This window comes from Loktanella sp. IMCC34160, from assembly GCF_004145845.1.
Taxonomy (GTDB): Bacteria; Pseudomonadota; Alphaproteobacteria; order Rhodobacterales; family Rhodobacteraceae; genus SELP01.
In genome coordinates, this window is sequence record NZ_SELP01000002.1 from 448,835 (window position 1) to 504,817 (window position 55,983).

The 55,983-nt window shown below is 63.9% G+C and carries 56 protein-coding genes (1 of these 56 running past the window's edge); 37 read left to right on the forward strand and 19 right to left on the reverse strand.

The annotated features are described in order from the left end of the window. Positions 1-19 precede the first annotated feature (19 nt). Both EU803_RS06555 and EU803_RS06560 read right to left on the reverse strand, forming a co-directional pair. Entirely contained in the window at positions 20-916 is an 897-nt protein-coding gene (locus EU803_RS06555; protein WP_129680996.1) for a cytochrome c, read from the reverse strand. 72 nt (positions 917-988) lie between these two features. Beyond that, positions 989-1,474: a cytochrome c gene (locus tag EU803_RS06560; RefSeq protein WP_129680998.1), complete on the reverse strand. Its 486-nt coding sequence runs from the start codon at positions 1,472-1,474 to the stop codon at positions 989-991. 97 nt (positions 1,475-1,571) lie between these two features. Between EU803_RS06560 and EU803_RS06565 the strand changes: the two genes are divergently transcribed. Continuing rightward, positions 1,572-2,453, forward strand: a complete 882-nt coding sequence (locus tag EU803_RS06565; RefSeq protein ID WP_129681000.1) for a LysR family transcriptional regulator — start codon at positions 1,572-1,574, stop codon at positions 2,451-2,453. Here the strand turns inward: EU803_RS06565 and hpt are convergent. After that, entirely contained in the window at positions 2,437-2,982 is a 546-nt protein-coding gene (hpt, locus tag EU803_RS06570) for a hypoxanthine phosphoribosyltransferase (RefSeq protein WP_129681002.1), read from the reverse strand. The two genes, EU803_RS06565 and hpt, sit on opposite strands and share 17 nt — an antisense overlap. Positions 2,983-3,067: 85 nt before the next feature. On the opposite strand from hpt, the gene EU803_RS06575 reads away from it, so the two are divergent. Beyond that, complete coding sequence (locus EU803_RS06575) at positions 3,068-3,511, forward strand: type II toxin-antitoxin system RatA family toxin (protein WP_129681004.1); 444 nt, start codon at positions 3,068-3,070, stop codon at positions 3,509-3,511. Between the two features lie 43 nt (positions 3,512-3,554). On the opposite strand, the gene EU803_RS06580 is transcribed toward EU803_RS06575, so the two are convergent. Continuing rightward, entirely contained in the window at positions 3,555-4,079 is a 525-nt protein-coding gene (locus tag EU803_RS06580; RefSeq protein WP_129681006.1) for a hypothetical protein, read from the reverse strand. A 243-nt stretch (positions 4,080-4,322) separates the two neighbouring features. Here EU803_RS06580 and EU803_RS06585 point away from each other — a divergent pair, with 243 nt between their 5' ends. After that, positions 4,323-5,606 carry an MmgE/PrpD family protein gene (locus tag EU803_RS06585; RefSeq protein ID WP_129681008.1) on the forward strand — a complete coding sequence of 428 codons (1,284 nt, stop codon included), beginning with the start codon at positions 4,323-4,325 and terminating at the stop codon, positions 5,604-5,606. 106 nt (positions 5,607-5,712) lie between these two features. Here EU803_RS06585 and EU803_RS06590 read toward each other — a convergent pair whose 3' ends face one another. From EU803_RS06590 to EU803_RS06605, 4 genes are all read right to left on the reverse strand, one after another. Then, positions 5,713-6,891, reverse strand: coding sequence for an ammonium transporter (locus tag EU803_RS06590; protein WP_129681010.1), 1,179 nt, complete (start codon positions 6,889-6,891; stop codon positions 5,713-5,715). A 171-nt stretch (positions 6,892-7,062) separates the two neighbouring features. After that, entirely contained in the window at positions 7,063-7,530 is a 468-nt protein-coding gene (locus EU803_RS06595) for a CinA family protein (protein WP_129681012.1), read from the reverse strand. Continuing rightward, on the reverse strand, positions 7,527-8,018 hold the full coding sequence (locus EU803_RS06600; protein WP_129681014.1) for a phosphatidylglycerophosphatase A: 492 nt from the start codon (positions 8,016-8,018) through the stop codon (positions 7,527-7,529). Before EU803_RS06600 ends, EU803_RS06595 begins: the two co-directional genes overlap by 4 nt. Continuing rightward, a complete protein-coding gene (locus tag EU803_RS06605) occupies positions 8,015-9,145 on the reverse strand; it encodes a bifunctional 2-C-methyl-D-erythritol 4-phosphate cytidylyltransferase/2-C-methyl-D-erythritol 2,4-cyclodiphosphate synthase (RefSeq protein ID WP_129681016.1) in 1,131 nt (376 codons plus the stop codon). Before EU803_RS06605 ends, EU803_RS06600 begins: the two co-directional genes overlap by 4 nt. Before the next feature lie 190 nt (positions 9,146-9,335). Between EU803_RS06605 and dusB the strand changes: the two genes are divergently transcribed. From dusB to hflX, 9 genes are all read left to right on the forward strand, one after another. Then, entirely contained in the window at positions 9,336-10,328 is a 993-nt protein-coding gene (gene dusB / locus EU803_RS06610) for a tRNA dihydrouridine synthase DusB (RefSeq protein ID WP_242494295.1), read from the forward strand. Beyond that, positions 10,325-11,410 carry an ATP-binding protein gene (locus EU803_RS06615; RefSeq protein WP_129681018.1) on the forward strand — a complete coding sequence of 362 codons (1,086 nt, stop codon included), beginning with the start codon at positions 10,325-10,327 and terminating at the stop codon, positions 11,408-11,410. Before dusB ends, EU803_RS06615 begins: the two co-directional genes overlap by 4 nt. Beyond that, the gene (locus tag EU803_RS06620; RefSeq protein ID WP_165352791.1) at positions 11,410-12,774 is read left to right on the forward strand and encodes a response regulator; all 1,365 of its coding nucleotides are present in this window, start codon (positions 11,410-11,412) and stop codon (positions 12,772-12,774) included. The genes EU803_RS06615 and EU803_RS06620 overlap by 1 nt, the downstream gene beginning before the upstream one ends. 103 nt (positions 12,775-12,877) lie before the next feature. Beyond that, entirely contained in the window at positions 12,878-15,121 is a 2,244-nt protein-coding gene (locus tag EU803_RS06625) for a PAS domain-containing sensor histidine kinase (RefSeq protein WP_242494296.1), read from the forward strand. 21 nt (positions 15,122-15,142) lie between these two features. Beyond that, entirely contained in the window at positions 15,143-16,540 is a 1,398-nt protein-coding gene (locus EU803_RS06630; protein ID WP_129681022.1) for a sigma-54 dependent transcriptional regulator, read from the forward strand. A 60-nt stretch (positions 16,541-16,600) separates the two neighbouring features. Beyond that, positions 16,601-17,977: a Trk system potassium transporter TrkA gene (gene trkA / locus EU803_RS06635; protein ID WP_129681024.1), complete on the forward strand. Its 1,377-nt coding sequence runs from the start codon at positions 16,601-16,603 to the stop codon at positions 17,975-17,977. Positions 17,978-17,984: 7 nt separating this feature from the next. Beyond that, the gene (locus EU803_RS06640; protein ID WP_129681026.1) at positions 17,985-19,499 is read left to right on the forward strand and encodes a potassium transporter TrkG; all 1,515 of its coding nucleotides are present in this window, start codon (positions 17,985-17,987) and stop codon (positions 19,497-19,499) included. 130 nt (positions 19,500-19,629) lie between these two features. After that, a complete protein-coding gene (gene hfq, locus EU803_RS06645; RefSeq protein WP_129681028.1) occupies positions 19,630-19,863 on the forward strand; it encodes an RNA chaperone Hfq in 234 nt (77 codons plus the stop codon). A gap of 5 nt (positions 19,864-19,868) precedes the next feature. Beyond that, positions 19,869-21,173: a GTPase HflX gene (gene hflX / locus EU803_RS06650; protein WP_129681030.1), complete on the forward strand. Its 1,305-nt coding sequence runs from the start codon at positions 19,869-19,871 to the stop codon at positions 21,171-21,173. A 69-nt stretch (positions 21,174-21,242) separates the two neighbouring features. Here hflX and EU803_RS06655 read toward each other — a convergent pair whose 3' ends face one another. Then, a complete protein-coding gene (locus tag EU803_RS06655; RefSeq protein WP_129681032.1) occupies positions 21,243-23,711 on the reverse strand; it encodes a penicillin acylase family protein in 2,469 nt (822 codons plus the stop codon). A gap of 97 nt (positions 23,712-23,808) precedes the next feature. Between EU803_RS06655 and EU803_RS06660 the strand changes: the two genes are divergently transcribed. The 3 genes from EU803_RS06660 to tsf all read left to right on the forward strand — a co-directional run bounded on the left by EU803_RS06660 (position 23,809) and on the right by tsf (position 26,560). Then, a complete protein-coding gene (locus EU803_RS06660) occupies positions 23,809-24,684 on the forward strand; it encodes an NAD(P)-dependent oxidoreductase (RefSeq protein ID WP_129681034.1) in 876 nt (291 codons plus the stop codon). A gap of 152 nt (positions 24,685-24,836) precedes the next feature. Then, on the forward strand, positions 24,837-25,607 hold the full coding sequence (rpsB, locus tag EU803_RS06665; protein ID WP_129681036.1) for a 30S ribosomal protein S2: 771 nt from the start codon (positions 24,837-24,839) through the stop codon (positions 25,605-25,607). Between the two features lie 77 nt (positions 25,608-25,684). After that, positions 25,685-26,560: a translation elongation factor Ts gene (gene tsf / locus EU803_RS06670; protein ID WP_129681038.1), complete on the forward strand. Its 876-nt coding sequence runs from the start codon at positions 25,685-25,687 to the stop codon at positions 26,558-26,560. A 386-nt stretch (positions 26,561-26,946) separates the two neighbouring features. Here the strand turns inward: tsf and EU803_RS06675 are convergent, their stop codons facing one another. The 3 genes from EU803_RS06675 to EU803_RS06685 all read right to left on the reverse strand — a co-directional run bounded on the left by EU803_RS06675 (position 26,947) and on the right by EU803_RS06685 (position 30,189). After that, on the reverse strand, positions 26,947-27,708 hold the full coding sequence (locus tag EU803_RS06675) for a LuxR family transcriptional regulator (protein WP_129681040.1): 762 nt from the start codon (positions 27,706-27,708) through the stop codon (positions 26,947-26,949). A 189-nt stretch (positions 27,709-27,897) separates the two neighbouring features. Then, a complete protein-coding gene (doeA, locus tag EU803_RS06680; protein ID WP_129681042.1) occupies positions 27,898-29,079 on the reverse strand; it encodes an ectoine hydrolase DoeA in 1,182 nt (393 codons plus the stop codon). 78 nt (positions 29,080-29,157) lie between these two features. Then, positions 29,158-30,189 (reverse strand): ATP-binding protein, encoded by a 1,032-nt coding sequence (locus tag EU803_RS06685; protein ID WP_129681044.1) that lies wholly within the window; start codon positions 30,187-30,189, stop codon positions 29,158-29,160. Positions 30,190-30,380: 191 nt separating this feature from the next. Here EU803_RS06685 and EU803_RS06690 point away from each other — a divergent pair, with 191 nt between their 5' ends. Beyond that, positions 30,381-30,722: a hypothetical protein gene (locus EU803_RS06690; protein WP_129681045.1), complete on the forward strand. Its 342-nt coding sequence runs from the start codon at positions 30,381-30,383 to the stop codon at positions 30,720-30,722. Here the strand turns inward: EU803_RS06690 and EU803_RS06695 are convergent. Genes EU803_RS06695 through EU803_RS06705 form a run of 3 tightly spaced genes read right to left on the reverse strand, consistent with a single transcriptional unit; the run spans position 30,719 to position 32,778 of the window. Beyond that, positions 30,719-31,249: a gamma carbonic anhydrase family protein gene (locus EU803_RS06695; protein ID WP_129681047.1), complete on the reverse strand. Its 531-nt coding sequence runs from the start codon at positions 31,247-31,249 to the stop codon at positions 30,719-30,721. The genes EU803_RS06690 and EU803_RS06695 overlap by 4 nt on opposite strands. Beyond that, positions 31,246-31,890: a guanylate kinase gene (gmk, locus tag EU803_RS06700; RefSeq protein ID WP_129681049.1), complete on the reverse strand. Its 645-nt coding sequence runs from the start codon at positions 31,888-31,890 to the stop codon at positions 31,246-31,248. Before gmk ends, EU803_RS06695 begins: the two co-directional genes overlap by 4 nt. A 9-nt stretch (positions 31,891-31,899) precedes the next feature. Further along, positions 31,900-32,778, reverse strand: a complete 879-nt coding sequence (locus EU803_RS06705; RefSeq protein WP_242494297.1) for a YicC/YloC family endoribonuclease — start codon at positions 32,776-32,778, stop codon at positions 31,900-31,902. 182 nt (positions 32,779-32,960) lie between these two features. On the opposite strand from EU803_RS06705, the gene EU803_RS06710 reads away from it, so the two are divergent. Then, positions 32,961-33,632, forward strand: coding sequence for a PAS domain-containing protein (locus tag EU803_RS06710; protein ID WP_129681053.1), 672 nt, complete (start codon positions 32,961-32,963; stop codon positions 33,630-33,632). A 6-nt stretch (positions 33,633-33,638) separates the two neighbouring features. On the opposite strand, the gene EU803_RS06715 is transcribed toward EU803_RS06710, so the two are convergent. Continuing rightward, positions 33,639-35,009, reverse strand: a complete 1,371-nt coding sequence (locus EU803_RS06715; protein WP_129681055.1) for a 3-deoxy-7-phosphoheptulonate synthase class II — start codon at positions 35,007-35,009, stop codon at positions 33,639-33,641. Positions 35,010-35,236: 227 nt separating this feature from the next. Between EU803_RS06715 and EU803_RS06720 the strand changes: the two genes are divergently transcribed. From EU803_RS06720 to EU803_RS06750, 7 genes are all read left to right on the forward strand, one after another. Next, complete coding sequence (locus tag EU803_RS06720; RefSeq protein ID WP_129681057.1) at positions 35,237-36,238, forward strand: GlxA family transcriptional regulator; 1,002 nt, start codon at positions 35,237-35,239, stop codon at positions 36,236-36,238. A gap of 152 nt (positions 36,239-36,390) precedes the next feature. Further along, entirely contained in the window at positions 36,391-37,575 is a 1,185-nt protein-coding gene (locus tag EU803_RS06725) for an ABC transporter substrate-binding protein (protein ID WP_129681059.1), read from the forward strand. A gap of 95 nt (positions 37,576-37,670) precedes the next feature. After that, complete coding sequence (locus tag EU803_RS06730) at positions 37,671-38,462, forward strand: ABC transporter ATP-binding protein (RefSeq protein ID WP_129681061.1); 792 nt, start codon at positions 37,671-37,673, stop codon at positions 38,460-38,462. Continuing rightward, the gene (locus tag EU803_RS06735; RefSeq protein ID WP_129681063.1) at positions 38,459-39,292 is read left to right on the forward strand and encodes an ABC transporter ATP-binding protein; all 834 of its coding nucleotides are present in this window, start codon (positions 38,459-38,461) and stop codon (positions 39,290-39,292) included. The genes EU803_RS06730 and EU803_RS06735 overlap by 4 nt, the downstream gene beginning before the upstream one ends. 28 nt (positions 39,293-39,320) lie before the next feature. Continuing rightward, positions 39,321-39,779 carry a hypothetical protein gene (locus EU803_RS06740; RefSeq protein ID WP_129681065.1) on the forward strand — a complete coding sequence of 153 codons (459 nt, stop codon included), beginning with the start codon at positions 39,321-39,323 and terminating at the stop codon, positions 39,777-39,779. Next, positions 39,779-40,789 carry a branched-chain amino acid ABC transporter permease gene (locus EU803_RS06745; RefSeq protein WP_129681067.1) on the forward strand — a complete coding sequence of 337 codons (1,011 nt, stop codon included), beginning with the start codon at positions 39,779-39,781 and terminating at the stop codon, positions 40,787-40,789. Before EU803_RS06740 ends, EU803_RS06745 begins: the two co-directional genes overlap by 1 nt. Then, positions 40,786-42,141 (forward strand): branched-chain amino acid ABC transporter permease, encoded by a 1,356-nt coding sequence (locus EU803_RS06750; protein ID WP_129681069.1) that lies wholly within the window; start codon positions 40,786-40,788, stop codon positions 42,139-42,141. The genes EU803_RS06745 and EU803_RS06750 overlap by 4 nt, the downstream gene beginning before the upstream one ends. A 147-nt stretch (positions 42,142-42,288) precedes the next feature. Here the strand turns inward: EU803_RS06750 and EU803_RS06755 are convergent, their stop codons facing one another. Then, entirely contained in the window at positions 42,289-43,959 is a 1,671-nt protein-coding gene (locus EU803_RS06755; RefSeq protein ID WP_129681070.1) for an SDR family oxidoreductase, read from the reverse strand. Then, on the reverse strand, positions 43,956-45,248 hold the full coding sequence (locus EU803_RS06760; RefSeq protein ID WP_242494298.1) for a HupE/UreJ family protein: 1,293 nt from the start codon (positions 45,246-45,248) through the stop codon (positions 43,956-43,958). The genes EU803_RS06755 and EU803_RS06760 overlap by 4 nt, the downstream gene beginning before the upstream one ends. 46 nt (positions 45,249-45,294) lie before the next feature. Between EU803_RS06760 and EU803_RS06765 the strand changes: the two genes are divergently transcribed. The 9 genes from EU803_RS06765 (at position 45,295) to EU803_RS06805 (ending at position 52,452) form a co-directional block, all read left to right on the forward strand. Further along, positions 45,295-46,098: a DUF4198 domain-containing protein gene (locus EU803_RS06765; RefSeq protein ID WP_129681074.1), complete on the forward strand. Its 804-nt coding sequence runs from the start codon at positions 45,295-45,297 to the stop codon at positions 46,096-46,098. 31 nt (positions 46,099-46,129) lie between these two features. After that, positions 46,130-47,023, forward strand: a complete 894-nt coding sequence (locus tag EU803_RS06770) for a PfkB family carbohydrate kinase (protein ID WP_129681076.1) — start codon at positions 46,130-46,132, stop codon at positions 47,021-47,023. After that, positions 47,020-47,934, forward strand: a complete 915-nt coding sequence (locus tag EU803_RS06775; protein WP_129681078.1) for a pseudouridine-5'-phosphate glycosidase — start codon at positions 47,020-47,022, stop codon at positions 47,932-47,934. Before EU803_RS06770 ends, EU803_RS06775 begins: the two co-directional genes overlap by 4 nt. A 64-nt stretch (positions 47,935-47,998) precedes the next feature. Next, positions 47,999-48,745, forward strand: a complete 747-nt coding sequence (locus EU803_RS06780) for a DUF502 domain-containing protein (protein ID WP_129681080.1) — start codon at positions 47,999-48,001, stop codon at positions 48,743-48,745. 68 nt (positions 48,746-48,813) lie between these two features. Further along, positions 48,814-49,029, forward strand: a complete 216-nt coding sequence (locus EU803_RS06785) for a hypothetical protein (RefSeq protein ID WP_129681082.1) — start codon at positions 48,814-48,816, stop codon at positions 49,027-49,029. Between the two features lie 376 nt (positions 49,030-49,405). Then, a complete protein-coding gene (locus tag EU803_RS06790) occupies positions 49,406-51,148 on the forward strand; it encodes an extracellular solute-binding protein (protein WP_242494315.1) in 1,743 nt (580 codons plus the stop codon). Continuing rightward, positions 51,135-51,257, forward strand: a complete 123-nt coding sequence (locus EU803_RS06795; protein WP_129681084.1) for an entericidin EcnA/B family protein — start codon at positions 51,135-51,137, stop codon at positions 51,255-51,257. The genes EU803_RS06790 and EU803_RS06795 overlap by 14 nt, the downstream gene beginning before the upstream one ends. Positions 51,258-51,327: 70 nt before the next feature. After that, positions 51,328-51,801 carry an arsenate reductase ArsC gene (locus EU803_RS06800; RefSeq protein WP_129681085.1) on the forward strand — a complete coding sequence of 158 codons (474 nt, stop codon included), beginning with the start codon at positions 51,328-51,330 and terminating at the stop codon, positions 51,799-51,801. Between the two features lie 3 nt (positions 51,802-51,804). Next, on the forward strand, positions 51,805-52,452 hold the full coding sequence (locus tag EU803_RS06805; RefSeq protein WP_129681087.1) for an MIP/aquaporin family protein: 648 nt from the start codon (positions 51,805-51,807) through the stop codon (positions 52,450-52,452). 208 nt (positions 52,453-52,660) lie between these two features. Here EU803_RS06805 and EU803_RS06810 read toward each other — a convergent pair whose 3' ends face one another. Then, entirely contained in the window at positions 52,661-53,284 is a 624-nt protein-coding gene (locus EU803_RS06810; protein WP_129681089.1) for an XRE family transcriptional regulator, read from the reverse strand. Between the two features lie 64 nt (positions 53,285-53,348). Between EU803_RS06810 and EU803_RS06815 the strand changes: the two genes are divergently transcribed. The 4 genes in view from EU803_RS06815 to EU803_RS06830 are tightly spaced (each overlapping or abutting the next) and all read left to right on the forward strand, a layout consistent with a single transcriptional unit that may run on beyond the window. After that, positions 53,349-54,854 carry a class I adenylate-forming enzyme family protein gene (locus tag EU803_RS06815; protein WP_129681091.1) on the forward strand — a complete coding sequence of 502 codons (1,506 nt, stop codon included), beginning with the start codon at positions 53,349-53,351 and terminating at the stop codon, positions 54,852-54,854. Beyond that, entirely contained in the window at positions 54,841-55,491 is a 651-nt protein-coding gene (locus EU803_RS06820; protein WP_129681093.1) for a DsbA family oxidoreductase, read from the forward strand. Before EU803_RS06815 ends, EU803_RS06820 begins: the two co-directional genes overlap by 14 nt. Then, positions 55,488-55,805: a potassium channel family protein gene (locus EU803_RS06825; RefSeq protein ID WP_129681095.1), complete on the forward strand. Its 318-nt coding sequence runs from the start codon at positions 55,488-55,490 to the stop codon at positions 55,803-55,805. The genes EU803_RS06820 and EU803_RS06825 overlap by 4 nt, the downstream gene beginning before the upstream one ends. Continuing rightward, positions 55,802-55,983, forward strand: partial view of a metal-dependent hydrolase gene (locus EU803_RS06830; RefSeq protein ID WP_129681097.1) — the start only. Its footprint extends 280 nt past the window's final position; 182 of the gene's 462 nt are visible here — the first part of the coding sequence; its start codon is at positions 55,802-55,804; the stop codon falls past the right edge of the window. The genes EU803_RS06825 and EU803_RS06830 overlap by 4 nt, the downstream gene beginning before the upstream one ends.

Below are 55,983 nucleotides of genomic sequence, written 5' to 3' on the forward strand. Positions count from 1 at the left end.
TTTCCGGTCGGGGGACGGATCAGTTGCCGATGGGGGGCACGATCTTGAGGTAGGCCGCGATTGCCTCTCGGTCAGAGCGGGGCAGTTGCGCAGTGTTCTGAACAACCTCGAACATCTCGCCCCCGGCGCTGTCGAAATCGGGGGTAAAGCCGCTGGTCAGATATTCGACGATTTCCGCTTCGGACCATGACAGCGCGGCAGGGGTGATATTTGGCACCCGGCCGTCCTTGCCCGGGATCGGCGCGCCTGCCAGCCAGCGGTCGGTCTGAAGCCCACCCAGCGCATTGCGCGGTGTGTGGCATTCGGCGCAATGGCCCATCGCCTCGACAAGGTAGCGGCCCCGCTGTTGTGTCTCGGTCAGATCGCCGTCCAGCACCCAGTCGTCCGAGGCAAACAGCATCTTCCAACCACCCAGCGCCGCCCGGATATTGAACGGGAATCCCACGTCATGCGGGCGGTTTTCCGCGTCCGAGGCGGGCAGGGTCATCAGATAGGCGTGAAGATCGGCGATGTCCTGCGCCTGCATCCGGGAATAGGACCCATAGGGGAACGCGGGGAAATAGTGCCGGTTGTCCGGAGAGGTGCCGTGGCGCAGCGCGTCGGCGAGGTTCAGAACGGTCCAGTCCCCGGTTCCGACCGGGCCGGGGCTGATGTTGGGGGCGTAGAAGGTGCCGAACGGGCTGGCAAAACCCCGCCCCCCGGACAGGACCCGCCGCGCTTCGCCCTCGGCCTCGGGCGCGGCGTGGCACGAGGCGCAGCCCGTCGCCGCGAAGACCAGCGCCCCACGCTCTACATCCCCGGTCAGCCGGTCAAACTCTGCCGGGTCCACATGGCGGGGCCGGGTGAGATAAAGGCCGACCGCCGCGACAACCACGGCAGCACCGGCCAGATAGGCAACGGTCTTTCGAAAGCGCATCAGGGCCCCCGGAACGGTTTGGGCCGAAGGCACGGGTCCGCGCCTTCGGCTGTCAGGTCGATAGGAACCGGATCAGTTGTCCGACTGGCGATAGTTCTGGTGGCAGGCGCCGCAGGCCCCGCCCAGCGCCTGCATCGCGCCTTGCAGGGATTCAAGCCCACCACCCGCCGCGGCTTCCATCGCGGCCGAGGCTTCGACCAGCGCGGCCCCGCGTGCCATGACGCCCGGCAGGTCGTCCCAGATCGCCGGCAGCGCCTTGGTGCCGTCCACGCTGGCGTTGTCGGACCCGGCGGGCCAATAGGTCATCTGGTTCAGCTGGGACAGCGCCGCAAGGTTCGACGCGGCAGCCGAGGCCAGATCGGCGTCATAGTCAATCCGGCCCTGCGCCATGCCGCCAAGCACACCGATGTTATGGGCATACAGCTGCATATGCGCCTGACGCGCCTTGATGGCCCCGGCAATTGCCGGATCAACATGGCTTTCGGCAGTCGCGGTGCTTGTCAGGGCAAGGGTCGCGGCAGTCAGTGCGATGCCAGCGGAAAGTGCAAGGGTTCTCATGGCTACTCCACAGGGTTGAGAAATCGATTGATTTTTGGATGGTATCTGTGCCCTGAATAAAAGCCATTCGGAAATTTTGCGTAGAGGTGGACGAAAAATGCACAGGAGCAACTGGGACGACCTACGGTTCGTTCTGGCGGTTGCCGAAACCGGGTCCGTCAGCGCGGCGGCCCGGGCATTGGGAGTGAATCACGCCACGGTTCTTCGCCGCATAGCGGGGTTCGAGGAGCGTGTCGGCGCCCCGGTTTTCGACCGGACGGCGCAGGGCTACCGCGTGCCCGCCGACAAGCTTCGGGTGATCGAGGCCGCCCGCGAAGTGCAGAATGCGATCATGAACGTCGACCGGTTGCTGCGCGGGGCGGATGCGCAATTGTCGGGGGTGGTGCGCATCACCTCGACCGATACATTTTGCACAACGGTCTTGCCGCCCATCGTTCACGACCTGATGGCCGAAGCGCCGGGACTGGCGATCGAGTTGCATTGCACCAATGCCCATCTGGACCTGTCCAGGCTTCACGCGGATATCAGCGTCAGGCCCGCGCTGAAGCTTGCGGATGATCTGGTTGGCGATCCGGCGGGGCAGATGGGGTTGGCCCCCTATACGGCCGCGGGCGCCGACACGCAGAAATGGCTGGGGCTGACCGGGGCGCTGTCGCGGTCGCGCGCGGCGGACTGGATGGCAGCCAATGTCGGTCCCGAGGACATCACCAGTGGCGCCGACAGTTTCATGGTCCTGTGCGAAATGGTCGCCGCCGGGCTGGGGCGCGGGTTTCTGCCCTGCGTGTTGGGCGAGGGTGATCGGCGCCTGCGCCGCTTGCCCGAAGAGATCGCCCCGGTTCAGGTCGTGCCGCTGTGGGTCGCCAGCCATATTGATCTGGCGCAGGCCCCGCGGCTACGCGGCGTGCGGGCGCGGCTAGCCGAGGCGCTGGCCGCCGAAAGCGACTGGATGCTGGGGCAGGGGCCTAGGCGTCCTCGGTGAACCGGACCTTGCCGATGAAGGGCAGGTTGCGGTTGCGCTGCGCATAGTCGATGCCATAGCCGACGACAAATTCGTCGGGGATTTCAAAGCCGGTCCAATCCGCCTTGACTTCCACCTCGCGCCGGCTGGGTTTGTCCAAGAGCGCGATCGACCGCAGCTTGTGCGGTTTGCGGGCATTCAGCAGGCCCAGCACGTGTTTCATGGTGAACCCGGTATCGACGATATCTTCGACCACCAGAACGTCACGGCCTTCGATGCCGCCGCGCAGATCCTTTAGGATGCGGACCTCGCGGCTGGTTTCCATGGCGTCGCCGTAGGACGACGCCTCAAGGAAATCGACCTCGACGTTCAGGTCCAGTTCACGCACCAGATCGGCGATGAACACGAATGACCCGCGCAGCAGGCCCACCACGACCAGCTTCTCGGTTCCCTTGAAATCCCGCTTGATGTCCTTGGCGAGGTCTTCGATCCGGGCGGCGATCGACTTGGCAGAGATCATTTCGTCGATCACGTAGGGGCGTTGCGACATTTCAGGGCAATCCTTGGTCTTTGGGTTGATTTCCGTCCGCCAGTCTACGACATCAGGGGGCAAAGTCACCAGAGCAGTTGGACGCATGCCCGCGCATTCCGAAACGAAATTCCTGCCCTACGGGCCCGCCCAGATGTATGATCTGGTGGGGGATGTGGCCTCCTATCCGAAGTTTCTGCCGTGGACGGCGGCGGCGCGTATCCGGTCGGTGACGGACCACGGCGATCACGCGGTAATGCTGGCCGACCTCGTGGTGTCCTTCAAGGTGTTCCGCGAAAGCTTTGGCAGCCGGGTGACCCTCTGGCCCGGCCAGCGGCGGATTGACACCGAATATATCGACGGCCCCTTCAAGTTCCTGAATTCGACATGGACCTTCACCGAGGCTCCGGGCGGCTGCGAGGTCCATTTCGCGGTGGATTTCGAGTTTCGCAATCGGCTGTTGCAGGGGGCAGCAGGGCTGTTCTTCAACGAAGCGATGCACCGGATCGTCGCCGCCTTCGAAGGGCGGGCGAAAGAGCTGTATGGGTGATGCTTGGTCCCAGATCGTGAGGACCTGATCCGGCAAAGTCAGGCTAGGATGTCTGATCTCCGGAATAGCAGGCGATATGGACGAACCAGTCGCGCGAAATTTCATCGCGCACAAACTGACCGTCAATCTCAGCCCGCCGGGCAAGGAAACGCCGGGTAATCTGGCCCCGCCATTCGTAGACGAACAGATTTTCGGTCAGCAGGACAATGTGATAAGTGTTCGAAAACCAGTCTTCGGTTGTCGAGAGCAAATCGAACGTCTGCCGATCGAAGGTGGCGACCACCTCGCCATGATGCGTGATGGTCGTCCTGTCTGTTTCCCAGTTTCCGATATAGACGAGGTGGTCCTTTCCTTCCTGCATGAAGATGGTTCCGGACCTGCCATTCGAACAGTTCACGGTGTGGAAGGTATAGGGATCGACAATATTGTCCCCCTCGCCGATCCAATGGCCGACAATAAGTTCCTTGGTCTCGGGCAGGGAATGTTGTTCGGATCTCGCGCTATCGAAAGGCAGGCAAGCGAAGATCACGGAAGAGGCGATGGCGCCGAGAAATTTGTTGGGAAACATTGGCTTACGATAATCGATTGATACTTGAAACGGGTGGTGCGCTGACTGCGAGCCATACTGGTCCGTTTCCGCGTCTGTGAATCATAGGTTTCGGGGTTCGGTCTGGCAAGGACCAGAGCGCACTGCCAAGGTGCAGGAAACCGGCGATACCACATTGCCCCGATCCCTTGTGTTCCCTTTGCGATCTCTGTCTCTTGCGGCTGCAATCGTCGCGCCTATTCTCGGCGCCGGGAGGACTCGCCAATGTCCATGGAATCCAAGCTATCCGAATTCACCCTTGCCCCCCTGACGGGGGCGGATGACGCCCGCGCGATGATGCGCCTGTCCCTGTTCGACTGGGCCGCCTGCGGCTTGGCAGGCGTGGCAGAGCCGCTGGCCGCGATCCTGCGCGACAAGGCATTGGCCGAGGGCGGTGCGCCGCAGGCAACGCTGTTCGGCGGCGGCCGCGTTCCGGCGCGTGCGGCGGCGCAGGTCAATGGCGCGGTGAGCCATGCGCTCGACTACGACGACACCCATTTCGCCCATATCGGCCATACCTCGGTCGGGGTGGTGCCTGCGGCGCTGGCCGTCGCGGAACGGGAGGGGGCGGATATGGCGGGGCTTGTCGATGCCGCGCTGATCGGGTCCGAAGGCGCGGTCAGGGTGGGGGTCTGGCTGGGCCGCAACCACTATGAAACCGGGTTCCATCAGACAGCCACCGCCGGGGCCTTTGGCGCGACCATGGCGGCGGCGCGGCTGATCGGGCGGGACAGGGCCGATATGGCGCTGGGTCTCGCCTCGACCCGCGCGGCGGGGCTGAAATCGCAGTTCGGCACCATGGGCAAACCGTGGAACGCGGGGCTTGCGGCGGAAACGGGGGTAGAGGCCGCGACGCTTGCCGCGCTTGGGTTCACGTCGAACCCATCGGGTCTGTCGGGTGTGCAGGGGTTCGGCCCGACCCATCACGGCGCGGCAGAGGAAGAGGCGCTGGAAGGTCTTGGGCAGGTCTGGCTGTTCCCGCAGGTCAGCCACAAGTTCCACGCCTGTTGCCACGGGCTGCACGCCACGATCGAGGCGCTGGGATCGCTTGACCTGACCGCGGCGCAAGTGGACCGGGTGGAGGTGCGCACCCATCCCCGCTGGCTGAGGGTCTGCAACAAACCCGCCCCGCAGACCGGGCTGGAGGCCAAGTTTTCTTATGCCCATGTGGTGGCGATGGTGCTGGCCGGGGTCGAGACTTCGGCGATCCGGAATTTCAGCGATGCACTGGCGCAGCGGGCCGATCTGGTGGCGATCCGGGGTAGGGTGACCGTCGTGCCCGACAGCACGCTGTCGGAAATGCAGGCGGTCGTGACGGCGACCCTGACAGATGGCACGGCGCGGACCGCCCGGCATGACCTTGACGCGCCGATCAGCCTGGAGGCACGCGGGGACAAGCTGCGCCGCAAGGCTGCGGGCCTTTTGGGGGCTGACCGGGCCGATGCGCTGTGGGCGGCGAGCATGGGCGATGATCTTGCGGGTTTTGCCGGGCTGCTGGCGGGGGGCTGATTTTGTCCCGGGTGTGCCACCCGGGCCCAGACAGTGGGAAACCTGCCGCAGACATGAAAACGGGGGCCGCGCTGGCCCCCGTTTCCTATTCCGTCCTGTCCAGCGTTCACGAGGTAAAGTCGTAGCCCCGTTCGCCGTGCACCGACAGGTCAAGCCCGTTGGTTTCGGTCTCAAGGTCGACGCGCAGCGGGGTGATCGCCTTAACCACCAGAACCAGCACGACCGACACCACCACGGTGAAGACACCGACAATCGCAAGGCTGCCCAGTTGCGCGGCCCAGCTGCCCGCGCCGAAGACGGCGATCATGATCGTGCCGAAGATGCCGCCGACGCCGTGCACCGCGAAGACATCCAGCGTGTCGTCGATCTTCAGCCGGTCGCGGATCAGGTTCACCGCTTCCTGGCAGAGGACGCCCGCGACCGAGCCAATGATCAGCGCCGCGACCGGGCCGACAAAGCCCGAAGCCGGGGTGATCGAGGCAAGCCCGGCGATGGTCCCGGTGACAAGACCGACAAGCGAGGCGCGGCCGAACTTGATCTTTTCCCACAGTGCCCAGGTCAGCGAGGCGGCAGCGGCCGAGATATGGGTGACAGTCATCGCCATGGCGGCCCCGCCATCGGCGGCAAGCTGCGATCCGCCATTGAAGCCGAACCAGCCGACCCACAGCATCGCGGCCCCGATCATCACCATGCCGGGGTTATGCGGCGGGGTGGTCCGGTTCTTGCGCGGCCCAAGGAAGAAGGCAATCACCAGCGCCGCAAGACCGGCGGTCTCGTGGACGACGATGCCGCCCGCAAAGTCCCGCACGCCGGTGTCCCCGAAGATGCCGCCGTCGGCCAGAAAGCCACCGCCCCAGATCCAATGGGCAACGGGCGCATAGCACAGCAGCATCCAAAGCGCCGAGAAGGTCAGGACAAAGCCAAAGCCGACCCGTTCTACATAGGCGCCGACGATCAGCGCCGGCGTGATGATGGCGAATGTCATCTGGAAGGCGAAGAACAGCACCTCTGGCAGGGTGCCCGATACGGTGTCGGCATCGACCCCGTTCAGGAACATCTTGCCCAAGCCGCCCCAGATGGCGTTGCCGTCGCCAAATGCGATGGAATAGCCCGCGACCAGCCACAGGATGCTCATCAAACAGGCGATGGCAAAGACGTGCATGAAGACGCTCAGCACGTTGCGCGCCCGCACCAGCCCGCCGTAGAACAGCGCCAGCCCCGGCAATGTCATGAAGAGGACCAGCGCCGTTGCGACGATGATCCAGGCGGTATCCGCTCCGTTCATTTCCCTTCCTTTCCCGTATTTGGGTGTTTTGCGGGCAAGAAACGGGATGCGGCCGCCAAATAAAGCGGCAACGAGCGGCGGGGTTGCAGAAAAACCGGGCAAAACCGAAACTGCCCGATTTTTGGGCAGATTGCGGGGGCGTCGCCCATGAGGCAGGCAGCGCGTGATTTGTCAGGACAGTGCCGTCAAAAGCAGGGCCAGCGCATGATCGACGGTCGCCGCGCGGACCTGATCCCGGCCGATGGCCCCGAATTCGACGGTTTCGGTGACGGTGCCGGACGGGCTGGCAAGGCCGAAACAGACCCGCCCTTCGGGCTTGTGTTCCGATCCGCCCGGACCCGCGATCCCGGTGACTGACACGGCCAGCGCGGCGTTGGATCGCGCCAAGGCCCCGTCCGCCATTTCGCGAGCGATTTCCTCGGACACGGCGCCGAACTGGTCGAGCGTTTCCGGGCGGATGCCCAGCATCTCGATCTTGGCGGCGTTGGAATAGGTGATGAACCCGCGGTCCACCACGTCGGACGATCCTGGAACGGCGGTCAGCGCCCCGGCGATCAGCCCGCCGGTGCAGCTTTCGGCGGTGGCGATCATCAGGCCGCGGGCGCGCGCGGCGTCCAGAACCTTGGCCGCCTCGGTCATCGCATCAACAGCCCGTGGGACAGCGCCGCCAGCCCAATGGTCACAAGCGCGGCGAAGATCCCGGCGATCACATCATCCAGCATCACGCCCAGCGCATCGCCGCGCCGGTCGGCCCAGCCCACGGGGCCGGGTTTCCAGATGTCGAACAGCCGGAACAGGACAAATGCCGCGATCCAGCCAGGGTAGAGCGCCAGAAGGCTGACATTCATCATGTCCGCGCCGTAGATGACCGGCAGCAGGGCGATCCACTGGCCCGCGACCTCGTCAATCACGATCTCGGACGGGTCGTGGTCCTCCTTGCCGGCGGTTTCGGCCTGCGTGGCCCAAAGGCCCGCGACAAAGACAAGGACGGTGGCGACGACAAAGCCCCAGACCCCGAACAGGGTTGCCACGGCCCAGCCGACGGGCAGGGCGGCCAGCGACCCCCAGGTGCCCGGTGCGGGCCGCAGGTATCCGGCATAGAAGAACGTCGCGATGATCCGGGTCATGTTTTCACCAATGTTGCGGTTGCGATGGCGGCGATCCCCTCGCCACGTCCGGTAAATCCCAGCTTTTCCGAGGTGGTGGCCTTGACGCTGATCCGGTCCGGGTCCAGCCCCATGATCCGGGCCATTTCCTGTTTCATGGCAAGGGCATGGGGGCCGATCTTCGGGGTTTCACAGATCAGGGTGCAATCAGCATGGGTGATCGCAAAGCCCCGGTCCCGCGCAAGGGCGCAGGCATGTTCAAGAAAGATATGGCTGGCCGCGCCTTTCCATTGCGGATCGGAGGGCGGGAAATGCTGGCCGATGTCCCCGTCACCCAGCGCGCCGTAGATCGCATCGGTCACCGCATGCATCCCGACATCCGCATCGGAATGCCCCTTCAGCCCGTGGTCATGTGGAATATCGACGCCGCAGAGCGTGACATGGTCGCCGGGCCCGAAGGCGTGCACGTCGAACCCGTTGCCGGTGCGTATATCCATGGTTTGCCCCAATATGGCCTCGGCCCGCGCGAAATCGGCGGGGGTGGTGATTTTCAGGTTGCGTTCATCGCCCTCGACGATGCGGACGGGGATACCGGCGGCGCGGGCCACGGCCACATCATCGGTGGCGCTGCCGTCCTGTGCGGCAAGGGCGGCGCGGAACGGCGCAAGGTGGAACCCCTGGGGGGTCTGGGCCCGGTAAAGGCCGCTGCGGTCCTGAATGCCCGCGACCGAGGCACCAGCCCCGGACCAGAGCGTGTCAGTCACCGGTAGCGCGGGGGCGGCGCCCGGCCCGTCGTCCAGCGCGCCCAGCACCCTGTCGATCACCTCGGGCGGAAGGCAACAGCGCGCGGCATCGTGGATCAGCACGCGGTCGGCCTCGGTCTGGGCCAGCCCGGCCTTGACCGAAAGGGACCGGGTCGCCCCGCCGATCGCGATTTTCGCCCGCGCTGTCAGGTTCAGCCGTTCGGCCCAACCCATGTCATCGGCTGAGACCACAAGCACGATCTCGTCCACGCGCGGATGCGCCTCGAAGATCCCCAGCGTATGTTCGACGACCGTGCGGCCAGCCACGGCGCGCCACTGCTTTGGCGGGCCGTCCCCCGCGCGGGTTCCACGCCCGGCGGCGACGATGATGGCGGCTGTGGTCATTGTGGTCCGTCGATTGCCTTTGCCCCGTTCCTAGGGCCAAGGGGCAGGCGGCGCAAATGGCGATTTGTCGGGCTGATTTGCACAAAAAATAAGCGAACCGTGAATATTGCACAAAAATTCACGCCCATTTCGTTGTCTTGCCCGCTGCGCCCGCGTATTTCAGGGGCGAAATAGCTGAAAAGACCCTGCCTTGACCGACGCCCTGATTCCCCTTGGCCCCCTGACGCTGACGCCGCCCGTCGCGCTGGCCCCGCTTGCGGGGGTCACGGACCTGCCGTTCCGGCAATTGGTCAGCCGCTTCGGGGCGGGCTGGGTGGTGTCGGAAATGGTCGCAAGCCAGGAAATGGTGCAGGCGAAACCCGGGGTGCGGGAACGGGCCGAACTGGGGTTTGACCAGCAGAACACCGCCGTGCAGTTGGCGGGACGCGAAGCCACCTGGATGGCCGAGGCCGCCCGCATCGTCGAGGCCAATGGCGCAAGTTTCATCGACATCAACATGGGCTGTCCGGCCAAGAAGGTGACCAACGGATATTCCGGATCGGCCCTGATGAAAGACCTCGACCATGCGCTGACCCTGATCGAGGCGGTGGTCGGCGCGGTCAGCATCCCGGTCACGCTGAAAACCCGGCTGGGCTGGGACGATGCCCTGATGAACGCCGCCGATCTGGCCCGCCGGGCCGAGGCCGCGGGGATTTCGATGATCACCATCCACGGCCGGACCCGTTGTCAGTTCTACAAGGGCAGCGCCGATTGGGCCGCGATCCGGGCCGTACGCGAGTCGGTGACCATCCCGGTGATCGCCAATGGCGACATCGTGGACAGCGGGTCCGCGGGCGAGGCGCTGCGGGCCTCGGGCGCGGACGGGGTGATGATCGGGCGCGGGGCGCAGGGGCGGCCATGGCTGCTGGCACAGGTGGCGCATGACCTGTTCGACGGCCCGGCACCCCGGATCCCGGCGCCGGCCGAGTTTACCGACATGGTCTGCGGCCATTACGAGGCCTCGGTCGCCTTCTACGGTGTGGAACTGGGGACCAAGGTCATTCGCAAACATCTGGGATGGTACATGGACGACGCGGGCACACCGGCACCGCTGCGCAAGGCGGTATTGACCGAAACCGATCCGGCGCGGGTCCTGCGCCTGTTGCCGGGGGCGCTTGAGGCTTGGGAAAGGGCGGCGGCATGATCGTTGACAACGCGCTGTGGAATTCGCTTCCGGTGCCGGCGCTGCTGCTGGGGCCGGATGACGTGATCATCGATTCCAATCCGGCGGCGGAAAGTTTTCTGAACCTTTCGGCGAAGTCGCTGGTCGGGTCGAACATCTGGGAAAAGGTGATGATCGACGCGCCGCTGGAGGAACCCTATGCCCGGGCGCGCGATTTCAGTTCCTCCCTTTTCGTCAACGATGTCGATGTCGGCTCGGGCGAGCGGGCGCCGATGCAATGCAACATCCAGTTCGCGCCCCTGCAGGGGCAGGACGGGGTGATGCTGATGATGATTTCGCCGCGCGAAATCGCCAGCCGGATGACCCAGAACAGCCATTCGGGCAAGGCCGCGAAATCGGCCATCGGCATGGCCGAGATGCTGGCCCATGAAATCAAGAACCCTCTGGCGGGGATCACCGGCGCGGCCCAGCTTCTGTCGATGGGCCTGCCCACTGAAGATCAGGAAATGACCGACCTGATCGTCGATGAATGCCGCCGGATCGTTAAGCTGCTGGAACAGGTCGAACAGTTCGGCAACCTGCGCCCGCCGCTGTTGAAGCCGGTGAACATACACGACGTGCTGGACCGGGCGCGACAGTCGGCTTCGGTCGGAGTGGCGGCGCATATGATGTTCATCGAGGATTATGACCCCTCGTTGCCGCATACGCTGGCGGACTCGGACCAGCTGCTTCAGGTGGTGCTGAACCTGATCAAGAACGCGGCAGAGGCGGGTGGACCGGGCGGGTCGATCCGGCTGCGCACCTTCTATGACGCCTCGCTGCGGGTGCGCCGGATGGATGGCACCCACGCGCGATTGCCGCTGCAGATCGAAGTGGTGGACGACGGGCCGGGCCTGCCCCCCGATATCGCCGCCGATGTGTTCGAACCCTTCGTGTCGGGCCGCGAAAACGGAACCGGGCTGGGGCTGGCGCTGGTGTCGAAACTGGTGGGCGACGTGGGTGGCTGGATCTCGGTGGATTCGGTCCCCGGCAAGACCGTGTTCCGCATTTCCCTGCCGCTGGCCCCGAAAGAAACCAATGATGACGGGAAGGAAGACAGCTGATGGATGGCACCGTTCTTGTTGCGGATGATGACCGCACGATCCGCACCGTTCTGACACAGGCCCTGACCCGGGCGGGCTGCAAGGTCCATGCCACCGCGTCCATGGTGACGCTGATGCGCTGGGTGGAAGAGGGCAAGGGCGATTTGGTGATCTCGGACGTGGTCATGCCCGATGGCAACGGGCTGGAACAGCTGCCCCATATCGCCGAGGCGCGGCCGGGCCTGCCGGTGATCGTGATTTCGGCCCAGAACAACATCATGACGGCGATTCAGGCGGCCGAGGCCGAGGCCTATGATTATCTGCCCAAACCGTTCGACCTGCCCGACCTGATGAAACGGGCCGCCCGCGCGCTGGAGGTCAAGCGACGCGCGCCCAGCCGCAGGGCGGACGGGCAGGCGCAGGACACCGATCTGCCGCTGGTGGGCAGGACCCCGGCGATGCAGGGGCTGTACCGTCTTGTCGCGCGGGTGATGAACACGCAGCTGTCGGTCCTTGTCACCGGCGAAAGCGGCACGGGCAAGTCCCTGATCGCCAAGGCGATCCACGATTTTTCGGACCGGCGCAACCTGCCCTTTGTCGTGGTCAGTCCCGCCGATCTGGACGGGATGGATGGCCCGTCGGCGGTCATGGCGCGGGCAAGGGGCGGGTCGCTTCTGTTTGACGAGGTCGGCGATCTGGACGAGGTGGCGCAGGCCCGGGTCGTGCGGATGCTGGATGCCCAGCCCGAAAATGGCCCGCGGATCATGGCGACCAGCCGCGGCGACCTGACCCGGCTGATGGAGGCGGGCCAGTTCCGGGAAGACCTTTTCTATCGCCTTGGCGGGGTCACGATCGACGTGCCGTCGTTGCGCGAACGGGTGGATGACATCCCGCTTCTGGCGGAACACTTTCTGATCAAGGCGGAAAAGGACGGGATGCCGTTGCGCCGCCTGTCGGACGAGGCGCAGGACGTGGCCCGCGCCTACAGCTGGCCCGGGAACGTGCGCCAATTGGAAAACGCCATGCGGCGGTTGGTGGCGACCGCCTCGGAAGAGATTATCACCCGGTCGGAGATGGAAGCGGTCCTGATGAACCAGCCCGCGGCGGAACCGCTGCGCGGCGGATCGGACGGGGACAAGCTTTCGGCCTCGGTCGCGCGGCACCTGCGCCGCTATTTCGACCTGCATGGCGGGATGTTGCCGCCGCCGGGCCTGTATCAACGGATCCTGCGCGAGGTTGAGACCCCGCTGATCGAGATCGCGCTGGACGCGACAGGCGGAAATCAGGCAAAATGCGCGGACCTTCTGGGCATCAACCGCAATACCCTGCGCAAGAAGATCACCGAGTTGGATATTGAGGTGACACGCCGCCGCAAATTGATGTAAAACCGCAACAGAACCGTGGCCCCAGAGTCGCAATCGTGCTTTGGCAAGGACCACATCATAACGGCGGTGCGGGGATTTCCCGCGAAAAGACAGGGCGTATCGCGTGCAGCGGTCCCTTTTGGGCATCAATCTGGCCCGGCTTAGCCGGATCCGCAAAACCCGCCGCGTGCAGAACACGGCGACGCTCGGGCTTGTTCTTCTGGGTCCGATCCTTGCGGGGCTGACGATCTTTGTCCTTGGCGGGCCGTTGAACCAGGGCGGCGATGCCGGTGTTCTGCGCAACGTGCTTCTGGCCGACCTTGTCTATGTGCTGGTGGTGGCGACATTGGTCCTGCAGCGGGTCGCCCGGATGGTCGCGGCGCGTCGGGCGAAATCTGCCGGGTCGCAGCTGCACCTGCGGCTGACCGGGGCATTCGCGCTCTTGGCGCTGATCCCGACGGTGACGGTGGCGGTCTTCGCGGTTCTGTCGATCAATTCGGGGCTGGAGGGGTGGTTTTCCGACCGTGTGCGCACGGTTCTTGGCACCTCCTTGTCCGCCGCGCAGGCCTATGAGGAAGAACACCGGCAGGAACTGACCCGCGATGGCCGGTCGCTCGCGAACTTTCTGAACTCCGAGCGGGAGCGGGATTTCTTCATGTCGGATGGGGACATCCGGCAGGCGCTTGGCCGGATTCAGGGCCAGATCGAACGCGGGCTGACCGAAGCCTTCGTGATCGACGGGGCGGGGGATCTGCGGGCGCGCGGGGCGCGGTCCTATGAATTCGGGTACGAACGGGTCACCGAAGACCAGATCGCCACCGCGCAGGCCGAGGGCATCCTGATCATCGAGGACTGGGAAAACAACGAATTCCGCGCCCTGATCCCGCTGGCCCGGTTCACCGACCGCTACCTTTATGTCAGCCGGGCGGTGGATGGGGATATCCTGTCGCTGTTGGACGAAACCCGCGAAACGGTCGGCCTGTACGAACAGTTGGAAAGCGACCGGGGCCGGTTGTTGTTCGAATTCGGGCTTCTGTATCTTGGCTTTGCGGTGATCCTGATCCTTGCCGCAATCTGGCTCGGACTGTGGTTCGCCGAACGTCTGTCCCGGCCCGTCGGGCGGCTTGTCACCGCGTCGCAGCAGGTGGGCGCGGGCGATCTGGACGTGCGGGTGATGGAGGATGAAGGCGAAGACGAAATTTCCCAGCTGGGCCGCCATTTCAACCAGATGACCGGCCAGTTGAAGGAACAGCGCGAACGGCTCTTGGACAACACCCGGCAGATCGAACGGCGGCGGCGCCTGTTCGATTCCGTGTTGTCGTCGATCACCTCGGGCGTTGTCGGGCTGGACGATGAGGGGCGGGTTACCTTTGCCAACCGATCTGCCGGGCGGCTGCTGGACATGGGCGAAGACCATCAGACCAGCGCCCTGTCGGTCGCGGTGCCGGAATTTGGCCCGCTTTTCGACAGCCTGCGGGCCGAGGCGCGGGAAGTGATCCAGGGGCAGGTGAACCTTGTCCGCGGCGGCAAGCAGGAGGCGCTTCTGGTGCGCATGGCGACCCGGCGCAACGACGATGGCCGGCTGGAGGGTTATGTGGTCGCCTTTGATGACGTGACCGATCTTGTCAGTGCGCAACGGATGGCGGCCTGGGGCGACGTCGCCCGCCGGATCGCGCATGAGATCAAGAACCCCCTGACCCCGATCCAGCTGTCCGCCGAACGGATCAAACGCAAGTTTGCGCCGAAGGTCGGCGAGGACTCTGATGTTCTGGAAGGTATGACGGATGTAATTGTTCGCCAAACCAATGACTTGCGGCGCATTGTTGATGAATTTTCGCGCTTTGCCCGGATGCCGGAACCGGACCGGATCACCAATGATCTGACCGTGATCCTGCGCGATGCAATCACCTTGCAAGAGGCGGGCCAGCCGGATGTCCGGTTCCTGTCGGACCTGCCCGATGCGCCGATCATGGCGGAACTGGATGCGACGATGATCAGTCAGGCCCTGACGAACTTGATCAAGAACGCGGGCGAAGCAATTGAATGCCTTCAGGAAAATGGTGTGCCGGACGGGTTTGTCCCGGAAATCCGCGTGACCCTTGCGGGCGATGGCGCCTCGGCGCGGATCACGATTTCGGACAATGGGATCGGGTTGCCAGAGGATAGGGCCCGACTGTTTGAACCCTATGTGACCACCCGCGACAAGGGCACGGGCCTTGGCCTGCCCATCGTCAAGAAGATCATCGAGGAACATGGCGGCTCGCTGACCCTGCAAGACGCCGCCGCATTTGCCGAGGGGGCCAATGTTGGCGCCATGGCTGTCATTGAACTGCCGATCCTGCCCGCGATGGCAGCGGCGGGCGAGTAAAGGTAAGAGGACGCGAAACCCATGAGCGACATCCTGATCACCGACGACGAAAAGGACATCCGGGAACTGATTTCGGACATCCTGATCGACGAAGGCTACTCAACCCGGCTTGCAGGCACATCCGACGCCTGTATGGCCGAGATTGCCAGCGAAAAGCCCGCGTTGATGATCCTTGATATCTGGCTCAAGGACAGCGCGATGGACGGGATCGACATCCTCAAGACCGTCAAACGCGACCATCCGGAGATCCCCATCGTGATCATTTCCGGCCATGGCAATATCGAAATCGCCGTCGCCGCGATCAAGCAGGGCGCCTATGATTTCATCGAAAAACCGTTTAATATCGACCAGTTGCTGGTCGTTATTAAGCGGGCGATGGAAACCAGCAGGTTGCGGCGTGAAAACCTTGCGTTGAAGCGGGGCGATGGGCCGGGGGCCGATATGCTGGGCGAAAGCGCCGCGTTTCGCGCGCTCAAGGCACAACTGGATAAAGTCACGAAATCCAATGGCCGGGTGATGCTGACCGGGGCCGCCGGCGCCGGCAAGGAGATCGCCGCCCGCTACATCCATGCCAACTCCAACCGGGCCGACGCGCCGTTTGTCTCGGTCGCCTCTGCCGCCATAGAGCCCGACCGGATGGAGGAAGTTCTGTTCGGCCGCGAAAGCCTGGATAAAGGGGTCGAACCGGGGCTGCTGGAACAAGCAAATGGCGGGGTGATCTATTTCGACGAGGTGGCTGACATGCCGCCGGGCACCCAGTCCAAGATCCTGCGGGTGCTGGTGGATCAATCCTTTACCCGCGTCGGCGGCACCCAGAAGGTGCAGGTGGACCTGCGTGTTATTTCCAGCACGAACAAGGACTTGCAGGCCCTTATTGGCGCGGGAGAGTTTCGGCAGGAACTGTTTCACCGCCTGAATGTGGTCCCGATCGAAGTGCCCAGCCTAGAGGAACGGCGCGAGGATATCCCGCTGCTGGCGGCGCATTTCATCGAGGCCTTCAACCGGGCACAGGGTCTGCCGCTGCGTGAACTGGCCGAGGACGCCCGCGCCCTGTTGCAGACCATGCACTGGCCCGGCAACGTGCGTCAGTTGAAGAACGTGATTGAACGTGTTCTAATTCTTGGAGAATCCTCTGATCCGATCAGCGCCAAAGAGCTTCCCGTCCATGATGGACCACCCGCCGAGGAAGGCCGTGTCGTCCTGTCCGGCGCATTGGCGACCCTGCCGTTGCGCGAGGCGCGCGAGCTGTTCGAGCGGGAATACCTGCTGACCCAGATCAACCGCTTTGGCGGCAACATCAGCCGCACCGCCAGTTTCGTCGGGATGGAACGCTCGGCCCTGCATCGCAAGCTGAAAAGCCTTGGGGTGGTGACCGCCAACAAGGCGGGCGCCCGCGTTGCCTATGTCGAGGACGAGTGAGCCGTTGACCGGGGCGGGCGGCTCTGGCACGACGGTTGGAACGAACCCCGGAGGGTGTGAATGAAGGTCATCATCTGTGGCGCAGGGCAGGTCGGCTGGCAAATCGCCCGCCACCTTTCAGGCGAACGCAACGACGTGACGGTCGTGGACATGAACGCCGAACTTGTGCGGCGGGCGACCGAAACGCTGGATGTGGGTGGGGTGACCGGCCATGCCTCCTATCCGGACGTGTTGGAACGGGCAGGGGCCCGGGACGCGGATATGATCATCGCCGCGACCCATCTGGACGAGGTGAACATGGTCACCTGTCAGGTTGCCCATTCGGTCTTTGCGATCAGCCGCAAGATCGCCCGCCTCCGGTCCCAGTCCTATCTGGATGCCATCTATTCCGATTTGTATCGCCGCGATCACATGCCCATCGACGTGGTGATCAGCCCCGAGCGCGAGGTGGCCGAGGCCGCTCTGCAGCGGCTGGCCGCGCCCGCGACCTTTGACACGGAAAGCTTTCTGGACGGCAAGGCGCAGCTTCTGGGGATCACCATCGACGAGGCCTGCCCGGTGATCAACACACCGCTGCGGCAGCTGACCGATCTGTTTTCGACGCTTCAGGCGATTGTCGTCGGGATCCGCCGGTCGGGAACGCTTTTTGCGCCGGCGGCGGGAGACCAGATTTTTGCTGGCGACGAATGCTATGTCTTCTCGGCCACGACGGATGTGAACCGGACGCTTGAGATCTTCGGCAAGACCAATCGCAAGCAGGAACGGATCGTCATCCTTGGCGGCGGCAATGTGGGCCTTGCGGTGGCAAAGGCGCTAGAGGCGCGCGCGGATCGCGTTCGCGTCAAGATGATCGAGAAGAACCGCACGCAGGCAGAGGCGGCGGCGGACGCGCTGGAACGGACCATCGTCCTGCATGGAGACGGTCTGGACGAGGCGATTCAGGCCGAGGCGAACGTGGCCAATGCCGATGCGATCCTTGCCGTCACCGATGACGACAAGACCAATATGCTGGCGGCCGTCCGGGCCAAGGCGATGGGCTGCCCTATGGCAATTTGTCTGGCCAACGACCCGACGCTGGTGCCGCTGATGGGGCCGCTGAACATCGACGCCTATATCAACCCGCGCGCCACCACGGTCAGTTCGATCCTGCGGCACATCCGGCATGGCCGGGTCCGCAACGTCTATTCCATCGGCGATGCCGAGGCCGAGGTGATCGAGGCGCAGGTTCTGTCGACCTCGCCCATTGCCGGTGAACGCATCCGCGATATTCCCTTCCCCGAAGGGGTGCTGCTGGGCGCTGTGATGAAGGATGGCAAACTGGTAAAGCCGACCGGATCGACCCGGATCGACGAAGGCGATGTGATCGCCATCTTCGCCATGGCCGACGATGTCCCCGAGGTCGAGAGGCTGTTGCAGGTCTCGATCGACTTCTTCTGAGCGGCCGATGCTGTCCCGGATCACCGCGCTGCCGTTCTTTGTCCTGCTGATGGGGGCAGGGGCCGTGGCGATGCTGATGCCCGCGGTCCACGGGGCGGCCACGGGGCAATTCGTGTCGGGGCGGGTCTTTTTCTACGGCTTTGTCCTGTTCGGGATCCTGACCGTGTTGATCGCGCTGGCAACCGTGAACTATGCGCCGCGCAGCGCCGCGCGCAGTCACCTGACGACGTTGCTGGCGGCCTTCACGGTTCTGCCGATCATGCTGGCGGTGCCGTTCTGGGTATCGGTCGGGCGGATCAGTTTTCTGGATGCCTGGTTTGAAATGGTGTCCAGCTTTACCACCACCGGGGCAACGGTCTTTGACGCGCCCTGGCGGCTGGGAACGGCGCTGCACCTGTGGCGGGCGCAGGTCGGATGGATGGGCGGTTTCCTTGTCTGGGTCGCGGCGCTGGCGATCCTTGCGCCGCTGAACCTTGGCGGGTTCGAGGTCCGGTCGCAGCCCTTGCAGGGCGGCGGGTCGATGGTCCAGATCACGCGCATCGCGGACCCGTCCGAACGGTTGGCCCGTTTCAGCGCCCGTCTGGCCCCGATTTACATTGGCCTTACGCTGGTGCTGTGGCTGGGGCTGATGGTGACCGGCGAACGCGCGGTGGTGGCGCTGATCCATGCGATGGCGGTCCTGTCCACCTCGGGAATCTCGGCCACGGGCGGGCTGTTCTGGGCCGGATCGGGGTTCTGGGGCGAATTCCTGATCCTGATCTTCTTCGTCTTCGCCCTGTCGCGGCTGACCTTCAGCCGGGGGCTGGTGGGCGAGGACCGCAGCAACCTTTTGCGCGATCCGGAGTTTCGGATGGGGATGGGATTGCTGGTGGTGGTCACCGGGTTCCTGTTCCTGCGGCACTTCTTTGGTGCGATTGACGAACAGTCGGTCACCGGTATCCGCGCCGCCTTCGAGGCGCTGTGGGGCGGGCTGTTCACGGTGGCGTCCTTCCTGACCACGACCGGGTTTGAATCGCGTTATTGGATGGGGGCGGCCGATTGGTCGGGCCTGTCGACGCCGGGGCTTGTCCTGATCGGGCTTGCGCTAACCGGTGGCGGGATCGCGACCACGGCGGGCGGGGTGAAACTGTTGCGGGTCTATGCCCTGTTCCGGCATTCCCAGCGCGAGCTGGAGCGGCTTGTGCATCCCCATTCCGTCGGCGGGGCCGGGCAAGAGGCGCGGCGCATCCGGCGGCAGGGGGCCTATGTGGCCTGGATCTTCTTCATGCTGTTCGCCCTGTCCATCGTCGGGGTCATGGTGGCCCTGTCCCTGACCGGGGTGCAGTTCGAAAACTCCATGGTTTTGGCGGTGGCGGCCCTGTCCACGACCGGCCCCCTGGCGGAAATCGCGGCGGAAGACCCGATCTCGATCGCGGGCATCCCCGACCTTGCCAAGGCGATCCTGGCCTTTGCCATGGTTCTGGGGCGGCTCGAGGCGCTGGCGATCATCGCGCTTCTGAACCCGGATTTCTGGCGCAACTAGGCGGCAAAGCTGGCAGTTGCGGTAGTTCTTTGTTTTTTGGGCTGGAAACTCGCTTCACGCTTCTTCATACTTACTTGGCAAGGGACACCAAGGCCGGTCCGCGGCCGCAAGAACAAAAAGGGTTGGGCCAATGGCGGCTGACAAGCAGAACCTGCAGGATGCTTTCCTCAATCATGTGCGCAAGACCAAGGTTCCGGTCACGATCTTCCTCGTTAACGGGGTGAAACTTCAGGGTGTGATCACCTGGTTCGACAGCTTCTGTGTGCTGCTGCGCCGGGATGGCCAGTCGCAGCTTGTTTACAAAAGCGCGATTTCCACCATCATGCCTGCGCAGCCGATCAACCTTTACGACGGTGAAGAATAGCCATCATGGGCGATGACGGGTCCGATCGCCGGACCGGCAGTGACACCAAGCCGCCCGTGACGCGGGCCTTTGTGCTGCATCCAGACATCAAGTCGAACCGCGACCGCCGGGCGGCTGGCCCGGCGTTGGCCGAAGGCGTGGCGCTGGCCGCCGCGCTGCCCGATCTGGTCGTGGCCGGGGCCGAGGTTGTGCCGCTGCCAAAGGTGCAGCCGGGTTGGCTGTTCGGGTCGGGCAAGATTGCCGAACTGAAGGAACGGATCGCCGAGGCAGAGGCCGAGCTGGTGCTGGTCGACGGTCCGGTGACCCCGGTGCAGCAGCGCAACCTTGAAAAGGAATGGGGGGTCAAACTCCTCGACCGGACGGGGCTGATCCTTGAAATTTTCTCGGACCGGGCCCGCACCCGTGAAGGGGTGTTGCAGGTGGAAATGGCCGCGCTGGCCTATCAGCGGACGCGCCTTGTCCGGGCCTGGACCCACCTTGAACGGCAGCGGGGCGGCCTTGGCTTTGTCGGCGGCCCCGGCGAAACCCAGATCGAGGCGGACCGCCGCGCCATTGATGAACAGCTGGTGCGCCTGCGCCGCCAGTTGGACAAGGTGGTGAAAACCCGCGACCTGCACCGCAAGGCCCGCGCCAAGGTGCCGTTCCCGATTGTCGCGCTGGTGGGTTATACCAACGCGGGCAAATCCACCCTGTTCAACCGGCTGACCGGGGCAGAGGTGTTTGCCAAGGACATGCTGTTCGCCACGCTGGACCCGACCATGCGCCGGGTGGTGCTGCCCGCCGGGGACGAGGTGATCCTGTCCGATACGGTGGGTTTCATCAGCGACCTGCCGACCGAATTGGTCGCCGCCTTCCGCGCCACGCTGGAAGAGGTGCTGGACGCCGATCTGGTGGTCCATGTGCGCGACATCAGCCATCCGCAATCCGCCGAACAGGCCGAGGACGTGGAAACCATCCTTGAACAGATCGGCCTGCCGGAGGACACGCCCCGGATCGAGGTCTGGAACAAGATCGACCTGCTCGAGGCTGGCGACCGCGAGGCGTCGGTGACACAGGCGGAGCGGTCGGAGGATCTGTTCGCCGTGTCCGCCGTCACCGGCGAGGGGCTTGAGACGCTGCTGGCCGGGATATCGGCCCGGCTGCGCCCGGCCATGGTGACCGAGGTTCTGACCCTGCCGTATTCCGACGGCAAACGGCGGGCGTGGCTGTTCAAGGAAGGCGTCGTCGATGCCGAGGATCAGGGAGAGGCCGGAAGCCGCCTGACCGTCACCTGGACCGAGGTGCAGAAGGCCCGGTTCGACAGGTTGTGACGGGAAGGGTGGGTCAAGACCCACCTTACGACATCCCCAATGGGCCGTAAGGTGGGTTTCAACCCACCTTTACTGTGAGGACTCGGGCGTCAGGATCGTCACCCCGACTGCTGCTGCTCGCGCAAGCGCGGGGTCAAGTGACATCGGGATGTATTCACCGCGCCGCCACAGTTCACCCAGATCGTCGTAATGGCTGGACAGCGGGTGCCCGGACTGGCCGGTCGAAATGATGAAGACCGAGCTGTCGGGATCGGCGAAATCGTAGACGCCCCGGTAGCCACCGGCGTGAACATTGTAGAACGGGTTGTCCCCGCTTCCCGCCGTCAGCCCGCGCATCAGTGTGTTGTCGCCGCCCGATGTGGATTGCCGGATGTTCACGAACCAGTTCAGGAACGGCGCCTCTCCCAGAACCGGGTGATCGTGGGTCGCCTGATGGGCATCGCCCCAGCGCAGGGATTCAAGTGATCCGGGATGGTTTTCCCCGATCCAGACCAGCGCGTCGTCCAATGCCAGCCGGGCAATATCGGTGCAGGTTTCAATCGGGGCGGACTGGATCACATCGCACCAGACTGACGCGCCGGCAACGTCGCGGTAGACCCGTTCGATGAACAGCGGCTGGACGTGCACATATTCATCCGCCAGCGGGCCAAGTTCGTCCCGGATCAACCGGTCCTGCAGGGCTCGCACCCAGGCCGCGTAGATCAACGGCTCTGGCATGTGTTCGTTCATCTCGCCGTTCCATTCTGACAAGAGGGTCAGCGCCTCTTCCCGGCGCCGTTCCGGGGTGCCTTCGGGCGCGGCCCCGCCGGTGAACCACAGGTCGGCGCCGATCAGCGGCAGAAGCGACCGGGCAGTAAAGCTGACGGTGTCCAACTGTGCCTCGATAAAGCTTTCGCGGGTGTGCACCTCGCGCGATTGCATCAGGCGGCGCCAGCGGTTGATGCGCTGGGTGTCGCCATAGGTAAAGGACACATGTTCCGGGAAAGGCCGGTCGACCGTCTTGTTGTTGGTGTTGCCGACGATGCCGCCGTCGGGATCGACGAATTCCGGGTTGGCGGAATAGGGCAGGGTGCCGCGCCAGCGGTTGGCCGGTTCATAGCCGTAAGATGGCAGCCGCCCCCGCGTGGCATGGGCCGGATCGCGGGCAGGCATTTGGCCGATCATCTTCATGGCGATCCGGTTCCGGTCGGCCAGCGTCAGGTTCTGGGCCGGGGCGACATAGGCCTCTGCCGCGTCGATGGCCTGTTCGATGTTGCGCGCCCGCATGATCCCCATGGCCGCAGTGACCGAGGTGTCGGCGTCCGACAGGGCGGTCCAGCCAAGCGCGGTGACATGTCCGGGTGGGCGGATCGTGCCAAGGTCGAACTGGTCGGGGGGCAGCACCGGCCCGTTGTCCGTCCACTGCAGGCGGATGGTGCGCGCCGGGGCATCCTTGATCTGGATGATACTGTCGCGGGCGCGGAACGGCACCCAGCCGTCAAGGCCGCGGTATTCGTCGGGGTTCTGGGGGTTCACCTCTTCGATAAAGATGTCCTGATCGTCCAGATAAGCAGTGGTCAGACCCCAGCCCAGATCGGCGGATCGGCCGGTCATCACCACCGGGACGCCGGGGATGGTGCCGCCGATCACCCCGCCCGAGGACAGTTCCAGCCGGGCAAGATACCAGATCGACGGGGCGGTCAGCCCAAGGTGCGGATCATTGGCCATCAGGGTCGAGCCATTGGCCGACCGGCTGATCCCCGCGGCCCATGCGTTGGATGCGCCGGCGAACCCCAGCGGCTTGACCGGCATCAGCGGATCATAAGGCTGGCGGCTGTTGGCGGCATAGGTCGGCAGGTTGTCGATCACCGAGGCATATTCGGGCAGGGCGGCAATGCCGATGCCCGGTGCGTCGGGCAGGATGTCGGCCACCCGCGCGGAGGGGATCAGGAGCGAGGTCCGGGCGCGCAGCACCTCGTCCTCCATATGGCCGGACAGTTGCACTGCCATGAGTTTCACGATGGCAATGGAATCGGCAGGCTGCCACGGGGCGACGGGATGGTTGAACAGCCACATCTCGGGCGCGCCACGTCCCCGTGCGCCCTCGTTCACCTCGGCCAGCCAGGCGTTGACGCCCGCCGAATAGGCGGTCAGCGCGTCAAGGGTTTCCGGGGACTGATCTTCGACCGAGGCGACCGAGAGATTATAGATATCCAGCCGTCGCATCAGCGTGTCGATCCGGAAGGTGCGCTCCCCGAACAGTTCCGACAGGCGGCCCTGCGCGGTGCGGCGCAGCATGGTCATCTGCCACATCCGGTCCTGCGCATGAACATAGCCAAGGGCAAAGAACACGTCCGCGTCCCGCTGTCCGAAGATATGCGGCACGTTGGAATGGTCGCGCACGATCTCGACCGGGGCGGTGATACCGGCCACGTCTTCCGTGCCGCTGTAATCGGGCAGGGACCGCGCCGCGAAATACCAAGACAGCAGGAAGCCAAGCACGACCAGCCCGATCATGCCGGACGCCAGACGCATTAGCCAACGAAAGATCTGCACCATGAAAATCACCTGACGGGATACGAACGGTTGACGGCGCGGGTGCGCCCGTTAGGTATCGGATAACCGTTTTGAACAGGCAGCGCGAGGGGGCAAGCGGATGGCGAAGGTCGCATTCTTGGGTTTGGGGGTCATGGGCTACCCGATGGCGGGGCATCTGGCGACGGCGGGTCACGAGGTGACCGTCTATAACCGCACGGACGCCAAGGCAGAGGCTTGGGTGGCCCAGCATGGCGGCGCGATGGCCGACACGCCCGCGGCAGCAGTGCAGGGGGCAGAGTTCGTGATGTCCTGTGTCGGCAACGACGATGACCTGCGCGGCGTCTGTATCGGGCCGGATGGGGCCTTTGCGGGCATGGCCGATGGCGCGGTCTTTGTCGATCACACCACGGTGTCGGCCACGGTCACGCGCGAATTGCACGCCGCCGCCGCCGAGGCCGGGATCGCCTTTGTCGATGCGCCGATTTCCGGCGGGCAGGCAGGGGCCGAGAATGGCCAGCTTGTGGTGATGTGCGGCGGCGAACAATCCGCCTATGACCGGGCCGCGCCGATGATCGACGCCTATTCCAAACTGTGCAAACGGCTGGGCGACAGCGGCGCGGGGCAATTGTGCAAGATGGTCAACCAGATCTGCATCGCCGGTCTTGTACAGGGCCTGTCCGAGGGGCTCCATTTCGCAGAGAAGGCAGGCCTTGACGGGCGCGAGGTGATCAGCGTGATCGGCGGCGGGGCCGCGGGCAGCTGGCAGATGGTGAACCGGTTCGAGACGATGCTGGACGACCATTTCGAACACGGGTTCGCCGTGGACTGGATGCGCAAGGATCTGGGCATCTGTCTGGACACCGCCAATGAAACCGGCGCGAGCCTGCCGGTCACCGCGCTGGTCGATCAGTTCTACAAGGAAGTCCAGAAAATGGGTGGCGGGCGCTGGGATACCTCCAGCCTGTTCAAACGTCTGCGCAAACTGGACGGGTAGGGGGCTTGCGTATCCCCCAAACCCGATCTATACGGCGCGCACTTAATCCCGCAGGCGGGGGCGGGTGCTATGGGGAGACATCCCATATCATCCACCGGTTGGGCCAGATGGCCTGATCCTCCGCCGAGGCAAAACCGGAAAGGAAATAGGACATGGGCCTCCCTGAGTTCACCATGCGTCAGCTGCTTGAAGCCGGCGTTCACTTTGGCCACCAGACCCAGCGCTGGAACCCCAAGATGGGTCAGTACATCTACGGGTCGCGCAACGGCATCCACATCATGGACCTGACGCAGACCGTCCCGATGCTGGACGCTGCTCTGAACGTCATCCGTGACACCGTCGCCCGTGGCGGCCGCATCCTGTTCGTCGGAACCAAGCGTCAGGCAGCCAAGCCGATCGCCGATGCCGCCGAGCGCTGTGCACAATTCTACATGAACCACCGCTGGCTGGGCGGCACGCTGACCAACTGGCAGACCGTGTCCCAGTCGATCAACCGGCTGAAGGCCATCGACGAAGCCGCCGAGCGTGGCTTTGAAGGCCTGACCAAGAAAGAGCGTCTGGGCATGGAACGCGAGCAGGCCAAACTTCAGGCCAGCCTTGGCGGCATCCGCGAAATGGGCGGCCGTCCGGACCTTCTGTTCGTCATCGACGTGAACAAGGAAGACCTCGCCATCCTCGAAGCCAAGAAGCTGGGCATCCCGGTTGTGGCCGTTGTCGATACCAACTGCTCGCCCGCCGGCGTCGACTATGTCATCCCCGGCAACGACGACGCGGCCCGTGCGATCGCGCTGTACTGCGATCTGGTTTCGCGCGCAGCGCTTGACGGCATGTCGGCCCAGCTGGGCGCTGCCGGCGTCGACATGGGCGCCATGGAAGAGCTGGCCGAGGAAGCCCTCGCCGAGGAAGCCGCCGCCGCCCAATAAGGCGCGCTGTTTCGCACATTTTTTGCCGGGCGGCGGTTCACGCTGCCCGGACCCCCGTTTTTCCAAGGAGAATGAACATGGCTATCACTGCTGCGATGGTGAAAGAGCTGCGCGAGTCGACTGGCGCGGGCATGATGGACGCCAAGAAGGCGCTGACCGAGACCGATGGCGACATGGAAGCCGCCGTTGACTGGCTGCGCACCAAGGGCCTTGCCAAGGCCGCCAAGAAATCGGGCCGTACCGCCGCCGAGGGCCTTGTCGCCGTCGCCGTTGCCGGTGGCAAAGGTGTTGCCGTCGAGGTGAACTCGGAAACCGACTTCGTCGCCAAGAACGCCGAATTCCAGGGCATGGTTGCTGGCATCGCCCAGACCGCCCTTGGCGTCGCCGACGTGGACGCGCTGAACGAGGCCGACATGGGTGGCAAGCCGGTCAAGACCGTACTGACCGACGCGATCGCCAAGATCGGCGAGAACATGACCCTGCGCCGGATGGCCGCGCTGGAAGGTGAAACCGTTGTGTCCTATGTGCACAACGCTGCCGCCGACGGCATGGGCAAGATCGGTGTTCTGGTTGCAATGAATGGCGGCGACGAAGCCTTTGGCCGTCAGGTTGCCATGCATATCGCCGCGACCAGCCCGGCCGCGCTGAACGAAGCCTCGCTTGACCCGGCCGTGGTCGAGAAAGAGCGTCAGGTTCAGATCGACATCGCCCGCGAATCCGGCAAGCCGGACGCCGTGATCGAGAAGATGATCGAAGGCCGCATGAAGAAGTTCATGGCTGACGTGACCCTTGTTGGTCAGGCCTTTGTCATCAACCCCGACCTGACCGTCGCCGCCGCCGCCAAGGAAGCGGGTGCCGAGATCACCGGTTTCATCCGTCTGGCCGTGGGCGAGGGGATCGAGAAAGAAGCTGACAACTTCGCTGAAGAAGTGAAGGCAATGGCCAAGGGCTGATCGCCCCCGGTCAATCGTCATCGAAACAAGAAAGGCCCGCGGCGAACACCCGCGGGCCTTTTGGTCTCGTGGACCATGTCCCAACCGCCGGACGGGAGGTCACGCGGGATGGGGACAGCATGGCGCGCCATGGATGGGATGATCGACGCGCCATGCCGGGTGCTGCGACCCCTCCGGGCAAACCCGGTTGGACCGCAGCCTCCGGTTTCCCGGAAAGGCAGATTGCAGAGTGTCCCGAAATCGCGGGGATACAATCCGCATGTTCCAATGGCCTTAGGCCACCACTCACGGAACAGGGACAGATTGGCAAATGACGTAGCGTCGCAAAAGTCAGGAAAACCCAACCTTGAGGTGTCGCAGGGATTTTTCCCCTTGATTTCGGGCCATCAGGCCGGCGGATCCAGCACGAACATCTGGTTGTAGAACGCAGCCTTGAGCACCGCTTGCGCCGTGGTTTCGACGTCCAGCGCCTCGCGGGCAAGGCGCAGATGCTTTTCGATCGTGGCCGAGGTCAGCCCCAGAAGCAGCGCGATATCCTGCGTGGTCTTGCCGTCACCGACCCATTCCAGCACCTCGCGCTGGCGTTTCGTCAGGTGGCGGGCGCCGCTGTAGGGCAGGGTGAGGATCTTGAGGTGCACGAGGTTGTTCATCACCACGATCTCGTCGCCGTGCCGCGCCCAGACCTGTTCCACCGCGTCCTGGCTCATGCCTTCGCGGCCGGTCAGCGCGACAGCACCCTTGGACCGGTGCGAGACCGAGCGGAAACTGATCGTGTAGCCTGCGGTCACGCCGACCTTGCGGTTGAAGTCCAGAACCTTGCGCTCGGACGGGGTCAGGTTGTCTGTCCGCTCCATCTCGGCCATCCAGCGCCAGGAACAGGCGCCTTCGTTCTCCAGCGCCCAACGGATCATCGGAGCGTGGTAGACCAGCCCTTCGTCGATGAAGTGTTCCATGTAGGACGGTTTGTGGTTCGTCAGAACGACCCAGTCCTGCGGATCGCCCAGCGACTGCGTGGTGCGGTAGCGGGTAAAGCCGTAGATGATCCTGTCAAATCCGTAGGCATCCATGCGCTGGGTATGCAGCGCCCAAAGCTCCTCGATCGATTGTGCGTTCGAAAGCTGCTCCAGATGCGCGATGACACTCGTCACGGGTCTGCCTTTCCACGTTTTTCCCCAATGGTAGAGTGGCTACCACAACTCTTGACCGGTTGAACAAGAAAAACGTGAAAATGCCGGTTTCATTCGTGTTTGGCAGATCGGTTAGTTACATAATACTGATTATGCGATAATCGGACCGGACTCCGAAAGGGGCCCGGTCCGTCGAATTTCGGCCCCCTGTCAGTCCTTGATGACCAGTTTCGCAGGCGTATCGGCCAGCCGCTCGAACCCGGTTTCGGTGATCAGGATCGGTTCGGTGGTTTCGATCCCCCCGTCGTCCAGCCAAAGCGCCGGCATGAAATGGAACGTCATACCCGGTTTCAACACGGTCTTGTCGCCCGCGCGGAACGACATCGTCCGTTCGCCCCAGTCCGGCGGATAGCTGAGCCCGATGGCATAGCCACAGCGGTTGTCCTTCAGGAACCCGTGCTTGGCCAGCGCCGCGTTGAAGGCGTTGGCGATGTCCTCGCAAAGGTTTCCGGGCTTGGCGACCTCGAACACGGCCGCGGTGCCATCGGCCACGGCCTTTTCCGCGTCCAGGTATTTCTGCGGCGGTTTGCCAAGGAACAAGGTGCGCGATTGCGGGCAATGATAGCGCCTGTAAACCCCTGTAATTTCGAAGAAAGTCGCCTCACCGGCCTTCATGGGCTGATCGTCCCATGTCAGGTGCGGCGCGGTGGCGTCCAGACCCGATGGCGCCATGGGCACGATGGCTGGATAGTCGCCCCAGATCCCGTCGACGCCCTTGATCGCTGTGCTGTAAATCTCGGCCACCAGGTCGTTCTTCTTCAGTCCCGGTTCGGCCTTTTCGCGGATGGTGGCATGCATCGCCTCGACGATCCGGGCGGCCTTGCGCATATAGTCAATCTCGGTGGCCGATTTCACCGCCCGCTGCCAGTTCACCATGCCGGTGATATCGGCAATGTCCTTGTTCGCACCGCACTTGAGAAGTGAGGTGTAACAGCTTGCGCTGAAATAGTAATTGTCCATTTCAACGCCAAGCGTCTTGCCGTCCCAACCCATCTCGCGGATCAGGTTGGACAGGTCTTCCATCGGGTGTTTCGACGGGTTCTGGACGTAGCTGTCCTCGTAGCCCCGAATGTGGTCATCGGACATGAAGACGGTGCGTCGCGCGCCGTTGCCGTCGATCCCCCGACCCCACCAGATCGGGTCGCCGTCCGGCCCCAGCAGCACGCCCTGATGGACGTAGAAGGACCAACCGTCATAGCCCGTCAGCCAGGCCATGTTGGACGGGTCGGTGACAAGGATCAGGTCGACCCCGGCCTTGTCCATCGCCGCGCGCGTCTTTGCGATCCGTTCCTGATATTCGGCATTGGTGAATGCCGGGTTTGCATTGGCCATCGGGCCCTCCCTTCAAGTCTTTAGGTCATCCTGCCCCAACACAACCCCACTGCGCGTCAGAAAGCGTCATGACCGGGTCTAATTCGCCGTCGGCAGGATCACCGAAAACCGGCTGCCCTTTCCGGGGGTGCTTTCCACCTGCAACCGGCCCCGGTGCCGTCCGATGATATGCTTTACGATGGCAAGGCCAAGCCCGGTTCCGCCAACCTCGCGCGAGCGGTGCTTGTCGATCCTGTAGAACCGCTCGGTCAGGCGCGGAATGTGATGGGCCGCGAACCCTTCGCCAAAGTCCTGCACGGACAGGACAACGCCGGGCAACCGCAACAGCGGCTGTGGCCCCGGGTCGGACAGAGAGATGACCACCCTGCCCCCGCTGACCCCGTATTTGATCGCGTTTTCCACAAGGTTCTGGATGACCTGCCGCAGCTGGTCCGCGTCGCCCGGCACCGTGACCGGATGGTCGGGCAACTGCCGCTGGATGCTGACGCCCGCCGTGGCCGCAACCGGGCCAAGGACGCTGACCGCGTTGTCGATCAGCGCCACAAGGTCCACGGGGTCCGTTGGTCGCCGACGTTCATTTTCTTCGACCCGGCTGAGGGACAGAAGGTCGGACACAAGCTGCGACATGCGCGCGGCCTCGCCCTCCATGATCGACAGGAACCGGTCGCGCGCCGCGGCATCGTTTCGCGCAGCGCCACGCAGCGTTTCGATGAACCCAAGAAGCGCGGTCAGAGGCGTGCGCAATTCGTGGCTGACATTGGCGACGAAGTCGCGGCGCATCTGTCCCGCCTGTTCGATCTCGGTCTGGTCTTCGAACACCAACAAGACCGAGGACCCCACCGGGTTGACCGAAACCTTATAGACCGCGTCGCGATGAGGGTCCCGCCCCAGAAACCGGGTCAACTTTCCTGTCCCTTCCGCAACGACCGCCTCGATCGTTTCCAGCACGGCAGGCTGGCGGAGAATTGTGATGTGATGCCGACCCGCCAATTCCGTCCCCAGCAGGGTCTCGGCGAGCCGGTTTGCGGCCGTAACCCGCTCGTCGGGGCCAATGACCAGCGCGGGAAACGGTAACGCTAACAGAAATGTGTCCACATTCAGGTCAGACATGCTGTCATGATTCTCCGGATTGGCATTGAGGCCGGCACGCATTTCGCCCTATAATTGCAAATGTCGTCGCGTGACTCTGGTAGGGTTGTTGTGCGCTGGCGGTGGTTTCTACGGTCCTTGGTCGAATCAGGATTGGCGTGGTGGCGGTCCAGCACATCGGAATTGATATTGAAGAGCCTTCTTTTCCATCCATGCTAGTCGTGGGCAATATTCACGCATGGGGCGGTTCCGACCAGCCCCTTCCGAAAATCAAGGGCATTGATTTCGTCGATTTTCGCGAGCTTGCGACCTACCTCAGCACGTCTCATCCCCCGGATATCATACTTTCCGCGCTTGTCGGGCACGGTTTCGATTCGGTCGATCTGGCCTGCGTGCTTCAGAATGCGGGTTTTACGGGCCGGTATCGTGGTGTTGCATCCTCCCTGCCCCGGCCCGAGGTGATCCGCGCCGAAGTGCGCAGTCGCGCCCCGGACGTGGATTTCGACGTGCTGGAGCTTGAGATCCTGGCGCAGGTGTCGGGCAGCCGGATCTAGTCGATCCGGCGCAGCCCGTCGCGGAACCGGCGCATGTTGGCCTGATAATTCAGCGCGGACCGGCGCAGCCCTTCGATGGCCTTTTCATCCAGCGCGCGGATCACCTTGCCCGGCGCGCCAACAACCAGCGATCCGTCGGGGATCTCCTTGCCTTCCGTCACAAGGGCCCCTGCCCCGATCAGGCAGTTCTTGCCGATCCTGGCACCGTTCAGCACTGTGGCCCCCATGCCGATCAGGCTGTTGTCGCCGATGGTGCAGCCGTGCAGCATCGCCTTGTGCCCGATGGTGCAGCCTGCGCCGATGGTCAGCGGAAAGCCGGGGTCGGTGTGCATGATGCAGTTTTCCTGCACGTTGGACCCGGCCCCGATGGTGATCGTTTCATTGTCCCCGCGCAGGGTGCAGCCGAACCAGACAGAACTGGCGCTCTCCAGCACCACCTTGCCGATCACATGGGCGTCGGGGGCAATCCAATAGTCCCCGTCGGCGGGAAGGGTCGGGGCAAATCCGTTCAGGCTGTACAGGCTCATTTGGTATCCTCGAATTCCGACTGAAGACGGCGCACATGGTCGGTCAGGCCCGGCTGCTGGCTGCGCCGCAGGCGGGTGGCCGATACGATGGTCTTGAGCTGGGCGTCGGTGGTGTCCAGATCGTCGTTCACCAGCACGAAATCATAGCCATCCCAATGGCTGATCTCGTCCCAGCTTTTCTGCATCCGCTTGGCGATCACCTCGTCGCTGTCCTGCCCCCGGCTGACAAGACGGCGGTGCAGTTCGGCGATGGAGGGCGGCAGGATGAAGATCGACAGGGTGTGGCGGCCAAGGTCCGAATTGCGGATCTGTTGCGCCCCCTGCCAGTCGATGTCGAACAGCACGTCGCGGCCCGCGTCGATGGCGGCCTTCACCGGCCCCTTGGGCGAGCCGTAGAAGTTGCCGAAGACATGGGCGTGTTCCAGCATCTCGCCCTCTGCGACCTGCCGCTTGAAGTCGTCTTCGGTCAGGAAGTGATAATCCTGCCCGTTCACCTCGCCGTCGCGCGGGGCGCGGGTGGTGGCAGAGACGGAAAACGAAATCTCGGGGTCCCATTCGCGCAGGCGGCGGGACAGGGTGGATTTGCCTGCGCCCGAAGGCGAGGACAGGATGATCAGAAGGCCGCGGCGGGTCTGGGACATGTGTTTGGTCTATTCCACGTTTTGGATCTGTTCGCGCATCTGGTCGATCGTGGCCTTGAGGTCCAGCCCGATCGCCGTGAGGCCGGGCGCGCCGGACTTCGAACACAGCGTATTGGCCTCGCGGTTGAATTCCTGCGCAAGGAAATCAAGCTTGCGGCCCGCCGGGGCGGGATCGGCCAGAAGGGCGCGGGCGGCTGCGATATGGGCGCGCAGCCGGTCGATTTCTTCGGTCACGTCCGATTTGACCGCGATCAGGGCCAGTTCCTGCGCGACCCGGTCCGGATCGGCCTCGGCCGCCTCAACCATGACCCGGCGCAGGGCGGCGGCCATATTGGCGCGCACCTCGTCCCGGCGGCTTTCGGCGGCAGTGGCGGCGTCTTCGACCAGTGCGGCGATCCGCTGCAACTGCCCCTCGATCACCTGTTTCAGGGCGGCGCCTTCGCTGGCGCGCATGGCGGCGAAATCATCCAGAAGCGGCGCAAGGTCTGCCAGAAGCGCGGGTTTCAGCGCCTCTGCCTCTGCCTCGTCGCTGCGCTGGGATAGGACGCCGCGCAGGTTCAGCACATCGGCGGCGGTGGGCTGGGCAAGGGTGACGCCGATGGCCATGGCCCGGTCCTGCACCGCGTCCAGCGCCTGCAGCATGCGATCCAGCTGCGCCTCGTCCAGAGTGGCGGCCTGCTGGCCCTCTTCCCGGGTCAGGCGCAGCCCAAGGGTGATGTTGCCCCGGTTGAACCGGTCCTGAAGCGCCGCGCGGATTGCCGGTTCCAGTCCGTCGATCCCGTCAGGGAGGCGCAACCGCAGATCCAGCCCGCGCGCGTTCACTCCGCGCATCTCCCACGCCCAGCCGGTTGCCCCAAGGGCCCCGCGCCTGCTGGCGAATGCCGTCATTGATCGGATCACTGGTCCCGTCCTCTCACTGGTCGCGATAGCACCTAATGCGAAAGGGTGCGCGGGGGCAAGGCAAAGCGGCCCGTCCGGGCGGGCGCGTTAACCTGTTAACAAAATGCTAAGTGCGAAAGTGTCGGAAATGCGGCAAAATAGGGGCAACAGCCAGACTGGAGGACCGACAGATGCAAGCCCCGACCGATTCAGCCATGCCGCCCCTGCCCGGTGTGCGCAGCGCCACGCCCGGCGGGTCGGTCCTGTCGAACCTGGAACGCTATTGGTCCGATCTGCGCGGCGCGCGCCGGGTGCCGGTCCGCACCGCCGTCGATCCGGCCCATATCGACGCGGCCCTGCCCCATGCCTTCATTCTGGAACGCTGCGCCCCGCAGGTCGCCCGGTTTCGGGTCTGCGGACAGCGGATCACCCAGTTCATCGGCGCCGAAAGCCGGGGGATGCCCCTGTCGGTGCTGTTCACCGCGCAGGGCGTGCAAGGCATCGGGCCGCTGCTGGAACGTTGTCTGGACGATCCGGCGGTGGTCGAGGTGCCGGTCGTGTCGCGGATGACCCTGACCCGCCGGCGGTTGGTGGGGTCCATGTTACTGCTGCCGCTGGAAGGGCCGGATGGGCTGGTCGATCGGGTGCTGGGTGCCCTGCTGGTCGATGGGGCGCCCGGGCTGGGCGCGCGAAGCTTCGATATCGACACCTCCCGCCCGCTGCGTTGCGACCGGATCGCGCCTCAGACAATGGCCCCGGCGCATAGGGCCGTTGCGGGCATGGCCCCGCCGCTGCCCCGAATGCAGGAAGGGCCGGAACGGTCTTCCCGCCCGGCCCTTCGGCTTGTGGTCGATAACACCTGATCCGGATCAGGCAGTCGCCGCCTGATCCAACTTGCTGCGCCGGGCCGACAGTTCCTCGGCCACGAGGAAAGCCAGTTCCAGCGATTGCGAGGCGTTCAGGCGCGGGTCGCAGGCCGTGTGGTAGCGGTCCGACAGATCCTCGTCCGTGACCGCCCGGACACCGCCGGTGCATTCGGTCACATCCTTGCCCGTCATCTCGAAATGCACGCCGCCGGGGATCGTGCCCTCGGCATTGTGGACGGCAAAGAATTCCTTCACTTCGCGCAGCACGCTTTCGAAGGGGCGGGTCTTGTACCCGGTCGAGGATTTGATCGTGTTGCCGTGCATCGCGTCACAGGTCCAGACGACATTTGCGCCTTCTTCCTCAACTGCCTTGATCAGGCGCGGCAGGTGTTCGCCCACCGATCCGGCCCCGAAACGGGCGATCAGTGTCAGACGACCCGGTTCATTGTTGGGGTTCAGGCTGTTCATCAGCGACTTCAGATGGCCCGAGGTCATCGACGGCCCACATTTCAGCCCGATCGGGTTCTGCACGCCCTTGCAGAATTCCACATGGGCGCCGTCCGGCTGACGTGTGCGGTCACCGATCCAGATCATATGGCCGGACCCGGCCAGCCACTTGCCCGTGGTGCTGTCCAGACGGCACAGAGCCTCTTCATATTCCAGCAACAGCGCTTCATGGCTGGTGTAGAATTCGACCGTTTCCAACTCGTGATTGGTGGTCGCGTTCAGGCCTGCGGCGCTCATGAAATCCAGTGCGTTTGAAATCTGTTCCGACAGGGCGCGGTACTTCTCGGCTTCCGGTGCGCCGGTCCAGCCGAGCGTCCAGGCGTGGACCCGGTGCACGTCGGCGAACCCGCCGGTCGAAAAGGCGCGCAACAGGTTCAGGGTCGCGGCGGCCTGGGTATAGGCCTGCAGCATCCGGTCGGGATCGGGGATCCGCGCTTCGGGGGTGAAGTCGAACCCGTTGATGATGTCGCCACGGTAGCTGGGCAGTTCGGTGCCGCCGATCACCTCGGTCGGGGCCGACCGGGGCTTGGCCATCTGGCCCGCCATGCGGCCAACCTTGACCACCGGCACCTTGGCGCCAAAGGTCAGGACCATCGCCATTTGCAGCATCACCTTGAAGGTGTCGCGGATGCTGTCGGCGCTGAATTCGGCAAAGCTTTCGGCGCAGTCACCGCCCTGAAGCAGGAAGGCCTCACCGCGACTCACCTTGCCCAGATGGGCCTTCAGGCGACGTGCTTCGCCGGCAAAGACCAAGGGCGGATAGCTGGCAAGCTTGGCTTCCACGGCCTTCAGCTTGGCTTCATCCGTATATTCGGGCATCTGAACCCGCGGCTTGGCGCGCCAGTCAGATTTCTGCCACTCGGTCATTGTCTTGCTCCCAGAATATCGTTTTGGTCAGTGATTGCTGATCCTTTAGCGCAATCAGGACGCGCTTATAACCCGATGCCGCGCGGGGGCCAATGCCAAAAGGGGTGCAAAATCGGGCAGGTGATGGTTCAATAGCGACTATTGAGGGCGGAAACGACACCCCTTGATCCTGCGTTCCAAAAGGTGTTGAGGTCCGCAGGTCGAACGCATGGCAAAGGGTCGCGGAGATGGATATCGAGCCGCAAATCGTCGAAGTGGACGCAAAGGGCAAACCGCGCCGGTTTGTCTTTGTGCTGCTTGAGAATTTCACGATGCTTTGCTTTGCCAGCGCGATTGAATCCCTGCGCATCGCCAACCGCATGTCGGGCAAGAAGCTGTACGACTGGATCGTCGCGGCCGAGGTGGATGGCACCATCGCCTGTTCCAACGGCACCGAATTCGCGGTGCAGATGGGGCTGGACGAGTTGACCCGTGACGACACGGTCATGGTCTGCGGCGGGATCGACGTGCAAAAGGCCACCACCAAGAAGATGGTCAGCTGGCTGCGCCGCGAGGCGCGCCGCGGTGTGACCATGGGCGGGCTGTGCACCGCAGGCTATACCCTTGCCAAGGCCGGGCTTCTGGATGGCAAGAAGGCGACGATCCACTGGGAAAACCAGGACAGCTTTGCCGAGGAATTCGAGGAAGTGACCCTGACCAAGTCGGTCTTCGTCGTGGACGGAAACCGGATGACGACGGCGGGCGGCACCGCGTCGATCGACCTGATGCTGAAGGTCATTGCCGACGATCATGGCGAGGAACTGGCCAGCGCGGTCGCCGACCAGTTGATCTATTCCTCGATCCGAACCGATCAGGACACCCAGCGCCTGTCGATCCCGACCCGGATCGGTGTGCGCCACCCGAAACTGTCCCGCGTCATCCAGATGATGGAACAGAACATCGAAGAACCGATCAGCCCGGCGGTGCTTGCCAAGGATGTCGGCATGTCGACCCGGCAGCTGGAACGGCTGTTCCGCCGCTATCTGAACCGCAGCCCGAAACGGTATTACATGGAGTTGCGGCTGCAAAAGGCGCGCAACCTGCTGATGCAGACAGACATGAGCGTGATCAACGTGGCGCTGGCCTGCGGGTTCGCCTCGCCGTCGCATTTCTCGAAATGCTACCGGTCGCACTACGACACCACGCCTTACCGCGAACGCGGCGCCCACGCGGCCCGGCTGTCGATCTGACAACTTGCGGTTGGTCCCAATGGGGCCTGCGAAACATTGTCCTGCCAGAGCGGAAATGACGGGCCGATTGACCCGCATTTCACCCTTCCCTTTTGCATTTCCGCTGCTTAGGCTTCGTCTTCAGGATACTTCATCCGATAGGGAGACAAAGAATGAAGAAACTGCTTCTTGCCACCGCTGCCACCAGCATTCTGGCCGGCGCGGCTTCGGCCGAAGACATCAAGATCGGGGTGCTTCTTGGATTTACCGGTCCGGCGGAATCCCTCGCGACGGGCATGGCGGCCGGAGCGGAAGCGGCGATTGCGGAGGTCTCTGCGAGTGGCCTGCTGCTGGGTGGCCAAACCGTTGTGCCGGTGCGTGGCGACAGCACCTGTTCTGATGCCGCTCTCGCGACCGCGGCGGCCGAGCGTCTGGTCAATGGCGATGGCGTAGCGGGTATCGTGGGCGCACTTTGCTCTGGTGCCACGACCGCCGCGTTCCAGAACGTTGCGCTGCCAAATGGGATGGTGATGATTTCACCCTCTGCCACTTCTCCGGCACTGTCGGTTCTGGAGGACGACGGCTACTTCTTCCGGACCGCGCCGTCTGATGCGCGTCAGGGCGTTGTAATGTCTGACATTCTGTTGGAGCAGGGCATCAACTCTGTCGCAGTAACCTATACGAACAACGACTATGGCAAGGGGCTGGCTGAAAGCTTCGAGGCCGCATACACGGCTGCTGGCGGCACCGTGACCATCAACACGCCTCACGAAGACGGCAAGGCCGACTATTCGGCCGAAGTTGGTGCTCTGGCATCGGCCGGTGGTGATCGCCTTGTCGTGGCGGGTTACATCGATCAGGGTGGACCGGGTATCATTCAGGCCGCGCTAGACACGGGTGCCTTTGATACGTTCCACCTGCCTGACGGCATGATCGGCGACAGCCTTCAGGAACGGTTCGGTGCGGCAATCAATGGTTCCACCGGCCAGGTGCCCGGAACGGATAGCCCCGGTGCGGCGATGATTGAAGCCATCGGCGAAGCCCAAGGCTTCCAGGGGACTGCGCCCTTCGCCCCGGAAAGCTATGATGCGGCTGCCCTGATCCTTCTGGCGATGCAGGCAACCGGTTCGACCGACCCAAGCGTCTACAAAGACGCGGTAATGGGTATTGCAAACGCCCCCGGTGAAAAAATCTATCCCGGTGAACTTGCCAAAGCACTCGAGATCCTCGCGAACGGCGGTGAGATCGACTATGACGGCGCTTCGGCGGTGGAATTGATTGGTGGCGGCGAAAGCGCAGGCAACTACCGGCAGATCGAAGTCATCGACGGCGTGATTACGACCGTGAACTTCCGGTGATTTCATAGCGACGCTCAAGACCTCGGCGCGGGAGTTTTCCCGCGCCGTTTCAATAAGATAACGGGCGATTTTAACGCCTTTGACGGGGATATGGGATGATCAGGGTCGACAACCTGCACAAGCATTTCGGCGGCTTTCATGCGGTCGATGGCGCCAGTCTTGAAATCAAGCCGGGATCAATCACCGGGCTGATCGGCCCCAACGGCGCTGGCAAGACCACGCTGTTCAACGTGATCGCCGGGGTCCATGCCCCGACCTCTGGCCGGGTCACCATGGCGGGCGAGGATATCACCGGCCTGCCCCCGCACGAGCTGTTTCACAAAGGCCTGCTGCGCACCTTCCAGATCGCGCATGAGTTTTCATCGATGACCGTGCGCGAGAACCTGATGATGGTTCCCGGCGGCCAGTCCGGCGAAACCCTTTGGAACACATGGTTCGGCCGCAAGCGGATCGCCGATGAGGAACGCGCGCTGCTGGCCAAGGCGGACGAGGTGCTGGAGTTCCTGACCATCGACCACCTGAAGGACGAAAAGGCGGGCAACCTGTCGGGCGGCCAGAAGAAGCTGCTGGAACTGGGCCGGACCATGATGGTCGATGCCAAGATCGTGTTTCTGGACGAGGTCGGCGCGGGCGTGAACCGCACCCTTCTGATGACCATCGGCGATGCGATCCTGCGCCTGAACAAGGAACGCAACTATACCTTCGTCGTGATCGAACACGACATGGATTTCATCGGCAAGATCTGCGACCCGGTCATCTGCATGGCCGAAGGCAAGGTGCTGGCCGAAGGCACATTGGCCGAGATCAAGGCCAACGAGCATGTGATCGAGGCCTATCTGGGCACCGGTCTGAAGAACAAGGACCAACTGGCGGAGACGGGCGCATGAGCGGCGACAACCCCTACGCGGACGGGCGCGGCAACAAGGACCGGTCGATCGCCAACCCCCATGGGGCGGGTGATGCCCCCTACCCCGGCAAAAGCGGCAAGGCGGTCCCGGTCGGCGGCGACGCGCCCTTCCTGATCGGCGAGGCGATGACCGGCGGTTATGGCAAGGGCCCTGATATCCTGCACGAATGCACCATCGCCGTGAACCCCGGTGAAATCGCGGTGATCGTCGGCCCCAACGGCGCGGGCAAATCCACCGCGATGAAGGCGGTCTTCGGGATGCTGAACGTCCGGTCGGGCCGGGTGCTGCTGGATGGCGAGGATATCACCGCGCTGTCGCCGCAGGACCGGGTGATCAAGGGCATGGGGTTCGTCCCGCAGGTGCGCAACATCTTCCCGTCGATGACGGTCGAGGAAAACCTTGAAATGGGCGCCTTCATCCGCAAGGACGACATTCGCCAGACGATGGAGCAGGTCTACGAACTGTTCCCGATCCTGAAGGACAAGCGCGGACAGGCTGCGGGCGAACTGTCGGGCGGGCAGCGGCAGCAGGTGGCCGTGGGCCGCGCCCTGATGACCAAACCCAAGGTGCTGATGCTGGACGAACCCACCGCCGGTGTGTCGCCCATCGTCATGGATGAACTGTTCGACCGGATCATCGAGGTCAGCCGCACCGGCATCCCGATCCTGATGGTGGAACAGAACGCCAAACAGGCGCTTGAAATCGCCGACCGGGGCTATGTTCTTGTTCAGGGGCGCAACGGGCACACGGGCACCGGCAAGGAACTGCTGGCCGACCCGGAAGTGCGGCAAAGTTTCCTGGGGGGGTAAATTGATGAAGTGCCTCCCGGGCGCGTTCGTGGCCACCGCACTTCTGGCTTTTGGCTGTACGGAACCGGAAGCGGAGCTTGAGGTTTTGCGGTCGCCAACCGCGGCCGAGATGCAAGAGTATCACGAAAGCGAACGATATCAGCAAATGATGTCCCTTCATTGTCAGATGAATGGAGAAGACGGAAGAGAGTACGAGCTTTGGATGCACGTTGAGGATATCGACCAAGAGGGACCGCTGTATTGCCTTTCAAGTTTTGGGGACGCGATGGAATGCTTTCGCAAGGAACAGTCGATCGACGGTGAAACATATGTGGGTGAGCGAAATGAGGATGGCGAACCGATGAGCTATCTGAGGGTCACTTCGACCGGTGAAGCAGTTCATTATGACAGTTACAGGTCTAGGCGCATCGTGGATGGCGAACTGGTTGATCTTGGACTACGCGAGAGTATCTCGACCGGCACCTGCGCGAATGGGAGAGCACACTAATGGACATTCTTAACGCCATCGTGGCGCTACTCAATTTCGTGGTCATTCCCGGGGCGGCCTATGGGGCGCAGCTGGCGCTTGGGGCCCTTGGGGTGACATTGGTCTATGGCATCCTGCGGTTTTCGAACTTTGCCCACGGGGACACCATGGCCTTCGGGACCATGGCCACGATCCTGATTACCTGGTGGTTGCAGTCGATGGGGGTCAGCCTTGGGCCACTGCCCACCGCCCTTCTGGCCCTGCCCTTCGGCATTCTGGCCGCGGCGCTGCTGCTGCTGGCGACGGACCGGGGGATCTATCGCTTCTATCGGCAGCGCAAGGCCGTTCCGGTGATCATCGTGATCGTCTCGACCGGGGTCATGTTCATCTACAACGGCCTCGTGCGTTTCATCATCGGGGTAGAGGACCAGAATTTCCTCGACGGGGAACGGTTCATCATCTCGGCCCGGGATTTCAAGTCGATGACCGGGCTTGACGAAGGGCTGGCGCTGAAGACGACCCAAGGCATCACCATTGTGGTTGCGGTGATCGTGGTGGCCGTGTTGTTCTGGTTCCTCAACAAGACCCGGACCGGCAAATCCATGCGGGCCTTTTCGGACAACGAAGATCTGGCCCTTCTTTCCGGGATCAACCCGGAACGGGTGGTCATGGTCACATGGCTGATCGTGGCGGCGCTGGCGACCATCGCGGGCGTGCTTTACGGGCTGGACAAGTCGTTCAAGCCTTTCACCTACTTCCAGCTTCTCCTGCCGATCTTCGCCTCGGCCATCGTGGGGGGCCTCGGCAACCCGCTGGGCGCCATCGCGGGCGGGTTTGTCATCGCCTTTTCCGAGGTGACGGTGACGTACGCCTGGAAGAAGGTTCTCATCTATCTGATGCCAGAGTCCCTCGAACCCTCGGGCCTCGTTCAGTTGATGGGCACGGATTATAAATTCGCGGTCAGCTTCGCGATCCTTGTGATCGTCCTGCTGTTTAAACCGACCGGACTGTTCAAGGGGCAATCGGTATGACCCAGTCGATGCGCGCACCGCTTCTTTTCGCTTTCGTCGCGATCCTTTTCATCCTCGAAGGGACGACGAATTTCTGGATCTTCTCGGGGTCGTGGAACACGTCGCTCGGTATCCTGAACATGGCGCTGATTTCGGCGATCATGGCCTTGGGCGTGAACCTGCAATGGGGCTATGCCGGGCTGTTTAACATCGGGATCATGGGGTTTGTCGCCCTTGGCGGTCTGGCGACCGTGCTGGTGTCGATGCCGCCCGCACCGGGGGCCTGGGCCGCCGGGGGCGCATGGCAGATCCTGCTGTCGCTGGTCATGGGCGCGGCCACCATCGTGGCGGCGGTTCTTGTCTGGTCGAAGATGGCAAAGGGCCGGGCCCGCAACCTGACAATGTTGGTGTTGCTGGTCGGCGGCTTCTTCCTGTTCCGCTTCGTCTTTGACGGCGGGGTCGAGTTTGTCGAGGCGATTACCCCCGCCTCGACCGGCCATATCGGCGGGCTAAACCCCGGCGGCGATGCCTATAAGGACTTTGGCTGGCTGACCATCATCGCATGGCCCGTGGGCGGCTTGATCGCGGCGGGCGCGGCCTGGGTGATCGGCAAGACGGCGCTGGGTCTGCGGTCTGATTACCTTGCCATCGCGACGCTTGGCATCGCCGAGATCGTCATCGCCGTTCTCAAGAACGAAGACTGGCTTGCGCGGGGCGTGAAGAACATCAACGGCCTGCCCCGTCCCGTCCCCTACGAGATCGACCTGCAAGGCGATCCGGGCTTTCTCGAACGGGCGGCGAGCCTTGGGATGGACCCGACCACCGCCTCGACCATTTACGTCAAGCTGGGCTACATGGTTCTGTTCACCATCGTTCTTCTGATCCTGCTGTGGCTGGCCCAACGGGCCTATAACAGCCCCTGGGGCCGGATGATGCGCGCGATCCGCGACAACGAGGTCGCGGCAGAGGCGATGGGCAAGGACGTGACCGCCCGCCACCTGCAAATCTTCATCCTTGGCTCTGCGATCTGCGGCATTGCCGGGGCGATGATGACCACGCTGGACGGGCAGCTGACGCCGACCTCGTACCAGCCGCTGCGCTATACCTTCCTGATCTGGGTGATGGTGATCGTCGGCGGGTCGGGCAACAATTTTGGCGCCATTCTGGGCGGCTTCCTGATCTGGTGGTTGTGGGTTCAGGTGGAACCGATCGGCCTTTGGCTGAGCGAGACGCTGACCAGCGGCATGGCCGAAGACAACTGGTTCCGCATCCGGATGCTGGATGCCTCGGCCCATATGCGCCTGTTCTCGATGGGGCTTGTGCTGCTGCTGGTGCTGCGGTTCAGTCCAAAGGGGCTGTTGCCGGAGAAATAGATCGACAAAGAAAGGGGGCCGATGGCCCCCTTTTTCGTGGCGCAACGTAGAGCCGCGCATCGCCGTGCCGGGGGCGGCCCGGCGATGCGCGGCGGCCTTCGGCCTTGATTCCACGTGATGAAGACGCCGCCGTGGGCTGTATCGGCCCTATGGTGTTTCGGCACGCTCCAGTCGCCCCTGATAGTGGACGATCCGGCCGACCAAAGGCAGGGCAATCCGCACGTCAAACCGGAAATTGCCGTCTTCTTCTGCCTCAAAGGCATGGCCGCCGGGGATCAGTGCCCCCGGCACAGGCACCCCAAGCACTGACATCTTCCGGCAAATCAGCTCCAGCCGGTCGCCACAGACCAGCACAGCCAACCCAAACCGAAACGGGCCGAACCGTTCTTCGATCAGCCGCTCCATCCGGCCCGTCCCGGCCCTTTGGCTGCTGTGGAATCTTTTGCCGCCAAAGGTGCGGGTCCAGACCTCGACCCCGTTCTGCGAACGTCCCAGTTCGACGGTGACGGGGATGGTGTCGGCCGCAGAGGGAAAGCCGAACAGGCGGGCGATTAGCCGCGCGAATAGGGTCGATCCGCCGGAAACCGTGGCCTGCCCGGTCCAGCGGGCCGTTTCCCGGTCGTCGTGGAGCGCCCGAACCATTGGGGAAAGATTGGCAAGCGCACCCTCCAGCATCCGGGCGTAAAGCGGCGCATCGCCGTCGACCCGGCCCCGCCAGCCGTAGGAAATGCGGCGACCGGCGAACAGCCGGTCATAGTCGTCAAGCTCCAGACAGTCGGTTGCGGGGCGGGCCCCCGGCGCGGGTGGGTCGCCCGCAAGGATGCGGCGCACCACACCTTCGGCGGTCATCGACGGGATGTAGGGCCCGTCATCGCCTTCGGCCAGAAGGTGCCACTCCCGCGCCGCCCCCAGCCCGTTCCGCAGCCCTTCGGCCCGGACGAACATGCCGCCCCGATGTTCGCCGTATTTCAGAACCCTCAGGACCGTGCGGAACAGCCCCGCTAAAGGGACATAGTTCAGGGCGGGTATCCGGGCGCGCAGCCGCGCCAGCCCGATCAGGCAGCGGTGAATCCAGACGGGCGACGGCCCGGCCCCCATCCAGAGGGATTGCAGCCCCGGCAGACTGCGTGGCAGGACCTGAAGGTCCGGCACGTCGACAAGGCCGAAGATCAGTGGCGGCAGTGGCATCTGTCCGGGCGGCGACACGGTGAAGCGGCAGGTGTCGGCCAGCCCGCGACCGGCCCCCGGCTGGCCGTCCCGGACCAGTTTGACCGGCCGCCCTGCATAGCTGAGGACGGCCCGCATCACATTCGGCCCCATGATCGCGTGTGGCGACGGGGCGATGCCGCCTGTCACGGTGCGGATGTCGATATCCTGCGACATCCGGCGCAGCACGGCGGCAGTTAGAACGGGAAAGCTGCTGGCCCCGGCAAGGGCGAAGACCCCGGCCTTTCGCGCGGCTTCGTCCAGATCCGAAATGCCAAAGACAAAATCGGACCCGTCCGCAAGGTCCAGATAGTTGACCCCGGCCCCGATACAGGCGCGGACAACGCCGTAGGGGTCGGCCCCATAGGTCTGGAACGGCCCGCTTGCATCGACGACCAGATCGGGCCGGTGGGTCGCCAGCGCGGCCCCGATCCCGTCGCGCGACACTTGCACCGGTCTGGCACGCGCCGCCCCGATCAGGCCGTCGCAAAACGCCTGCGCCCGGTCAAGGTTGCGCCCGGCGATCAGGATCTCCAGCCCGCCGGTGTCCATCAAAAGCTCGGCCAAACGGCCCCCGAAGGTGCCATAGCCGCCGATGATGAGGATTTTCAAAGAAAGACCCTTTCGATCACCCACCATGCGCCGATTGCCGCGATGAACAGCGAGGCGGGCACGGCGACGAACCGGCGATAGGCGCCCGGTTTCGACTCTGCCCGGATCGAGACGAGCGAGAGGAGGAAGACACCCGCCAGCGGGCCAAAGAAGACCCAAACGGGGTTTTCAAGCAGGTCGGCCAGCCCGGCGGGCGACCAGAGTATCAGCCCGACAGACAGAAGGGCGAGCGCGCCATAGAGCCCTTGGGCCAGCGCCGGCGCACCCTGACCCCGGTCCACCCGGACCGCCGCGACCACGCACAGCGACATGACCGCGATGACCAGCAACTGGCCCAGTTCGACGCCCACGTTGAACCCGATCAGCGCCGGGATAAAGGCGCCCTGCGGCAGGCCAAACTCGGCCAAGACGCTGGCAAAGCCCAGCCCATGCAACAGCCCGAAGCCAAAGATGACGAAGGGCCGCCATCGGCTCAGCCCGTCGGTGAACAGGTTTTCGACCGCAACATAGACGATGGACGCCGCGATGAGCGGTTCAACAATGCTGGCCGGGACAGTGACCAGCCCCAGCGCGGCGGCGGCAAGGGTGATGGTATGGGCCAGCGTAAAGGCCGACACCTGCCACAACAGGGGTCGCAACCGGGCGGCAAGGAAGAACAGCCCAAGGACGAAGAGGATATGATCCAGCCCCTTCGGAACAATGTGATCCACGCCCACCGGGATATAGCGCACAAAGGCCTGCCAGCCCCCGATTGCGCCGCCCCCCGTCAAAAGGATCGGGTCCGAGGTCGCCCCGGCCTCCAGATAGCCGGTATAGGGGTCGTCGACCCCCTGTTGCCGCAACACCAGCGTGCCATAGGACCGCGCCCAGCCCACGGTCACGGCATCGGCCCCGGTGGGCAGGTCCACGGTGAAGGACAGAACGGTGTCGCGCGGCAGGTCGGTGTTGGGTTGGGGTTCAACCACGATCCCGCTCAGCATCGGTGTCAGGTGGTCCGGTCCGGCCAGAATACCGATCCCCCCGGCCAGATCGGGCCATGCGGCGCGGGCCTCGTCGGCCAGTGCGCTGTCGGACAGGGCGCGCAGGGCGTCATAGCGGCCCGCCTCCGCCGCTTCGTTGGTGTCGGCCACGGCGGACAGGTCAATCCCGGCCAGCACCCCTTCAAGGTTCAGCCGCACGTCGAACACCAACTGGCTGCCATCCTGCGTCATGTCGGCAATTGCGGGGCGGACTTCATGGGCGCGGGCCGGTAACGCCAGCGCGATCAGCACGGCAACCAAGGTTGACATCACAAGGCCAAGGACCACCCTGTAGGGAAGATCAAAGGATTTCATCATGCGCTTGCTCGCCCTTTTCTGTCTTTCGCTGTCTGCCGGTCCGCTTGCGGCCCATGAATTCTGGCTTGAACCATCCCAGTGGCAGGTTGCCCCGGACGCTAGGCTAGAAGGGCGCATTGTCAACGGCCAGTCCTTCGCCGGGATCGAATTGGCCTATATTCCTCAACGCACTGCGCGCTATGAAATTTTCAATGCGGGGCAACAGGCAGCGGTAGAAATGCGCGCCGGGGATCGCCCCGGCCTGTCGGCGGACCCTTTGGGCGAAGGGCTGAACGTGGTGATCTACCAGACCAACCCCTCGACCGTAGATTACGAGACATGGGAAAAGTTTCAGTCTTTCGTCGATCACAAGGACCTTGGGGTGACCGAGGCGGATCAGATCGCGCGGGGCCTGCCGCTCGCGGAATTCTCGGAGGTCTATTTCCGGTTTTCCAAGACGTTGATTGCGGTCGGCGATGGCGCTGGCGCGGACCTGCGGACCGGGATGGAGACAGAGATCGTCGCCCTGACCAACCCCTATACGGATGATCTGACCGACGGTGTCCGGGTCCAGTTGTTCTACCAATATGACGTCCGGGCCGAGGAGCAGATCGAAGTCTTTGACCGCGCCCCGGATGGCGAGGTGACCATCAGCTATGTCCGCACCGATGCCGATGGTATCGCCACGGTTCCGGTGGTCCCCGGCCATGACTACATGCTGGATGCCGTGGTTCTGCGGGAACCCGCGCCGGATTTGGCCGAGGCATCCGGCGCCGTCTGGGAAACGCTTTGGGCCAATCTGACCTTCGCGGTTCCCAATTGACGTTCTTTGTCCGGCCGGTCAAAACCGGCCAATGAACAAAGCACCGGATATCCTTTGCATCGGGTCGGTCCTGTGGGACGTGATCGGGCGGTCGGCCTCGCATATGCGGGCCGGGTCCGACGTGCCGGGGCGGATCACCCGTCTGCCCGGGGGCGTGGCGATGAACATCGCCATGACGCTGGTGCGCTTTGGCCTGACCCCTGCCCTGCTGACCGCCATTGGCCGCGACCCGGCGGGGGATGAATTGCTGGCCGAGGCCGCAGATATGGGCATGATTACCGATCACGCCTACCGGTCCGACGACCTGCCAACAGATATCTACATGGCGGTCGAGGGGGCAAACGGGCTGATCGCCGCTATTGCGGATGCCCATTCGCTTGAGGCGGCGGGCGACAAGATCCTGCGCCCCCTGTCCGACGGGCGTCTGGGGAGTGCCGAGGCGCCCTGGGAAGGGCCGGTTGCGCTGGACGGCAACCTGACGACGGAACTTCTGCGCGAGATCGCCCGCTCGCCCCTGTTTGCCCGGTCCGACCTGCGGGTCGCCCCGGCCAGCCCGGGCAAGGCTGAACGGCTTCTGGCGCTGCGCGACCATGCGACGGCGACGCTCTATGTGAACCTCGAAGAGGCCGGTATTTTGTGCCAGCAGGAATTCGCTTCTTCGGCCGAGGCCGCGGCGGCCCTTGTCGCACGCGGCACCCACCGCGCCCTTGTCACCGACGGCGGCAAATCTGCATCCGATGCGGTGGCTGGCTCCGTCATCACCCAAACCCCGCCCGCGGTTCTGGTGACCCGCGTCACCGGCGCGGGCGATACATTCATGGCGGCCCATATCGCCGCCGAACGCGGTGGCGCCGACCGTGACGCGGCGCTGAACCGCGCCCTTCAGGCCGCCGCCACCTATGTCAGCGGAGAGACCCCCCTATGACCTTCCCCGTCGCCTACGCCCCCGAGGTTCAGGCCGCCCGCGACAGTGGCGCACCATTGGTGGCGCTGGAAAGCACGATCATCACCCACGGAATGCCCTATCCGCAGAACGTGGAAACCGCCCGCAGGGTCGAGGCTGAGGTGCGCGCCCATGGGGCCGTGCCCGCCACGATGGCGGTGATGGGCGGGGTGTTGCATGCCGGGCTGACCGACGCGCAACTTGAGGCACTGGGACAGGCGCAGGACGTGGCCAAGCTGAGCCGGGCCGATATCGCCGCCTGCATCGCGCGGGGCGGCACCGGGGCCACCACCGTGGCCGCGACCATGATTTGCGCCCGCATCGCCGGGATCGCGGTTTTCGCGACCGGCGGCATCGGCGGAGTGCACAAGGGGGCGGAAGAGACTTTCGACATTTCCGCCGATCTTCAGGAGTTGGCCCAGACTCCGGTGACCGTCGTGGCAGCCGGGGCCAAGGCCATCCTTGACCTGCCCAAGACCTTTGAGGTGCTGGAAACCCTCGGCGTGCCGGTGATCGCCTATGGGCAGGACGAGGTGCCCGCCTTCTGGAGCCGCGCATCGGGCATCCCTGCACCCCTGCGTATGGACAGCGCCGAAGAGATCGCCCGCGCCCACGCGCTGCGTGGCGACATGGGCATCCCCGGCGGGCAGCTTGTGGCCAACCCGATCCCGGCGGAGGCAGAGATTGCCGCCGATACGCTGGCCCCGGTGATCGCGCAGGCACTGGCCGAGGCCGAGGCGCAGGGCATCGCGGCAAAGGCGGTGACCCCTTTCCTGCTGCAACGGATTTTTGAACTGACCGAGGGCCGCAGCCTGACGGCAAACATTGCGCTGGTGCTGAACAATGCGCGGCTTGCCGCCGGGATCGCGGTGGCCCTTGCCCGCCGTGCCTAGGTCATTGTCTGTTGCGGCGCGCATCCCTAGATAAGGGACAGGATATTTCAGGGCGGCCCGGAACGTGACAACACCCGAACATGAACAGGACCATCCCCGGCGACGGCATGGGGTATTGACGGGCCTGCGCAACAATTTCATCGCCGGGCTTGTGGTGGTTGCCCCGATCGGGCTGACCGTCTGGCTGATCTCGACCGTTGTCGGCTGGATCGACGGCTGGGTCTGGCCCTTCATCCCGCAGGCCTATCACCCCGAGGAATTGCTGAATGCCTGGCTGGGGCGTGAAGCGCCGAACCGAATTGATGTGAACATCCGCGGGATCGGCGTGATCCTGTTCCTGATCTTCACCATCGTCGTCGGCTGGATCGCCAAGGGGCTGATCGGACGCTCGTTCCTGCGGTGGGGCGAAAGCCTTGTCGGGCGGATGCCCATCGTGCGGACCATCTACAACGGCGCGAAACAGATTGCGGAAACGGTTTTTGCCCAGTCGGAAACCTCGTTCGACAAGGCCTGTCTGGTGGAATACCCGCGCAAGGGGATCTGGGCGGTGGCCTTCATCTCGACCAAGGCCAAGGGCGAGGTGGCAGAGAAACTGCCCCCGGTCGGTGACATCATGACCGTCTTCCTGCCCACCACGCCGAACCCGACATCGGGGTTCCTGCTGTTCCTGCCGCGCGAGGATGTGATCCTTCTCGACATGACCGTTGAAGACGCGGCGAAACTGGTGATCTCGGCAGGGCTGGTTTACCCCGGCTCCAAGGAAGCGGCCAAGGCCAAAGCCGAGGCGGCAGCGCGCGGGCCGCGCGGATAGGGATTTGCCAGCGGCCCTGCACAGGGCTAGGCTTTGGGTATTGTAACTTTCCGATTCTGGGGATTCAGATGAAAAAACTCCTTCTTTCCGCCGGCGCCCTTGTCGCCTCTGCTTCCGCCGCCCTTGCTGGTGGCCTGGCGCCCGCAATCGTGGAAATGCCGGTCGAAGACATCGAAGTGGTTGCTGACAGCTCCTCTTCGGCCGGCCTGATCATTCCGCTGATCCTGATCGCGCTGATTGCGGCGGCGATGTCGTCGTCCTCCTCCGAGGTGCAGCCCGGCTAATCGACCCTCTCAGGCCCAAGACATGGACCCCGGCCATCTGGTCGGGGTCTTTCTTTTGGGGGTCGATTCGAGGGGGATCTGCGCGTCATGCGAAACACCGTGGCACCCAAGAAAAAAACGCCGGCACAAGGCCGGCGTTAAGTCATTGAGGCAGGTTTCATACAGGCAAGAAACCTATCGAGCAGTGACCCCTTTATAAGCAATCCAGCGCCGGGGTCCAAGCTAAAAGTTTGAAAACACTTGGAGGGCCGCGTAGGCTCTGACCCCAACAGGCATTGAGAGCAGAGGGATTGTTGCCAAAATGAGATCAGAGTTTTTCACGACTCACCTGCGGGCCGCCGTGATCGTCGGGCTGTCGGTTTTCGGCGCCAGCAGCATGGCAGAGCCCCAGCATGGCATAGCTATGTATGGCGACCCTGCCCTCCCACCTGATTTTGTGGCCCTGCCCTATGCAAACCCGGATGCGCCCATCGGTGGGCGGATGGTCGAGGCCAACGTCGGCAACTTCGACAGTCTCAATCCCTTCATCCAGAAAGGGAATGTTCCGTGGCAGCTGCGCTTTGTCTATGGCGAAACGCTGATGGGCCGCAGCATCGACGAGCCGTTCTCGCTTTACGGGATTCTGGCCGAATCGATCGAGACCGGGCCGAATCGGGAATGGGTGGAATTCACCCTGCGGCCCGAGGCGCGGTTCTCGGACGGTAGCCCGGTGACGGTCGAGGATGTGATCTGGAGTTTCGAGATTCTGGGAACAGCAGGGCATGGCCGCTATCGCGGGTTCTGGGCAAAGGTCGATAGTCTTGAACAGGTCGGGGACCGGACCATCCGCTTCACCTTCAACGAGGAAAACGCCGAGCTGGCGCTTTTGGCGGGGATGCGTCCGATCCTTCAGAAGGCGCAGTTCGACGGTGTCGATTTTGCCGAGGAAGGCGACAAGATCGTTCCGATCACCTCGTCCCCCTACATCATCGACGACTATGAATTCGGCCGCTTCGTGTCGTTCCGGCGCAATCCGGACTACTGGGGCTGGGGCGTGGTCCCCTTCCGGGCCGGCACGTTCAATCTGGATGAATACCGGATCGAGTATTTCGGCGACGAAACCGCGGCCTTCGAGGCGATCAAGACCGGGCTGGTCAACACGACCCGCGAATTCAACGTCGCCCGTTGGGAGGGCCAGTATGATTTTGCCGCCGTTCAGGACGGCCGGTTCGTGAAGGAAGAGCTGGCCCACCAGCGCCCCTCGGGCATGACCGGGTTCGTCATGAACACCCGCCGCCCGCAGTTTCAGGACTGGCGCGTGCGCGAGGCGCTTCTGACCGCCTTCAACTTTGAGTTCGTGAACGAGGCGATGACCGGATCGCAGCAACAGCGGATCACCTCCTATTGGTCGAACAGCCCGCTTGGCATGGGCCACGGCCCGGCAGAGGGCCGGGTGCGCGACATGCTGATGCTGTATCAGGACGATCTGCTGCCGGGCGCGCTCGAGGGCTACAACCTGCCGCAAAGCGACGGGTCCGAACGCAACCGCGCCGGAACCGCCCGCGCGATCGAGTTGTTCGAGGAGGCGGGCTATACCATTCAGGACGGCGTGATGGCGGATGCCAGTGGCACCCCTTTTACCTTTGACATCCTGATCCAGTCCGGGGCCTCCGAAACGTCGACCATCGCGGATATCTATGTCGAAAGCCTGAAACGGATCGGGGTTTCCGCCAATGTGACCCAGATCGACAGCGCCCAATTCACCGAACGGACCCGGGCCTATGACTTCGACATGACCTACTATCGGGTCGGTGTGTCGCTGTCCCCCGGCAACGAGCAATACCTCTATTTCGGGGCCGACCAGGTGGACACCGGCGGGCGCAACCTGATGGGCGTGTCGTCGCCCGCGGTGGACGGTCTGATCGGCGAGATGCTGACCGCCGCCAGCCAGGAAGATTTCCGCGCCGCGATCAAGGCGCTGGACCGAACCTTGATGAGCGGGCGTTACGTGATCCCCTTCTACCAGTGGAACATCACGCGGATCGCCCATGACGCAAACCTGCACCATCCCGACTACATCCCCGTTCTGGGCGACTGGCCGGGCTGGCAACCTGATGTGTGGTGGTATGAAGAAAACTAGGCTTCTTCTGGTGCTGGCAGCTGTCGGCCTGCTGGCGGGGTGCAACACGGTCGCGGGCGTGGGCGAGGATGTCTCGGCCAGTGCACGCACCGTTCAGGGCTGGCTCTGACCGTCATACAGGCGTTACAGAACGGTCATAAACGGGGCGGCAAATCAGGCCGCGCCGAAACGGAGTCCCCATGAATATCCTTGTTCTTTGCACCGGCAATTCCGCCCGGTCGATCCTTCTGGAATCCATCCTGAACCGCTTTGGCGAAGGCCGCGTGACCGCTTGGTCGGCGGGGTCGAAACCGGCGGGACAGGTGCATCCCCAATCCCTGCGCCTGTTGCAGGCAAAAGGCTTCGACACCAGCGCGGCCCGGTCCAAAAGCTGGGACGAATTCGAAGGGCCGCAGGCCCCGGTCATGGACGCAGTGATCACCGTTTGTGGGTCCGCCGCATCGGAACCCTGCCCGATCTGGCCCGGTGCGCCCGTGCGTGCGCATTGGGGCGTCGAAGATCCGGCCGCCGCGGACGAGGCCGATTGGGACGTGGCGTTCGAGACCGCCTATGCGCAGTTGAAACGCCGGGCAGACGCCTTTCTGGCCCTTGATTTCGAGACGCTGGATGCGGACAAGCTGCGGGATCGGATGAACCTGATCGGACAGGACTGACCCATGCAAAGACTTGCCGCCGAATTTATCGGCACCGCATTTCTTCTGATCGGCGTTGTCGGCTCTGGCATCATGGCCGAGGCCCTGTCGGGCGGAAACACCGGGCTTGCGCTTCTGGCCAATGCGATTGCCACCGGCGCGATGCTTTATGCGATCATCACCACGCTTGGGCCGGTGTCGGGGGCGCATTTCAACCCAGCGGTCACCGCCTATTTCGCCCTGCGGGGCGAACTGCCCCGGCGGGATGTCCTGCCCTATATGGCTGTGCAGGTTGCCGGGGGCTCCCTTGGGGTTTGGCTGTCGCACCTGATGTTCGACCTGCCGATCTTGCAAACCTCGTCCACGGCGCGGACCGGTCTGAATCTCTGGTCGTCCGAGGTGATCGCCACCTTTGGCCTGTTGTTCGTGATCGTGGGGGGGCTGCGATCGCGGGCCGAGGCGGTGCCGACGCTGGTCGCGCTTTATATCACCGGGGCCTATTGGTTCACTTCGTCGACCAGCTTCGCCAATCCGGCGGTGACCATCGCGCGTGGCCTGTCCGACACCTTTGCCGGGATCGCCCCGGCACATGTGCCGATGTTCATCGCGATGCAGTTTGTCGGCGTCGGCCTTGGGCTTTTGATCCTGCCGCGGCTGTTTCGCCAAGGGTGATCGCGGTGAGGAAGGACAGGATGGATGCAGAGTTCCCTGCCCCCGCCAGACGGATCTGAGCGGCAACCGGGTGGACACCGACACTCACGAACGATGCCCGGAAAAGGTTTGGTCCTGAAAACGGCTTTGTCCGCACCCATCCTTCGAAAAAGTTAACGGATTGGGTGGGGGGATTCTGTGCGCCACGACACAGAAGGCCGCAAACGCTCTAGGCCAGCGAGGTGACCCAGAGGATCGTCGCATCCTCGGCACTGGTCGAGATCACATTGTGGCCCATCGACCCATCGTAATAGGCGCTGTCGCCGCGCTTCATTTCGACCGGTTCGTAGAATTCCGTGAACAGGCGCACCGTGCCAGTGAGGACATAGAGGAACTCTTCGCCGTCATGGCGCACCCAGCCGTCGAAATCGTCCATCGACCGGGCCCGGATGCGGGCGCGGTAGGGCAGCATCTGTTTGCGGGTTAGCTGATCGGCCAGAAGCTCGTGTTCATAGGTGGTGGTGATATGAACCGCGCCTTCGCCCGACCGGTTCACCGTCATCCGGCCATTTACTTGCCCCTTCGACGGGGGCGTGAACAGCTGCGGCACGGAGATGCCAAGACCCACGGCCAGCTTCTTCAGCGCCTCATAGGTCGGGGACATCTGGCCATTCTCGATCTTGGACAGGGTGGATCGGGCCAGCCCCGCCTGTTTCGCGGCCTGTTCCAGTGTCCAGTCCCGCTCTTTCCGCAATTCGCGCACCCGCACACCAAGGTCCAGCGGCTGTGCGGCTTCGGTCCCGCCATTTTCGCGGGCAATGCGGATAAGGGATTTGGGATCGACCTGTGCCATGTGCCCCTATAGCCGCTTGATTACCACGCTTGCAACTGCTTCGCCGCTTGACTAGGCCATTGCCATGACACCGTTCCCGACCCCGCCCGACAGTTTCAACATGGCAGCGCACGTGCTGCGCCACGCGGCTGACCTGCCCGACAAGATCGCCCTTGCGGTGCTTGGCCCGGCGCGCGCCGAACGATGGAGTTACTCCCGGCTGGAGGCCGCGGTGCGTGGCACAGCCACCGGCCTGTTGCGGGTCGGGCTGGAACCGGGCGACCGGCTGTTGATGCGGTTGGGTAATACGCCGGACTTTCCGGTTACCTACCTTGGCGCTATCGCTGCCGGGATCGTGCCGGTCCCGACTTCGGCCCAGTTGACGGGGCCGGAAGCCACGAAGATCGCGCATGAGATCGCGCCGAAGGCGATTGCCGCCGCCGATGGCGTGGCCCTGCCGGACCACCCTGCCCCGGTCCTGACCACCGCCGAATTGCGGGCATTCCATGATTTGCCCGCCGCGCCCTATGACTTGGGTGATCCGCATCGCCCGGCCTATATCATCTATACCTCGGGCACTTCGGGCCAGCCCCGCGCGGTGGTCCACGCGCACCGGGCGGTCTGGGCGCGGCAGATGATGTGGAACGGCTGGTACGGGCTGCGCGATACCGACAGGCTGCTGCATGCGGGCGCCTTCAACTGGACCTATACGCTGGGGACCGGGCTGATGGACCCCTGGGCCATCGGGGCCACCGCCCTGATCCCCGCCCCGGGGACCGAGGCGCGCGCCCTGCCCCTATTGCTGAAGCGCCACGACGCGACGATTTTCGCCGCCGCCCCCGGTGTCTATCGCCAGCTGCTGCGCGGGGATATCCCGGCCATGCCGCGCTTGCGCCACGGGCTGTCCGCGGGCGAAAAACTGCCCGAGGAAACCCGCGCCCGCTGGCAGGCCGCAACCGGGACCGAAGTGCACGAAGCCTATGGCATGTCGGAATGTTCGACCTTCATATCGGGCAGCCCCGACCACCCTGCGCCCGCCGGCACGCTTGGTCGGATTCAGCCGGGCCGCCACGTCTGCCTTTGGGCCGACGGCACCCCCGTCGCGCCCGGCACCCCGGGTGTCATCGCGGTGCACCGGGACGATCCGGGGCTTATGCTGGGCTATCTCGACCGGCCCGAGGAAACCGCCGCCCGTTTCGAGGGCGATTGGTTTCTGACCGGCGATCTTGGACAGGAAGGCCCGGACGGCGCGATTGCCTATCTGGGCCGGAACGACGACATGATGAACGCCGGCGGTTACCGGGTCTCGCCAGTCGAGGTGGAAGAGGCCCTGTGCCAGCACCCCGGAATTGACGAGGCTGCCGCCTGCGAGGTTCGGGTCAAGGCCGATACCAGCGTCATCGCCACCTTCTACACCGGACCCGAGGCCCTGCCTGATGAGGCGCTGGCCGCATTTGCCGCCGAAAGGCTCGCCCGTTACAAATGCCCGCGCCTGTTCGTGCGGGTCGATGCCCTGCCACGCGGGGCGAACAACAAACTTCTGCGCAAGGCGCTGAAAACCGACTGGGAGACCCGCAATGGTCAAGCTTGATATCCTGTCCGACCCGATCTGCCCGTGGTGCTATATCGGCAAGGCAAACCTTGACCGGGCGCTGGAACAGGTGGGCGACCATCCGTTCATCGTGGAATGGCACCCGTTCCAGCTGAACCCCGACATGCCCGCCGAAGGCATGGACCGCCGCGCCTATATGGAGGCGAAATTTGGCGGCCAAGAGGGGGCCGTGAAGGCCTATCTGCCGGTGGCGGAACACGCCCAGAAGGCCGGGCTGACCCTGAACCTGGACAAGATCGCGCGCACGCCGAACACGCTGAACGCCCATCGCCTGATCCATTGGGCCGGGATCGAACAGAAACAGACCCCGGTCGTGTCGGCCCTGTTCAAGGCCTATTTCGTCGAGGGGCGCGATATCGGTGATGCCGAAGTATTGGCTGATATTGCCGATACCGCCGGAATGGACGCAAGCGTTGTGACCCGTCTACTGGGGTCCGACGCGGACATGGACGACATCCGCGCCCGCGACGCCCATTCCCGCGAGATGGGGGTCAATTCGGTGCCGACCTTTATCGTCGCGCAGCAGCACGCGGTTCCCGGCGCACAGCCGGTCGAGCTGTGGGTGCAGGTGATCGCCGATATCAAGGCCCAGATGGAACAGGCGAACGGCGCATGAAGAACGAAGCGGTCCTTGTCCTTATCGGTCTTCTTGCCACCATCGTCGCGGGCGGCACGGTGTTCTTTCACGCGGTCGAGGGCTGGAGCTGGGTCGACAGCTATTTCTTCACCGTGGTGACCCTGTCGACCGTCGGCTACGGCAACCTTGTCCCCGTCACCGTGATGGGCAAGATCGGCACCACGGTGATGATCTTTCTGGGGCTTGGGGTCTTCGCGCTGGCCATCCAGCAGTTCGGCCATGTGACGATCCAGCGACGGCTGGAGGCGCGGCGCAAGGCACGCGAGGCCCAGCGAAACGACAGCACCACATGATCACGGCCCACCTTCCTTCAGGCTATCTGTTGGGGCGGAAGGTTGCGACCCATCACGCGATCCTTGCTGCCGTCGTCGTGGGGGCGGTGTTTCCCGATGTGGACCTGATCTGGTTCTACTGGATCGACGACCGGGCCTTTCACCACCATCACTATTGGGTCCATATTCCGGGGTTCTG

Bases quoted from the DNA above. Each gene is read 5' to 3' on its own strand.
- EU803_RS06555 (WP_129680996.1), bottom strand. From the start codon at position 916: ATGCGCTTTCGAAAGACCGTTGCCTATCTGGCCGGTGCTGCCGTGGTT.
- EU803_RS06560 (WP_129680998.1), bottom strand. From the start codon at position 1,474: ATGAGAACCCTTGCACTTTCCGCTGGCATCGCACTGACTGCCGCGACC.
- EU803_RS06565 (WP_129681000.1), top strand. From the start codon at position 1,572: ATGCACAGGAGCAACTGGGACGACCTACGGTTCGTTCTGGCGGTTGCC.
- hpt (WP_129681002.1), bottom strand. From the start codon at position 2,982: ATGTCGCAACGCCCCTACGTGATCGACGAAATGATCTCTGCCAAGTCG.
- EU803_RS06575 (WP_129681004.1), top strand. From the start codon at position 3,068: ATGCCCGCGCATTCCGAAACGAAATTCCTGCCCTACGGGCCCGCCCAG.
- EU803_RS06580 (WP_129681006.1), bottom strand. From the start codon at position 4,079: ATGTTTCCCAACAAATTTCTCGGCGCCATCGCCTCTTCCGTGATCTTC.
- EU803_RS06585 (WP_129681008.1), top strand. From the start codon at position 4,323: ATGTCCATGGAATCCAAGCTATCCGAATTCACCCTTGCCCCCCTGACG.
- EU803_RS06590 (WP_129681010.1), bottom strand. From the start codon at position 6,891: ATGAACGGAGCGGATACCGCCTGGATCATCGTCGCAACGGCGCTGGTC.
- EU803_RS06595 (WP_129681012.1), bottom strand. From the start codon at position 7,530: ATGACCGAGGCGGCCAAGGTTCTGGACGCCGCGCGCGCCCGCGGCCTG.
- EU803_RS06600 (WP_129681014.1), bottom strand. From the start codon at position 8,018: ATGACCCGGATCATCGCGACGTTCTTCTATGCCGGATACCTGCGGCCC.
- EU803_RS06605 (WP_129681016.1), bottom strand. From the start codon at position 9,145: ATGACCACAGCCGCCATCATCGTCGCCGCCGGGCGTGGAACCCGCGCG.
- EU803_RS06615 (WP_129681018.1), top strand. From the start codon at position 10,325: ATGATCGTTGACAACGCGCTGTGGAATTCGCTTCCGGTGCCGGCGCTG.
- EU803_RS06620 (WP_165352791.1), top strand. From the start codon at position 11,410: ATGGATGGCACCGTTCTTGTTGCGGATGATGACCGCACGATCCGCACC.
- EU803_RS06630 (WP_129681022.1), top strand. From the start codon at position 15,143: ATGAGCGACATCCTGATCACCGACGACGAAAAGGACATCCGGGAACTG.
- trkA (WP_129681024.1), top strand. From the start codon at position 16,601: ATGAAGGTCATCATCTGTGGCGCAGGGCAGGTCGGCTGGCAAATCGCC.
- EU803_RS06640 (WP_129681026.1), top strand. From the start codon at position 17,985: ATGCTGTCCCGGATCACCGCGCTGCCGTTCTTTGTCCTGCTGATGGGG.
- hfq (WP_129681028.1), top strand. From the start codon at position 19,630: ATGGCGGCTGACAAGCAGAACCTGCAGGATGCTTTCCTCAATCATGTG.
- hflX (WP_129681030.1), top strand. From the start codon at position 19,869: ATGGGCGATGACGGGTCCGATCGCCGGACCGGCAGTGACACCAAGCCG.
- EU803_RS06655 (WP_129681032.1), bottom strand. From the start codon at position 23,711: ATGGTGCAGATCTTTCGTTGGCTAATGCGTCTGGCGTCCGGCATGATC.
- EU803_RS06660 (WP_129681034.1), top strand. From the start codon at position 23,809: ATGGCGAAGGTCGCATTCTTGGGTTTGGGGGTCATGGGCTACCCGATG.
- rpsB (WP_129681036.1), top strand. From the start codon at position 24,837: ATGGGCCTCCCTGAGTTCACCATGCGTCAGCTGCTTGAAGCCGGCGTT.
- tsf (WP_129681038.1), top strand. From the start codon at position 25,685: ATGGCTATCACTGCTGCGATGGTGAAAGAGCTGCGCGAGTCGACTGGC.
- doeA (WP_129681042.1), bottom strand. From the start codon at position 29,079: ATGGCCAATGCAAACCCGGCATTCACCAATGCCGAATATCAGGAACGG.
- EU803_RS06685 (WP_129681044.1), bottom strand. From the start codon at position 30,189: ATGTCTGACCTGAATGTGGACACATTTCTGTTAGCGTTACCGTTTCCC.
- EU803_RS06690 (WP_129681045.1), top strand. From the start codon at position 30,381: ATGCTAGTCGTGGGCAATATTCACGCATGGGGCGGTTCCGACCAGCCC.
- EU803_RS06695 (WP_129681047.1), bottom strand. From the start codon at position 31,249: ATGAGCCTGTACAGCCTGAACGGATTTGCCCCGACCCTTCCCGCCGAC.
- gmk (WP_129681049.1), bottom strand. From the start codon at position 31,890: ATGTCCCAGACCCGCCGCGGCCTTCTGATCATCCTGTCCTCGCCTTCG.
- EU803_RS06705 (WP_242494297.1), bottom strand. From the start codon at position 32,778: ATGACGGCATTCGCCAGCAGGCGCGGGGCCCTTGGGGCAACCGGCTGG.
- EU803_RS06710 (WP_129681053.1), top strand. From the start codon at position 32,961: ATGCAAGCCCCGACCGATTCAGCCATGCCGCCCCTGCCCGGTGTGCGC.
- EU803_RS06715 (WP_129681055.1), bottom strand. From the start codon at position 35,009: ATGACCGAGTGGCAGAAATCTGACTGGCGCGCCAAGCCGCGGGTTCAG.
- EU803_RS06720 (WP_129681057.1), top strand. From the start codon at position 35,237: ATGGATATCGAGCCGCAAATCGTCGAAGTGGACGCAAAGGGCAAACCG.
- EU803_RS06725 (WP_129681059.1), top strand. From the start codon at position 36,391: ATGAAGAAACTGCTTCTTGCCACCGCTGCCACCAGCATTCTGGCCGGC.
- EU803_RS06730 (WP_129681061.1), top strand. From the start codon at position 37,671: ATGATCAGGGTCGACAACCTGCACAAGCATTTCGGCGGCTTTCATGCG.
- EU803_RS06735 (WP_129681063.1), top strand. From the start codon at position 38,459: ATGAGCGGCGACAACCCCTACGCGGACGGGCGCGGCAACAAGGACCGG.
- EU803_RS06745 (WP_129681067.1), top strand. From the start codon at position 39,779: ATGGACATTCTTAACGCCATCGTGGCGCTACTCAATTTCGTGGTCATT.
- EU803_RS06750 (WP_129681069.1), top strand. From the start codon at position 40,786: ATGACCCAGTCGATGCGCGCACCGCTTCTTTTCGCTTTCGTCGCGATC.
- EU803_RS06760 (WP_242494298.1), bottom strand. From the start codon at position 45,248: ATGTCAACCTTGGTTGCCGTGCTGATCGCGCTGGCGTTACCGGCCCGC.
- EU803_RS06765 (WP_129681074.1), top strand. From the start codon at position 45,295: ATGCGCTTGCTCGCCCTTTTCTGTCTTTCGCTGTCTGCCGGTCCGCTT.
- EU803_RS06770 (WP_129681076.1), top strand. From the start codon at position 46,130: ATGAACAAAGCACCGGATATCCTTTGCATCGGGTCGGTCCTGTGGGAC.
- EU803_RS06775 (WP_129681078.1), top strand. From the start codon at position 47,020: ATGACCTTCCCCGTCGCCTACGCCCCCGAGGTTCAGGCCGCCCGCGAC.
- EU803_RS06785 (WP_129681082.1), top strand. From the start codon at position 48,814: ATGAAAAAACTCCTTCTTTCCGCCGGCGCCCTTGTCGCCTCTGCTTCC.
- EU803_RS06790 (WP_242494315.1), top strand. From the start codon at position 49,406: ATGGCAGAGCCCCAGCATGGCATAGCTATGTATGGCGACCCTGCCCTC.
- EU803_RS06795 (WP_129681084.1), top strand. From the start codon at position 51,135: ATGAAGAAAACTAGGCTTCTTCTGGTGCTGGCAGCTGTCGGCCTGCTG.
- EU803_RS06800 (WP_129681085.1), top strand. From the start codon at position 51,328: ATGAATATCCTTGTTCTTTGCACCGGCAATTCCGCCCGGTCGATCCTT.
- EU803_RS06805 (WP_129681087.1), top strand. From the start codon at position 51,805: ATGCAAAGACTTGCCGCCGAATTTATCGGCACCGCATTTCTTCTGATC.
- EU803_RS06810 (WP_129681089.1), bottom strand. From the start codon at position 53,284: ATGGCACAGGTCGATCCCAAATCCCTTATCCGCATTGCCCGCGAAAAT.
- EU803_RS06815 (WP_129681091.1), top strand. From the start codon at position 53,349: ATGACACCGTTCCCGACCCCGCCCGACAGTTTCAACATGGCAGCGCAC.
- EU803_RS06820 (WP_129681093.1), top strand. From the start codon at position 54,841: ATGGTCAAGCTTGATATCCTGTCCGACCCGATCTGCCCGTGGTGCTAT.
- EU803_RS06825 (WP_129681095.1), top strand. From the start codon at position 55,488: ATGAAGAACGAAGCGGTCCTTGTCCTTATCGGTCTTCTTGCCACCATC.